This is a genomic window from Pandoraea morbifera, from assembly GCF_902459575.1.
In the GTDB taxonomy this organism is placed as follows: Bacteria; Pseudomonadota; Gammaproteobacteria; order Burkholderiales; family Burkholderiaceae; genus Pandoraea; species Pandoraea morbifera.
In genome coordinates this window covers 57672-113409 of the sequence record NZ_CABPSD010000002.1, presented here as the reverse complement: position 1 = coordinate 113409, position 55738 = coordinate 57672, and the positions used below count along the sequence as shown (strand labels likewise).

Sequence of the window (55738 nt, the reverse complement as noted above, 5' to 3'; positions counted from 1 at the left end):
TGCTCGACGAAACGGCTGACATCGCGAGCGGCGAGTATTGGCTGATCGACGGCGACTACGCCATTCCGATGCGCGACGCTCAGCCGTCCGGTCGGGGCGCGGTGGAGCGCATGCGAACCGATGCCGTGACCCGCCTTGACGTGGTGATCGCGCAAAGGCCGATTCCCATCCCGGCGCTCATGGCCTGGCTTGCCGGCGAGCCGGCCGTGTCGCCGCCCGCGGGCGCGTCGAGCGTGCACGCCGCGGCCTGCCTGGCGTTGTGGCGCGACGGCGCACCATGGTCCAGTGGGCAACTCCTGCGTTTCGGCGACGGGCGCCTCGGCGTGCGGATCGACGCGATCGGACCGGCCGCCGGTCCGATACCGGATTCGGGCGACGAGCGCGACACCGACGCTGCGGGTGACGACGCCACCCCGATTTCGGGTGGTGACCCGATGGGCGTGCATCCGACGCCCCCCTAACATCGCCTCGGCCTTCGCCGCGCCTTGCCTTCGCGCCACGTCACTCTTGGAGTTCGCATGTCCCTGCTCGATCATCCGGTGCAGCTCGTCGTACTGCTTTCGCTGCTCTCGATCTTGCCGTTGCTGGTGGTGCTGGGGACTGCTTTTCTGAAGTTGGCCGTCGTCTTCGCACTGCTTCGCAACGCCCTGGGTACGCAGCAGATTCCGCCGAATATCGCCATCTACGGACTGTCGCTCGTTCTCACCTGTTTCATCATGGCGCCCGTCGCGTTCGAAATCGAGGCGAATCTGGCGGCGCGTCCGGTATCGCTGTCGTCGAAGCATTTCGTCGCTGACGTCGATGCCAGCGTACTGGCGCCATATCGCGCCTTTCTCACCCGGCACACCGATCCGCGCCAGCGCGACTTCTTCGCCGGGATCGGCGGCCGGACGTGGCCCGAGGCGTATCGCGACCGGCTGGGCGCCGATTCGCTGCTCGTGCTGATGCCGGCCTTCGCGTTGAGCCAGCTTGCCGAGGCGTTCAAGATCGGGCTGCTGCTCTACCTGCCGTTCGTCGTGATCGATCTGGTGATCTCGAACATCCTGCTCGCCATGGGCATGATGATGGTCTCGCCGATGACCATCGCGTTACCGTTCAAGCTGCTGATCTTCGTGATGATGAACGGCTGGGAGCAACTGGTGCGCCAGTTGATGCTCTCCTACGCATGACGGACGGGAACGCAACATCATGAGCGAAGCGATCGTCGTCAATCTCACGAGCGAAATGCTCTGGCTCACGCTGCTGATGTCGTTGCCGACGGTTGTGGTCGCGTCGGCCGTCGGGGTACTGGTCTCGCTGGTCCAGGCGCTCACGCAGGTGCAGGACCAGACGGTGCAATTCCTCATCAAGCTGGTCGCGGTGTCGGTCACGCTCGCGGCAACGTACGCGTGGATGGGCCATGTGCTGCTCAACTACGCGAGCAGCACGTTCGAACAGATCAGCCGGATGGGATGAGCGCATGGACATTTCCTTCCTTGGCGGGGCCGACGCCGCACTCGACGGCCGGCTCTCTTCGGCCGGGTCCGGCGTGTTCGAATGGTGCCTGGCGTGGGGCGTGGCCATGTTGCGCCCGCTGGGCCTTGCCATGCTGTTGCCGGTGCTCTCGGTGGGGATGCTCGGTGCCGGCCTGTTGCGCAATGCCCTTGTGCTCGCACTTGCGTTGCCAGTGGTGCCGCTCGTTCACGCGGCTCCGCAGATCCCGGCGCAGTGGGGGGCCTGGAGCATGGTGATCGTGCGTGAACTCTGCGTCGGCGGACTGCTGGGTTTCGCCGCCGCGCTGCCGTTCTGGGCGGTCGACATGACTGGCTACGTGATCGACACGATGCGCGGGGCGTCCATGGCGAGCGTGCTCAATCCGTTGATGGGCGCGCAGTCGTCGATATTCGGCACGGCGCTCACGCAGATGCTCTGCGTCCTGTTCTTCATTACGCCGGCCGCGCACATGCTGCTCGCCACGCTCTACGACTCTTACCTCGCGCTGCCTGTCGGCCAGCCCTGGCAGTGGCACGGCGGCGGCCAGGCGTGGGTGTCGTCGTTGTGGCAGGCGATGCAGGTCATGTGCCTGGCCGTGGCGCTGCCCGCGATGGTCGTGATGGTACTGGTCGACATGTCGATGGGCTTCGTCAATCGCGCGGCGCAGCAACTCAACGTGTTCTTCCTGGCCATGCCCGTCAAGAGCGCCATGGCGCTGCTCGTGACCGTGGCGAGCCTGCCGTTCGCGGTTGCCATGCCGCTTGCCGGCTGGTATCGCCTGCCCGACGTGTTTCACGCATGGGTGGCGCTGGCGCAGCCGGCATCGTGAGGCCCGGATGAGCGAGAAGACGCTGCCGCCCACGCCCAAGAAGCTCGCGGACGAGCGCAGGAAGGGGCGTGTGGCCAAGAGCGCCGATGTGGCCGTATGCATGCAGCTCGGCGCGACGCTGGCGTGGCTGAGGTTCGAGGGCCCCGCGTTGTACGACGCGCTCGTCGCACTGGTCTCGCGCATGCTGCAAGTGCTGCGCGATCCGGTCGATGTGGCCGTACAGGGCATGCTCGGCCCGTCGATGCTGCTGCTCGCGCGCTTCCCGGGCGGGCTCGCCGTGTTGCTGGTGGTGACGACGTGGCTTGCGATGGTGTTGCAGGTCGGCGTACTCGTGGCGCCGGAGGCGATTCGGCCGAAGTACGAGCGAATCGATCCGGTGGCGAAGGCGAGACAACTGTTCTCGATGCAGTCGCTGTTCGAGTTCGGGAAGTCGCTCGTCAAGGTGGCCGTGCTCGGGGTGGTGTTCTTCTATCTGATCCGCCAGTACACACCGTCTCTCGCGGCGTTGCCCGCGTGCGGGCCGACGTGCGGACTCGCGCTCACGGTGCGATTGCTGTTCTGGCTGATGGCGGTGCTGGTCATGGCATACGTGGTGTTCGGCGCCCTGGACTTCGCGTATCAGAAGCACCAGTTGCGCAAGCAACTGATGATGTCGTTCGACGAGGTTAAGCGCGAGTCGAAGGAAGTGGAGGGCAACCGGGAAATCAAGAACCGGCGGCGCGACATTCACCGCGAGACAGTCGAGAGCGGGAGCCTTTCCGACAACGTGAACCGTTCCACCGCAGTGGTGCGCAATCCTACGCGCCTCGCCGTGTGCCTGCGTTACGTGCCGGGCGAGACGGCCGTGCCGCTGGTCATCGAGAAGGGCCGCGATGCACGCGCGCGCACCATCGTGCGGCTGGCCGAGCGGGCGGGCGTGCCCATTGTCGAACACGTGCCTGTCGCGCGGCGCCTGATGGACGAAGTGGAGATCGACGCTCCGATTCCGCCGGACCTGTTCGATGCCGTGGCGGCGATTCTGCGCCTGGCGCTCGATCTGCCGTACGAGGTGACGGCGCAGGAGGCTAGCGAGACGGTCGACGGGGGCGGCGAGGGCGGCGAGGGCGGCGAGGGCGGCGAGGGCGGCGAGGGCGGCGAGGGCGGCGAGGGCAACGAAGGCGGAAATGTCGGAAGCGGCGGGGAGGTGGGAGAGAGCGGAGCGGGTGGCAGCGGGCGCGGTGGCGACGGTGACGCCGGACGTGACGAACCGGGAGGTGGCGTATGAAGCGGGGCGTAGTGCTCATGCTGGCGGCGCTTGCCGCACCGGTCGCGGCGGCGGCCTTGTTGCCCCACCATCCGCGTGTCGAGGACGCTCAGCTCGTGGTGCCTACTCCGCCGACAGCCGTGGTGGAACCGTGGCGTGCAGTGAAACCCTTGGCGCAGGCGAGCGGCGGGCGTCCGTCAGGTCCGGCGACGGACGCGCTGCCGTTCGACGCGCTCGTGCGCCGCGCGGCACGCGCGACGGACCTCGACGCGGCGCTACTGCACGCGATTATCGATGCCGAGTCGGGATACGACCCGGCTGCCGTGTCAGAGCGAGGTGCGATCGGGTTGATGCAGATTCTGCCGCGCACAGGTCAGCGCTTCGGTGTTCGGCGTCTCGAAGATCCCGCGGAAAACCTTCGGGCGGGTGCGGCGTATGTGCGCTGGCTGCTCTCGCGATTCGATGGCGACTTGCGCCTCGTGCTCGCGGCCTACAACGCGGGCGAAGGTGCAGTGCTGCGATATGGACGACAGGTGCCGCCGTTCGCCGAGACGCAGCGCTTCGTCCAACGCGTGATGGACGGCTATTCCCGCCTGCGAGATGCGGGGGGGGCCGGCGAGACGGTCGCTTCCTCCCCGCAGACGAGGGACGATGCCGTCGGCTCGGGCGACTCCTTCGTCGCGCTCGTGCCCCGAAGCGCCATGGGTCCCTCAGCTACCTCCGATCCCTCCGGTTCGGTCGACGCTGCCGGTGCCGGCGGTACGGCTGCCGCGGGCAAATCGTCCGAAACGGGACGTCCTTTGTCCGCCGGCGCGCAAACGGCCTCGCCGGTGCCCGGCGTGCGTACGGAGCGCGCCGACGCGTCAGGGGCGTGGCGTTTGCTGCGGGATCTGGGCCTGCTGGTGACGCGCAGTCCGTCGGCCGAGGCCGAGCGAAAGCGGCAGCGCGACCGTCCTGCGGTCATGTACGACCGACCGGTCGGCGCCGCGGCGCAGTCCGGCGCGCGAGGGGGATGACGCCAGCCTAAAGCGTGGGAACGGTGTCGGCCACCGAGGCGCGCGTGCTCATGCGCTCGAAATGGCGGGCCAGATTGGGATGGGCGTCACGCCACCGGATCTCCGGAAAGCGGAAATCGAGATAGCCGAGCGAGCAGACGAGCGCCACATCGGCCAGCGTCAGGCGGTTGCCCGCGCACCACTGGCGATCGCCGAGACCGCTCGCCATGGCCTTCAGGCCGGCATCGATCTTGCCGAGCTGACGGTCGACGAGCCGCTGCGAGCGCGATGCCTCGTCGTGAAACATCATCTCGACGCGGATCTGCACGGCGGCATCGGTCAGGCCGTCGGCCAGGGCTTCCCAGCAACGCACTTCGGCGCGTTCGCGCCCCGACGGCGGGATCAGCTTGCCGACGGGCGACAGCGTGTCGAGGTATTCGCAGATGACCCGCGAGTCGAATACCGCTTCGCCGTCTTCCATGACGAGGCAGGGCACTTTGCCCAGCGGGTTGGACTGCTGGATGCGGGTGTCGTCGCCCCACACGTTCTCCAGCTCGAGCTTGTAGTCGAGCTTTTTTTCGGCCAGCACGATGCGGACTTTGCGAACATAGGGACTGGCGAGGGCACCGATCAACTTCATGTGAATCCTTGATATATCGCGATAGCGCGGAGGAGAGTATAACGTGCGGGATGGCCGGTCCCGGGCAATGGTAAAATACTGGCCTTTTCCGAGTTGGCACATCGCCGGCTCCCCGGTTTTCTTTTTCGGTGCCCAGTGCCATGTCCGACGAATTCTCCCCCCTGACCGCGCTTTCCCCGCTCGACGGCCGTTATGCCGGCAAGACCGACGCCCTGCGTCCGTGGTTGTCCGAGGCGGCTTTCATGCGCCACCGCGTGACGGTCGAAATCCATTGGCTGATCGCCCTGTCCAAGGCCGGCTTTGCCGAGATCGCACCGTTTTCGGCCGATGCCGAGGCGTTCCTGCTCAACCTCGCCGCCAATTTCTCGAACGCCGATGCCCAGCGCATCAAGGACATCGAGAAGGTCACGAACCACGACGTGAAGGCGGTCGAGTACTGGCTCAAGGAGAAGGTGCAGGGTCAGGCGGAGCTCGAGAAGGCCAGCGAGTTCATTCACTTCGCCTGCACGTCGGAAGACATCAACAACACGTCGCACGGCATGATGATCAAGGGTGCGCGCGACGAAGTGATCGTGCCCGCGCTCGAATCGCTCGTGACCAAGCTCAGTGAGCTCGCCCGCGAGCACGCCGCGCAGCCGATGCTTTCACGCACGCACGGTCAACCGGCCTCGCCGACCACGCTGGGCAAGGAGCTGGCCAACGTGGCCGTGCGCCTGGCTCGCGCGCTCGAGCGCGTGCGTCGCGTCGAGCTGCTCGCCAAGATGAACGGGGCGGTCGGCAACTACAACGCGCACCTGTCGGCCTATCCGGAATACGACTGGGAGTCGTTCTCCAAGGCGGTGATCGAAAAGCGCCTGGGCCTCACGTTCAACCCGTACACGATCCAGATCGAACCGCACGACTACATGGCCGAGCTGTTCGACGCCGTGGCTCGCGCCAACACGATCCTGCTCGATCTGAACCGCGACATCTGGGGTTACATCTCCGTCGGCTACTTCAAGCAGAAGACGAAGGCAGGCGAAATTGGCTCGTCGACCATGCCGCACAAGGTCAACCCGATCGATTTCGAGAACTCGGAAGGCAATCTGGGCCTGGCGAACGCCGTGTTGCGCCACCTGGCCGACAAGCTGCCGGTCTCGCGCTGGCAGCGCGATCTCACCGACTCCACCGTGCTTCGCAACATCGGCGTGGCGTTCGGCTACAGCCTGCTGGCCTACGACTCGTGCCTGCGCGGTCTGGGCAAGCTCGAGGTCAACCCGCAGCGTCTCGACGAAGACCTGGACAACACGTGGGAAGTGCTGGCCGAGCCGGTGCAGACCGTGATGCGCCGCTTCGGGGTGCCGAATCCGTACGAGCAGCTCAAGGAACTCACGCGCGGCAAGGGTATCACCCGCGAAGCGCTGCAGGCGTTCATCAAGCAGCTGGCGATTCCCGAGGACGCCAAGGCGCGTCTGCTGGAGATGACCCCGGCAAACTATGTCGGGATTGCCGAGGCGCTCGCCAAGCGCGTGTAAGGCTCCAAGCCACCACCGAACCTCGACTCGCGGCATCTGGCGCCGTCGTCGACCTGACGGGCCGCTTTTGCGGCCCGTTTTTTACGGTGCCGGGTTGCTGTGTATCATAGCCGCACAAACCATAAGGAGAACCCCACCGATGAAGCTTACCCTCGCAGTTGCAGCGCTCGCCGCCGCCGTCGTGCCGGCATTCGCACAGGCCCAGTTCGCCAAGGCAGACGACGCCGTGGAATACCGTCAATCGGCCCTCTTCCTGCTCGGCAACCATTTCGGTCGTATCGGTGCCGTGGTCAAGGGTGACGCACCGTTCAACAAGGACGACGTGATCAAGAACGCCGAACTCGTCGCCACGCTGTCCAAGCTGCCGTGGCCCGCGTTCGAGGGCGGGCAGACCACGGCAAGAAGCAAGGCGAAGCCGGAGGTGTTCTCCGACAAGGCGAAGTTCCAGCAAGCCGCCGAGAAGATGGAAACCGCGGTGGCCAAGCTCAACACCGTGGCCAAGGGCGGCGACCTCGCCTCGATCAAGACGGCCTTCGGCGAGGCGGCGCAAACCTGCAAGAGCTGCCACGACAACTTCCGCGCGAAGTAAACGCCTCTCGCACGCTGGTCACGCCTGCGAAAAAGCCGGTCATTCGACCGGCTTTTTTCATGGAAGTCGACGTCGCGCCTTCAATACGACGGCAATGCCGCCACGGCCGGCGTCAGATTGACAATCCGGTACACGAGCGCCGAGGCCAGCACGATCAACACCAGTGCGCCCACGCGCACCCGCCAGTCGTCGCGCGCCGGATGCACGGGCGCGACAGTGCGTTTGTCACCCACGATCATCGGCTTGATCAGGTCCTTCCTGCATACCACGCGGTAATAGAGAATCGCGAGCACGTGCAGCGCGACGAGCACCACCAGCACCCATTGGTTGCGCAGATGCCAGCCGGTGAGCATGTCGCTGGTGTCCTTGTCGATGAACTTGACGAGCGGGCCATCGTTGAAGATGTCGTCGTTCGAGAACAGGCCGAGACCGGCCTGAATCGCGAAGAACAGCAGCATCGCCATCACCGACAGGCCGCCGAGGGGCGTGTGACCGGCGAAGCGGGCGTCGGTGTCCGATGTATCGCGCAGCGAGCGCAGGAACGTTGCCGGGCGGGCGATGAACGCCCCGAAGCGGGCATAGCGCGGCCCGGCGAAGCCCCACACCAGCCGGAACAGCAGCAGCGCCAGCACGGCGTAGCCGCACCAGAAGTGGTAGACCATCGCGTTGCCGCCTGTCTTGGCCGTGACGTAGGCCGCGACCGCCAGCACGACGAACGACCAGTGAAACAGGCGAGTGGGCAGATCCCAGATGCGAACGGACTTCATTGGCGTGAAATGTCGAAATTGGCGAATTCCGCGAGATTACCGCAAGCCCGCCACGCCTGCACGCACTGCAACGCGTGACGGCGATGCACGAAAAAAAACCGCCGGGCGAGCCGGCGGTTTGTTCACTTCATGTCGCGTTTGTCAGACGTATCAGACGTATCAGACGCGGGCGCCGAAGTTCGGGTCGTTGCGATCGACCCCTTGTTCGTCGTCCTTGCTGCCGTGCTTGATGAGGTCCTCGCGCTTCACGCCGAACCACATCGCGAGCGCGGCCGCAACGAACACCGACGAGTAGATACCGAACAGAATACCCACGGTCAGCGCCAGTGCGAAGTAGTGCAGCGTCTGGCCACCGAAGAAGAACATCGACAGCACCATCATTTCCGTGCTCGCGTGCGTGATGATCGTACGCGACATGGTCGTCGTGATGGCGTGATCGATCACTTCCTGAACCGTTGCCTTGCGCATCTTGCGGAAGGTCTCGCGAATCCGGTCGAAGATCACGACCGATTCGTTCACGGAGTAGCCGAGCACGGCCAGCACCCCCGCGAGCACCGCCAGCGAGAACTCCCACTGGAAGTACGCGAAGAAGCCGAGAATGATCACCACGTCGTGCAGGTTGGCGATCACGCCGGCCACGGCGAATTTCCATTCGAAGCGGAACGACAGATAGATGATGATGCCCACGACCACGAAGGTCAGCGCCAGCAAGCCGTCGGTGAACAGTTCGTGACCGATCTGCGGGCCGACGAATTCCACGCGACGCAACTGCACGTCGGGGGCGTCGGCCTTGAGCGCGGTCATCACGGCGTCGCTCTGTTGCGCGCTGGTCACCTGCTTGCCATCGGCAGCGCTCTGGATGGGCAGGCGGATCATCACGTCGCGCGAGGTGCCGAAGCTTTGCACCTGCACGTCGCGATAGCCGAGCTTGCCCACTTCGCCACGGATCTTCTCGAGATCGGCCGCCTGCGAGTAGGCCACTTCCATGACCGTGCCGCCGGTGAATTCGATCGACAGGTGCAGGCCCCGCGTGAGCAGGAAGAACACCGCCGCCACGAACGTGAGCGCCGAGATGATGTTGAAGATCAGGGCGTGCCGCATGAACGGCACGTCTTTCTTGATGCGGAAAAATTCCATGACTGTTTCCTCTCGCGCCTGCGGTTATTGCTCGCCGGCGTCGGGTGCGTTCGTCGCACCGTCCGGGCGCCAGACCTGACCGATCGCCAGCGTCTTGAGCTTGCGGCGGCCGCCGTACCACAGGTTGACCAGACCGCGCGAGAAGAACACGGCCGAGAACATCGAGGTCAGGATACCCAGGCAGTGCACCACCGCGAACGCGCGCACCGGGCCCGACCCGAAGGCCAGCAGTGCCAGGCCGGCGATCAGCGTGGTCACGTTCGAGTCGAGAATCGTGGCCCACGCATGCTCGAAGCCCAGCGAAATCGCCTTCTGCGCCGACGCACCCGCACGCAGTTCCTCACGGATACGTTCGTTGATCAGCACGTTGGCATCGATGGCCATGCCGAGCGTGAGCGCGATGGCGGCGATACCTGGCAGCGTGAGCGTGGCCTGCATCATCGAGAGCACGGCCACGAGCAGCAGCAGGTTGAACAGCAGGGCGATCACCGAAAACACGCCGAAGAGCATGTAATAGAGCATCATGAACACGGCGATGGCGATCAGGCCGTACATCACCGAGTCGACACCCTTCTGGACGTTATCGGCGCCGAGGCTCGGGCCGATCGTGCGCTCTTCGATGATTTCCATTGGCGCGGCGAGCGAACCGGCGCGCAACAGCAGCGCCAGATCGTTGGCGGCCTGCGCCGAGCCCATGCCGGTGATCTGGAAGCTCTGGCCGAGTTCGCTGCGGATGTTCGCCACCGTCAGCACTTCGCCCTTGCCCTTTTCGAACAGTACGATCGCCATCGGCTTGCCGATGTTGTCGCGCGACACGTCGCGCAGCACGCGACCGCCGGCGGCGTCGAGCTTGATGTTGACCGACGGTTGCTGATGGTCGTCGAAGCCGGCCGACGCGCTCGTGATGCGATCGCCGCTGAAGATCACCTGACGCTTGAGCATGACCGGCGCGCCATTGCCGTGCAGGAACAGCTCGTCCTGCGGCGGGACCGGCGTATCCGCCGTGACGAAGCGAGGCGCGTCCGGATCGGCCAGACGCGCTTCGAGCGTCGCGGTGCGGCCGATGATGTCCTTCGCCTTGGCGGTGTCCTGCACGCCGGGCAACTGCACGACGATGCGGTCCGGGCCTTCCTGCTGGATCACGGGTTCGGACACGCCGAGCTCGTTTACCCGGTTGTGCAGCGTCACGATGTTCTGCTTGACGGCGTTGTCCTGCACCGAGCGCCGGGCGGCTTCCGTGAACGTGCCCACCACTTTGAACGTCCCGTTCGGGCCGGGCTGCGTCGTGTAGGACAGATCGGGCAGGCCGTCGGTGAGCACGCCGCGGGCGCGATCGGCGTCTTCCTGCGTGCTGAAGGCCGCTTCGATGCCGTTGTCCGTGCGCGTCACGCCGTTGTGACGGATGTTCTTGTCGCGCAGCAGCGTGCGGGCGTCGGCGGCCGATGCGTCCAGACGTTTGGTGATGGCGCCGGCCATGTCGACTTGCAGCAGGAAGTGGACACCGCCGCGCAGGTCGAGGCCGAGGTACATCGGCAGCGCGTGAATCCTGGTGAGCCAGTCCGGCGAGGCCGAGAGCAGGTTGAGCGCCACGACGTAGGTCGGGTCGGTCGGATCGGTGTTAAGCGCGGTCTGGAGCAGATCCTTGGCGCGCAGCTGCGTGTCGGTGTCGGAGAAGCGAATGCGCACGCTCGGGTTGTTGCCCGTGCTGTCGAACACGGCACCGTTATAGGCAATGTTCTGTGCCTTGAGCGCGTCTTCGGCGCGCGCGAGCGTCGAGGGATCGACCTTGACGGTCGCCTTGACGCTGGAAATCTGTACCGCCGGCGTTTCACCGAACAGGTTTGGCAGCGTGTAAAGCACCCCGATGGCGAGCGCCACCAGAATGATGATGTATTTCCAGAGAGGATAGCGATTCATAGCGGCGGGCTAGGGTGATGCCTCGTGGCAAACCGTGCTTCAGACCGGCTGGCAGGGCAACGCAGGTCGCCAGACCCGCGCCGCCATGCACTGCGGCCGCCCGGGAGGGCGGCCGCATGCGGTTGCGCGAAGGATCAGAGCGCCTTGATGGTGCCCTTCGGCAGCAGGGTCGTGATCGCACCCTTTTGCACGTTGATTTCGACGTTCTCCGCGATCTCGATGGTCACGAAGGTTTCACCAACCTTCGAGATGCGACCGGCCAGACCACCCGAGGTCACGACTTCATCGCCCTTGGCGAGGGCCGCGAGCATGTTGCGGGTTTCCTTCTGACGCTTCATCTGCGGACGGATCATGATGAAGTACAGCACCACGAACATCAGAACGAGCGGCAGGAAGCTCATCAGGTTGCTGGTCGGGCTGGCGGCGCCAGCCGTCTGAGCGAAAGCATCGGAAATCAGCACGTTCGGTTCTCCTTATGTAAGACGTGTAGAAGCCGCGTGTGGCCGGTAACCCGGACACGCGCGGCATGTGTTTCGGTGCGAGGATTCAGGATCCAAGCCCGGCATTTTACCACTGCCCGAGCGCCTTCCACGGGGATTCGGTGCCCGTTGCGGAGCCCCGGGCCGTCACTGCACGCCGCGCGCGCGATCGGCCCGGAACTGGGTGACGAACGCGTCGAATCGGTGGGCTTCGATGGCATCCCGCATTTCCTGCATCAGCGTGAGATAGTAATGCAGGTTATGGATGGTGTTGAGCCGCGCGCCCAGAATCTCCCCGGCTCGCTGCAAATGGTGCAGATAGGCGCGCGAGAAGTTTCGACAGGTGTAACACCCGCAAGTTTCGTCCAGCGGGCGTGTGTCGCTCTTGTGCGAGGCGTTGCGGATCTTCAAGTCGCCGAAACGCGTGAACAGCCAGCCGTTGCGCGCGTTTCGCGTGGGCATCACGCAATCGAACATGTCGACGCCCGCCGACACACCCGCCACCAGGTCTTCCGGCGTGCCCACACCCATCAGGTAGTGCGGCTTGTTCGCGGGCAGGCGCGGCGCCACGTGCTCGAGCACGCGCATCATGTCCTCCTTGGGCTCGCCGACCGACAACCCGCCGATGGCATAACCGTGGAAGTCGAGCTCGGAGAGCCCGGCGAGCGACTCGTCGCGCAGATGTTCGTACATGCCGCCCTGCACGATGCCGAACAGGGCATTGGGGTTCTCGAGGCGGTTGAATTCGTCGATCGAGCGCTTGGCCCAGCGCAGCGACATGCGCATCGACTGGCCGGCTTCCGATTCCGTGGCAGGGCGGCCGTCGATCTCGTAGGGCGTGCATTCGTCGAACTGCATGACGATGTCCGAATTGAGCACGTGCTGGATCTGCATCGAGATTTCCGGCGAGAGGAACAACCGGTCGCCATTGACGGGCGAGGCGAATTTCACGCCTTCTTCGCTGATTTTGCGCAATTCGCCGAGGCTGAAGACCTGGAAGCCGCCGGAGTCGGTCAGGATCGGACGGTCCCAGCCCATGAAACGGTGCAGGCCGCCGTGCGCGGCGATTGTCTCGAGGCCCGGGCGCAGCCAGAGGTGGAACGTGTTGCCGAGAATGATCTGGGCGTTGTTTTCGACGAGTTCGGCGGGCGACATCGCCTTGACCGAGCCGTAGGTGCCCACGGGCATGAAGATGGGGGTCTCGACCACGCCGTGGTTGAGCGTGACGCGTCCCCGGCGGGCCTGCCCGTCGGTGGTGATGAGTTCGAACTTGAGCATGTGTCGTGCGCCCCGGCACCACCGGCAAAACAAGCCGGCGCACGCGCGGGGGCGTCAAAAAGCGGCCAGCGCCCCATGCGCGGCCAAGGCGCCATTGTACCGGGTCGGATGGCGGTCGATGAGAACGCCCCCACCGGCCGGCGGGGCCGGGCGCGACGGCCCGCGCATGCCATTAGCCGGGATCGTCGTCGACGAGCCCGCCCGCGCGCGGCGGGCCGCGACACCGCGTTTCTCAGGCTGCGGCCAGGGGCGCGTCGTGCATTTCCACGCGCGAGAGGATCATCGCGTCGCCATAGCTGAAGAAGCGATAACGCTGCTCGATCGCGTGACGATAGGCCGCGCGGATCGTCTCCATGCCCGAGAAGGCCGACACCAGCATGAGCAGTGTCGACTTGGGCAGGTGGAAGTTGGTGATCAGGCGATCGACCACCTGGAACCGGTAGCCGGGCGTGATGAAGATGTCCGTCTCGGCGCTGCCCGGGCGCAGCGTACCCGGTGCGTCTCCGGCGGCGAGCGCGGCCTGCGCGGCCGATTCGAGCGCCCGCATCGATGTCGTGCCCACGGCGATCACTCGCCCGCCGCGGGCGCGGGTGGCGGCGATGGCCTGCACGAGTTCCGGCGTGATTTGATACCACTCCGCGTGCATCTTGTGCTCGTCGATGTTCTCCACGCGTACCGGCTGGAAGGTGCCGGCGCCCACGTGCAGGGTGAGCGTGGCGCGTTGCACGCCGAGCGCGTCGAGGCGGGTGAACAGGCTGTCGTCGAAGTGCAGGCCGGCCGTGGGGGCCGCCACGGCGCCCGGGTTGCGGGCGTAAACCGTCTGGTAGCGTGTTTCGTCGGCTGCATCGGCGTCGTGCTCGATGTAAGGCGGCAGCGGCAGGCGGCCGTAAGTCTCGAGCAGCGTGTAGCAGTCGTCCGGGAAATGAAGCGTGTAGAACGGCTCGACGCGTTCGCCGACCGTCACGTCGAAGGCATCCGCCAGGTGCAGCACGGTGCCCGGGGCGGGACGCTTGCTGGCGCGGATCTGGGCCAGCGCGGTGCGGCTGTCGATCACGCGCTCGACGAGCACCTCGATCTTGCCGCCGCTTGCCTTCTGGCCGAACAGGCGAGCCTTGATGACGCGCGTGTCGTTGAAGACGAGCAGGTCGCCGGGGGCGAGCAGCCCGGGCAGGTCGGCGAAGCGGCGGTCGTACAGATGCGGTGGCGTAACACTGCCGTCGACCTCCAGCAAGCGGCTGGCGGTGCGCTCGGCGAGAGCGGTCTGCGCGATGAGCTCGGGCGGCAGGTCGAAATCGAAATCGGAGAGGGTATACATCAGCGTTTACAATGCGTAGCAACCGCCATTTTACTTGGAACGCCAGATTCGCGACTGCATGACTGAACGCAGAATGTCCGCCACCGCGCCCGACGACGCCCCTGCCGACCTCGTGGACCTTGCCGATGCCGCAGGCGCGCAAGCCGACGCCTCGCCGCGCGCGCCCGCCAGGCGTAGCGCGCGCCGCGCCAGGGCCGCGGCTGCCGATGGCGCCGCGCCGGCATCGGCGAAGTCCGCCAACACCCCGACGGACGCGGGGACGAGCCATTCCGACAAGTCCGGCCAATCCTCCGTCGCATCAGGGCCCGCCAAGGCCACCGAGGCCACCGAGGCCACCAAGGCCACCAAGGCCACCAGGCCCGCAGCCAGCAAGGCCGGGGCCGGCAGCGCCGACAAGCTCGCCAAACTCGGCCTGAAGCGCGACATCGACCTCATCCTGCACTTGCCCATGCGCTACGAGGACGAAACCACGCTGCGCAAGATTGGCGAGGTGCTTCCGAGCGAGCTGGCGCAGGTCGAAGGCGTGGTGACGTCCAGTGAAGTCGCCTATCGGCCGCGCCGCCAGTGGGTTGTACGCATTGCGGACGATGGGCACGAACTCGTGCTGCGTTTTCTGAATTTCTACGGCAGCCAGCAGAAGCAGCTCGCCATTGGTACGCGTGTGCGTGTGCGCGGTGAAGTGCGGGGCGGATTCTTCGGGCTGGAGATGGTGCACCCCGCGTATCGCGTGGTGCAGGACGCCGCGGCGCCGTTGCCGGAGTCGCTCACCCCGGTGTATCCGAGTGCGGCGGGCTTGTCGCAGGCGTATCTTCGCAAGGCCATCCACAACGCGATGGCGCGCACGCCGCTCCCCGAACTGCTGCCACCGGGCCTGCTCCAGGACGCCATCGGCCCCGACCATCCCCTGCCGGCATTGTCGGACGCCGTGCGCCTGTTGCACGCCCCGCCGCCCAACGTGTCGGAGACGGCGCTCATCGAGCGTTCGCATCCCGCGTGGTTGCGCATCAAGTGCGAGGAGCTTCTGGCACAGCAGTTGTCGCTCAAGCGCGCGCAGGCCGCACGGCGGCGACTCGCCGCACCGGCCCTCGGCGCGCGCGTGCCCGGTGGCCTGCTGGAGCGCTTCGAGGCGGCGCTGCCGTTTCGTCTGACAGGGGCGCAGCAACGTGTTTGGGCCGAGATTCGCGCCGACCTGGCCGAGCCGCATCCGATGCAGCGCTTGCTGCAGGGCGACGTGGGCAGCGGCAAGACGATCATCGCGGCGCTTGCCGCCGCCCAGGCCATCGACGCCGGCTATCAGGCCGCGATCATGGCGCCGACCGAAATTCTGGCCGAGCAGCATCTGCGCAAGCTCTCCGCGTGGCTCGCGCCGTTGGGCGTGACACTCACCTGGCTGGCCGGCAGCATGAAGGCGAGGGAGAAGCGCGAGGCGCTGGCGCGCGTGGCCAGCGGCGAGGCGCAACTCGTCATCGGCACGCACGCCATCATTCAGGATACGGTCACGTTCGCGCGGTTGGGCATGGCCGTCGTCGACGAACAGCACCGATTCGGCGTCGCCCAGCGTCTGGCGCTGCGCAGCAAGATGCAGACCGCCGGCATGGGCGATGACGCCATGCCGCATCAACTGATGATGAGCGCCACGCCGATCCCGCGCACGCTCGCCATGACCTACTACGCCGATCTCGACGTCTCCGTCATCGACGAACTGCCGCCCGGGCGCAGTCCGGTCGTGACGAAGCTCGTCAGCGACACGCGGCGCCCCGAGGTCATCGACCGGGTTCGCGCGGCCGCGCTGGCCGGCCGCCAGGTTTATTGGGTGTGTCCGCTGATCGAGGAGAGCGAGGCCCTGCAGTTGCAGACGGCCGTCGACACGCATGCGCAACTGGTCGCGGCGCTGCCCGAATTGCGCGTGGGCCTCGTTCACGGTCGGCTCTCGCCGGCGGAGAAGGCCGCCGTGATGGACGACTTCACGCGTGGCGACACGCACCTGCTCGTGGCGACCACCGTCATCGAAGTGGGCGTGGATGTGCCCAATGCCTCGTTGATGGTCATCGAGCATGCCGAGCGCTTCGGTCTCGCACAGCTCCATCAATTGCGAGGACGCGTCGGGCGCGGTTCGGCCGAATCGGTCTGCCTGCTGATGTATGCCTCGCCGCTGTCGATGGGCGCCAAGGCGCGATTGCAGACGATGCGCGAGACCACCGACGGCTTTGTCATCGCTCGGCGCGATCTGGAGATCCGCGGTCCGGGCGAATTCCTCGGTGCACGCCAGTCGGGGGCCGCCATGCTGCGCTTCGTCGACCTCAACGAGGACGCGTGGATGATTCCGGGCGCGCAGGAGGCGGCCGACCGGCTGCTCAAATCGCATCCGGGTGCGGTGGCGGCGCATCTGGAACGTTGGCTCGGCGCGCGCGAAGACTACCTGAAGGCATGACAACGGGTGCCGGGCCGACAGGGCGGTATTCGGCGCCGGTGCGGCAGTGGGTGCAAGTCTGCGGTGGCGGTGGTGACACCGGGAGCGTCGCCTGAAAACGGGCAATTGCCGCCCGATTGTGCTATAAAAAAGAAAATCTATCGACTGCGGTGGTTCGATTAATTTACACAGGTTAGGACGACATGACCCTCACGGAACTCAAGTACATCGTGGCGGTGGCGCGAGAACGCCATTTCGGTCGCGCGGCGGAAGCCTGTTTCGTCAGCCAGCCGACGCTCTCGGTGGCCATCAAGAAGCTCGAAGACGAGCTGAACGTACAGATTTTCGAGCGTGGCGCCGCCGAAGTGAGCGTGACGCCGCTCGGCGAGCAGATCGTCGCGCAGGCGCAGCGCGTGCTCGAGCAGACCATCGCCATCAAGGAAATCGCCAAGCAGGGCCGCGATCCGCTCGCGGGGCCGTTGCGACTGGGCGTGATTTACACCATCGGCCCGTATCTGCTGCCGGCGCTCGTCAAGCAGATGATCGAGACCACGCCGCAGATGCCGCTCATGCTGCAGGAGAATTACACCCTCAAGCTCATCGAGCTGCTCAAGCAGGGCGAGATCGATGCGGCGATCATGGCGCTGCCGTTCCCGGAGAGCGGTCTGATGGTGCGTCCGCTCTACGATGAGCCGTTCGTGGTGGCACTGCCGCGCTCGCACCCTTGGGCCACGCGCGAGCAGATCGACGCGGGCGATCTCAAGCAGGAAACCATGCTGCTGCTCGGCAGCGGTCATTGCTTCCGCGATCACGTGCTGGGCGTATGCCCCGAACTGATGCGCTTCTCGCAGAACGCCGACGGCATCCAGAAAACGTTCGAAGGCTCGTCGCTGGAGACGATTCGCCACATGGTCGCGAGCGGCGTGGGCATCACCGTGCTGCCGAAGACGTCCGTGCCCGACACGCAGGCGCCTGACAGTCTGCTGCGCTATGTGCCGTTCTCGGCGCCCGTGCCCGATCGCCGCGTCGTGCTCGCCTGGCGCAAGAGCTTCACGCGACTGCCGGCCATCGATGCCGTGGCGCAAGCCATTGCCAAATGCCACCTGCCGGGTGTGATTCCGCTGGATCTTCCCGCCACGTCGAACTGAGCCGCCGGGGCGGGTACAGCCCACACGTCACCGCATTCCGCCCTCGCTGCGTCTCGGCACTTCCGCTGCTTCAACTCAGCTTTTTCCTTCCGTTCTGCCGCCGCAGCTTCCCCGCGCCGCGGCGTATTGCTTTTGCCTATTAAATATATAAAAACGATCAATTTCACGATTTCAATAAAAATATTTAATCTGGCGGCACGCGTTGGAAACGGGCATCGCCCAGGGCCCCGCCCACCGACGCCGACGATTGCCCGAGCCAACCGATGCCCCGAGAGGCGCCGACGATGACCCAATTCAAAGCCTATTGGCACGACATCGAAACCACGCTGGAACAGGTGCTTGCCGACTTTGCGCAGATGGGCGCATGAGCTTGGCGAGATTGCCCTATCAGGAAACAGGAGAGCGTCACATGTCAGATACGAAAAAACTCACGACCGCCGCCGGAGCCCCGGTGCCCGACAACCAGAACACGCTCACCGCCGGCCCGCGCGGCCCGGCCCTGCTTCAGGACGTGTGGTTTCTCGAAAAGCTCGCGCATTTCGATCGCGAAGTGATTCCGGAGCGTCGCGTGCATGCGAAGGGTTCCGGCGCGTTCGGCAAGCTCACCATCACGCACGACATCACGAAGTACAGCCGGGCACGTCTGTTCGAGGCGATTGGCAAGGAAACGCCGGTGTTCCTGCGCTTCTCGACGGTGGCCGGCGAGCGCGGTGCGGCCGATGCGGAGCGCGACGTGCGCGGCTTCGCGCTGAAGTTCTACACCGACGAAGGTAACTGGGATCTCGTGGGCAACAACACGCCGGTGTTCTTCGTGCGCGATCCGCTCAAGTTCCCCGACTTCATCCACACGCAAAAACGTGATCCGAAGACAAACCTGCGCAATCCGACGGCGGCATGGGATTTCTGGTCGCGTCACCCCGAATCGCTGCATCAGGTCACGATTCTCATGAGCGATCGCGGCCTGCCGGCGAACTACCGCCAGCAACACGGCTTCGGCTCGCACACGTTCAGCTTCATCAACGCGGCCAACGAGCGCTTCTGGGTGAAGTTCCATTTCAAGTCGATGCAGGGCATCGAGAACCTGACGAACGCGCAAGCGGCGCAGGTGGTCGCAGGCGATCGGGAAAGCGCGCAGCGCGACCTGTTCGAGGCCATCGAGGCCGGCAACTTCCCGCGCTGGCGCATGCAGGTGCAGGTGATGCCGGAGGCCGACGCGGCAACCTATCGCATCAACCCGTTCGATCTGACGAAGGTGTGGCCGCATGCCGACTACCCGCTCATCGACGTGGGCGTGCTCGAACTCAATCGCAATCCGGAGAACTACTTCGCCGACGTCGAGCAGGCGGCGTTCAATCCGGCCAACGTGGTGCCGGGCATCGGCTTCTCGCCCGACCGCATGTTGCAAGGGCGCCTGTTCTCGTACGGCGACACGCAGCGTTACCGTCTTGGCGTGAATCACAGCGCCATTCCGGTCAATGCGCCGAAGTGCCCGTTCCATCACAGTTTCCACCGCGATGGCGCGATGCGCGTGGACGGCAATCTGGGTGGCACGACGAATTACGAGCCGAATCGCTACGGCATATTCGCGGAGCAGCCGGAATTCCGTGAGCCGCCGCAAGCGGTGGGTGCCCTGGCCGATCGCTATGACCATCGCGAAGACGACGATTATTACTCGCAGCCTCGCGCGCTGTTCCAGTTGTTCGACGAGGGGGAGAAGGGCCGACTGTTCGGCAACATCGCCGCTTCGATGCAGGGCGTGCCGGACGACGTGTCGGCGCGTCAGATCGCGCACTTCGAGAAGATCGACCCGACTTACGCGCAGGGCGTGATCGCGGCACGCAAGGCGCTCGCCGGGTAAGCGACGTCAGCGATCAGGGAGTCAGCGGTACTGCGACGCCATTGGCGGCGCGCACCGGGGGGGGCGGATGACATCCGCCCCCTTTGTCGTTCCGAGGGGGCCTCACGCCGTAGGCCAGAACGCGCGGATCGCGGCGATGCCGTAGGCGCCGGCATGGCGCGCGTTCGAGAGCATGTCGGCGCGCATGCCGCCTAGCGCGAACACCGGCAGCGTCGCCTGTGTTGCGAGGGCCGTGAATGCGGGCCAGCCGAGCGGCGTGGCCTCCGGATGCGTGGCGGTGGCGAGTACGGGAGACAGCGTCACGAAGTCGAGTTCGAGTCGACCGGCCTGCGCAAGCTGGGCTGCGTCGTGGCATGCGGCACTCACCCGTCGCCAGCCCGCTGGACGCGTCTGGCTCGCCATGAGCCGCTCGCTCGTCAGATGCCAGCCATCGGCTTGCGGGACCGTGCCGGCGTGTTTGCCGCCGGCAATGTCGAGCCAACGGTCCGCCACGTCGTGCGGAGGATTTAGGATGAGTTGCGCCCCGGCCGCATGCGTCAAGGCCAGCGCGCTTTCCGCAAGGGCACGATAGCCGTCGGCGTCTAGCGACCGGTTGCGAAGTTGCACGAGTCGAATGCCGCGGGCCAGCGCTTGCGCGAGTTGCGAGGCGAAGGTGGCGATCTGGGCGCGTGAGGTAACGTCGGGCGTCACCAGCAATTGACGGGGAAGCGTGGCCAAGTCGGCGGTGAGGTCGTCGGGCATGCGCGAAGTGTAACCGGAATGCCGGCGCGAACGTCCTGAGGAAAGTACGGAGAGGCGTCGCTTCGCGCGGCGGCGTTGAAACGCGCGGTGACGCAGGCCTTTGCAAGCCGACGCGCAATGTGGCCCGGCGCGTCGCGCCGGTTAGCGCGCATGGTCGTAGAGAATGGATGCACTTGCGTTTGCAGTCCAGTAGACTGGCGGGATGCCCTTCGATTGGCTCGCCCGAAACCTCCTCGTCAGCTTGTTTCTGCCGCCAGCCAATGTGCTGGTGCTCGCGGTGCTCTCGCTCGTGAGTTGGCGGCGCTGGCCTCGCACGGGCAGGACCCTGGCCGTGCTCGCGGCCGCAGTGCTCTGGCTGCAGGCCATGCCGTGGTTCGCCCGGCAGATCGCGTATGGGCTCGAGGTGGGAAAGCCGGTCGATCTCAAGGCGTACGACGCCGCGCGACAGCATCCGGCCACGGCGGCGGCGCTGCCACAGGCCGTGGTGATCCTCGGCGGCGGCACCAGCGTCAACGCTACCGAATACGCCAGCAAGGGCTGGCGCAAGGATGCCGACCTTAGCACGGAGACGCTTGCACGAGTGCGCTACGGCGCGTTTCTCGCCCGCGAGACGCACCTCCCGGTGCTCATGTCCGGCGGCAGCCCGAGCGGACAGGTGGTCGAGGGGCGTCTGATGGCGCAGGTCGCCACCGAGGAATTCGGCGTGCCGGTGCGCTGGACCGAAGGACAATCACTGAACACGGCGCAAAACGCCATCTTCAGCGCGCGCATGCTGACCAACGCCGGCATGTCGCGCGTCTATCTGGTCACGAGTGCCTGGCATATGCGCCGCGCCCGCGATCAGTTCGAGCGCGCTGGACTCACGGTGGTACCCGCGCCGTGCTGCAATGCGAGCAACCTCGACCCGGATGCCGTGCCCGGCATGTGGCCGACACTCGACGGTTTGCGCAGGACGCGACAGGCGCTGCGCGAGTGGATGGCGCTGGCCGTAGGGCACTGAGCCGTCCGTTGCCTGCGCGATGTCACAGACCGGAGGCATCGTTGCAGGCGGATTTCCGCGGAAGCCGTGCCCGATGGGGCTTCCTGAATTGCCAACCCTGAATGAGAGAGACGTATGAAGACGAAAGCAGTCCTGACCGTTGAAGACGTGCAGAAGATCAACGCCGCCGCCGTGGCCGAAGCCACCGCGAACGGGTGGAACGTGTGTATCACGATCGTCGACGACGGCGGTCACGCGCTGTCGCTGCACCGCATGGACGGCGCGGCGCCCAGCACCGCCATGATGTCGCTTGGCAAGGCGCAGACCTCGGCCGTCGGCCGTCGGGAGAGCGGTGCGTTCGAGGAGATGATCAATGGCGGCCGCTTCGCGTTCCTGAGTGCGCCGAACACCGCCATGCTCGAAGGCGGCGTGCCCATCGTCGTCAACGGCGATGTGATCGGCGCGGTCGGCGTCTCGGGGGTGAAGTCGGCGCAAGACGCGCAGATCGCCCGGGCGGGGATTGCGGCCGTCGTCGGGAAGTGATGCAAAGAAAAACCCATCCTCGCGGATGGGTCAAGGGCTTGTCAGGCCGGACGGCACGCCTGAGGCTTGGCAGGCGGCGCCGCGAGGAGAACATCAACGAAACCGGGTGGATGGACAAAAAAAGCGGCTTGGCTGGCGCGCAACGCAGGTAGAGAGGGGCTTGCCGTAACTACATGGGATCGCGTTGCGTTCGCTGGCTACTGCCAAACACCTCTTAGGCGAGGTGGTCCCCACAAAACTCGGTGAAGGTGGCGGCGAGGTCGTGGTCTCGCCACCGCCAAAATACTTTCAGACTCAATCGCTTACTTCGTCAGGATCAACTTGCCGTAGCGCGTGGCGCGCAACTGATACGTCTGACCGTTGTGCAGGATGTTCACGCACTGCGTGCCCTGCAACAGGTGATCGCTCGTGAGGACGCGTCCCGTGGCGTGGCTGGCCGGCTTTTCCGCCGCCGGACTGGCCGCCTGCGTGCGCGTCGTCGACACCGACAGGGTACGGCGCGGCGCCGTTGCGGGCGTGGTCTGGCGGGCAGTGGTGTGGCTTGCGGTCATCTCGCTCATCCGTGTGGCTGACTGTGAGATGAATACTAAATGAGAATCATTCCCATTTGTATTTGAATTTGGCTATTGATATTCCCTGGAAAATAGACTTTCGCTAACCTGGCCGATACCGAACGATGGCCGGCATCGACTCATCGCCATGCGGCATCGTCCGGCAAAGCCCCGTGGGGCGGGCGTTCAGCCCAGTGCGCCTTGCTCGGCGAGGGCGCGAATCTGGGCCACCGTGTCGATGTCCGCTTCGCGATAGGCGGATTTCACAAATTCACTGTAGCGGGTATCGGCCGTCGCGGCGTCTTCCGGTAGCGTGGTGCTGTACGTGAAGCGCACGAAGTAATGCGTGGGCGTGGGCTCTTCGATTCGCATCGTGAGCGAGCCGCCCGCGTGCTGGTCGGTGGCGGCCGTCTCGTAGCGGACCGATTGCTGGGCTTCGAAGATCACGCGATCGCGCACCACCGCTTCCCCGAAGCGCAGCTCGCGGGTGAGCGTGTCGTCGGTGCGTTCGTGCACGATGCACTTGTCGAGCCCCAGCACGAAGGACTCCGGTTGCTCGGCGCGCAGTACCAGGCCGCGCCACAATTGCTCGCGCGACAGCGCGAAGGCCAGCGGATTCAGAAGGTCGTTGACCTCGATGAGATGTTCGTACTGCAAGAATATTTCCCCTTCAATCGATGACGGCCGGCCTGGCATCGCCGTGGGGCGACAGGCCGTGCGCGCGTCGGATCTTACTCGACCAGCGAACTGTCGATGGCGACGGTGCCCGACAACACCTTGTGAATTGGGCATGCATTGGCGATTTCCAAGAGACGCTGACGCTGCTCCTCGGACAGATCGCCGCCCAGCTCGATCTTGCGCGTGATTTGCGTGGTCCCCATCGGCGGCTTGCCGTCGGGATTCATCGCGAGCGTCACCTTCACATCCTTGAGCGGCCACTCCTTGCGTCGCGCATACATCTGCAGCGTGATCGATGTGCATGCGCCCAGGCTCGAGAGCAGCAGCGCCGTCGGGGCCGGGCCGAGGTCCGCACCGCCGAGCGTCTCGGGCTCGTCGGCGATCCATTCGTGTTTGCCGTCCGAGAGACGCGTGGTGTAACCGGCGGCGCCCAGGTGGGCGGTGACAATCGCTTCTGCAGCCATGGCGGCTCCTGTGAGGGCTGGATGAAAACGGCCCGGCGAACCTACGGGCCACGATGCACACAATGAGTGACATTGTGACCCAAATTCGCCGGGCCGGTACGAACGGCTGGGCGGCTTGCGCCGGACCGGATGCTGCTGTCGTGTTGACGGGTACACTGCCCTCAGGCCGACGCGCCCGAGGCTGGAATCCGGCCCATACGACCCGCCTGGAAGTCGAGGATCGCCTGGCGGATCTCGCTCTCGGTGTTCATCACGAACGGGCCGTAGCGCGCTACCGGCTCGCCCAGCGGCTTGCCGCCAATCAGCAGGAACGACACTGGCCGATCGCCATCGTTGCGCACGGTAACCCGCTCGCCGTCGTTGCCGAACACGACCATCTGATGCGCCTTCGCGGCAACGGGCTCGGTACCGAAGTTGCCTTCGCCGTCGATCACGTAGGCGAACACGTTGAAGTCGGCGGGCACCGGGTGATCGAGCAGCGCTTGCGGCTGCAGCGTGAAGTGCTGGTACAGGATCGGCGTGCGCGTCTCGATGGCGGCGCGCGTGCCCAGCGCCTCACCGGCGATCACGCGCACCGACACCTTGCCGTCTTCGCTCGTTGCGCTCGGGATGCCGGCGGCCGGCAACTCCTGATAGCGCGGCGCCATCATCTTGTCCGTGCGCGGCAGGTTCACCCAGAGCTGAAAGCCATGCATCTCGCCGCCGCGTTGCTGGAAGGCCTGCGACGGCATTTCGGAGTGAATCACCCCCGCACCGGCGGTCATCCATTGCACGTCGCCGGGCGTGAGCTTGCCCGCGTGCCCTTGCGAGTCGCGGTGTTCCATTTCGCCCGCGAGCAGATACGTGACGGTCTCGAAACCGCGGTGCGGATGGTCGGGCGCGCCCTTGGCGTCGCCGGGGGCCACCTGCATCGGGCCCATTTCATCGAGCAGCAGGAACGGATCGAAGTCCATCATCATGCGCGTGGGGAATGGGCGGTTGACGTGAAATCCGGCGCCTTCCTGCGTTTGCGCTGCCGTGAAGACGCGGGCGACCGGGCGGGCGAAGGTGGTGCTCATGGGGCAATCTCCTGTGGGGACGCGGGCCGGGGCGGCGTGGCGCGTCCAATGGCATGTCCCCACTATATCGGGGCGGATGCCACCGGGAGTAGCCCGTAAGGCTGGAAGCATTGTTACCTGATTGGAACAATGCGCGAGCTTTGGCGGAAAATGGTGGGGGAGTCGTGCGATTCCGTGCGGGGCGCGAGGCTCGTCCCGCGAGGGCTGGGACGAAAAAAGGCACGGTGACCGGCACCGCGCCTTGCATACTGCGACGGCTTCGACTTCCGCGAAGCGTCGGATGGGTGGGATCCGTGCGACCTACTTCGTGGCAGGCTCGGTCACGAAGCCGAGCTTGGTCACGCCCGCCGTCTGGGCATCGGAGAGCACCTTCGCAACGCTCTCGTAACGCACGTTCTTGTCGGCGAACAGGTGCAGCTCCGGCTGCGGCTGCGCCTCGGCCGCATGGGCCAGACGTGCCTTGAGTGTGGCTTCGTCGATGGCCTGCTTGTCCCAGTAGACCGTGCCGTCCGCCTGGATCGACAGATCGATCTTGGTGGGCTTGGTGTCTTCCGGCTGGCTGCTTGCCTGCGGCAGATCGAGCTTGACCGCGTGATTGAGCACCGGCAGCGTCACGATGAAGATGATCAGCAGCACCAGCATGACATCGACGAGCGGCGTCATGTTGATCTCGCTCATCATTGCGTCGTCGGCGCTGTCGTCGCTGCTGTATGAACTCATGGCCATGGCAAACTCCTTGTTACGTGCGCCGGCTTAGCTGGCGCTGGCCGGCGTGGACGGCTTGCGCACCGGCGTGACGTTGCTGGCGAACTGTGTCGAGTGCAGGCTCGCGCCAGTCAGGAAATAGGCATGCAGGCTGTGCGCGAAGCGGTTGAGCTTCGAGACGATGCCCTTGTTGGCGCGCGTGAGCGCGTTGAACCCGAGCACGGCAGGGATGGCGACGAACAGACCGAACGCGGTCATGATGAGGGCTTCGCCCACGGGGCCTGCCACCTTGTCGATGGTCGTCTGACCCGAGGCGCCGATCGCCAGCAGCGCGTGGTAGATGCCCCACACCGTGCCGAACAGGCCCACGAACGGCGACGTCGAGCCGATCGACGCGAGCATGGCCAGGCCGCTTTGCAGGCGCGAGACCGTGTCGTCCACCGAGTTCTTGAGCGCGCGCGTGATCCAGTCGCTCACGTCCATCTTGTCGTGCAGATGCGGCTGGCTTTGGCGGTGATGCTCGGCGGCGTCCTGTCCGGCGAGGGCCAGCGCGAGGAAAGGATTGTTCTGGCCGGATTCGCCCAGCTTCTGCAAGCCGGCGGAGAAGTTCTCCGAGTGCCAGAAATCGGGTTCGGCGGAGCGCGTGAGGCGGCTCAGGCGGAAGACTTGCGTGCCCTTGATGATGATGACCGTCCACGACAGCACCGACATCACCAGCAACACGATCGCGATGGCTCGGGTGACGAAATCGCCCTGTGCCCAGACGTGGCTCAAACCATACTCTTGCATTTTGCGTTCCTCGGGAGATCCAGTTCGTTAATCGTTCAGATTGAAGTTAAACGGCTTGGTCGCGGCGGCCTCCACCGCGCGACCGTTTTGCATCGGGGGCGCGCAGCGCATTGCCAGCGCGGCGGTGCGGGCGGCCTGATCCAGCCGCGAGAAGCCGCTCGACTTGACGACGTTCGCGCTCGCAACCACACCGCGCGTATCGATCACCAGCCGCAGCGTGACCGTGCCTTCCTCGCCCACGCGTCGCGACTGTGTCGGGTAGACCACGCGCGGCTCTTCGCATTTCACGGCGAGGCCTTCGATCGGTCCGGACGGCGCGGGTGCCGGCGTCGGCGCGGGAGGAGCCGGCGGCGTGGGCGCGGCGTTCTGCACGGGTTCCACGGGCGCGGGCTGCGGCGCAGGCGCGACCGGTTCGGCCTTCTGCGTGATGGCATTCCTGGGCTGCACGCGCGGCTTGGGCGGCGGTGGTGCCACGCGAGGCCTCGGCGGTTCCGGCTGCGGTTTGGGCGGCGCGGGTTGGGGGGGCGTGGGCGCGGGCGTGAGCGGAATGATCGTGGCGGTAAACGTCGTCGGTTCGATGGTCGCCTTTTCCGGGTCGTTGCGCAGGTGCGATAACCCGACCAGCGCGGCGATATGGAGAACGACGATCGCGCCGGCGATCGCAATGGCGCGCGGCGACGTCAGCGGATCACGAATCGGCGTGAGCGCAAGACCGGGAGAAGTCACGGCTGGGGGCACGGCGGTCGACATGTTAACGGCTAGGGTACGCTAGTTTGCGGCAGATGAACGTCGAGTGGTGCGCGATGCGCGAAGCCTCGGGGTTCGGGATGGCCGGACGTACGATCAAAGGAAAACCGCGCCAAGGGGCGCGGTCGGCGAATGCAGCGAGTCAGACACCGTGCACCGACTCACCTTCGAAACAAGAAGAACGATAAACATAACGTCGAAACGAAGCCGATCAGGAGTTCCATCGGACACCTCCAAGGGTGACGGGTCGCTGGCTGGCGCGTGACGCCGCGAGACGCCTGGCTGGCTCCGTGTTGCCGCGGCGCGGTATAGACCGTGTCGTGACGGGGAAATCGAAAAGATTACGTCGGGGCTTGCCGCAGACTCAAGCCGCCAGCGCGAGGTCGCGTCGGGCGAACACGACCTCGGTCGTCGCGTCGGTCTGCGCCGATTGGCAGCAGCCACCGCACGACCGGCCGCAGCACGGCGTGACACCCGACACCATCTCCTGAACGTACGGGCCGCACTTGCCGCAGCACAGCGCAACGCCCAGGTCGATCTGAAGATCTTCCAGGGTGGTGGCTCCGGCATCGAGGCATGCCTTGATCTGGCGCTCGGAAACGGACTTGCAGACGCAGACGATCATGATGAAAACGTCAAAATGTAACACTAATGAGAATAATTATTATTTAAGTTGCCGAGATTTGCAAGCGCCATCCACCTATTCCATGCCGCGTTCAGGGATATCCGGGGGATACCGGGAAACGGTGTCAGGCTGACGCGATAGGAAGGTTGGGGGGCAAGTCCGGGCGGGGCAGGTCGTTCGTGGCGCCTTCGGTGTCCTTGTCGACCTTGCCTGCCGTGCCGGCGTCGTGGATCTGGACCGTTTGGACGTCGGGGGCTTGCGGCAGCAGGCGGTCGGCCATCGTCTGCAAGGCTTGTGCGCTTGCGGTGGTGAAGAGTTGGAGCGCGCCGGCGGGGCGCGCCGACGACTCGCATGGCAGCGGTGCGCTCAGGCCGGCTGTCTCGAGGCGGCGCTGCAACTGACGCGCGATGGCGGCGCCGGTGTCGATGAGCGTCAGGGCGTTGCCGAAGCGCCGCTCGATGGCCGGAATGAGGAACGGGTAATGGGTGCAACCGAGCACCAGCGTGTCGACGCCTTGCGCGAGCATCGGCTCGATAAAACGTTCGAGCAGTGCCACGACATCGGCCGAATCCACGTCGCCGGCTTCGATGCGCTCGACCAGTCCATGCCCGGGTTGGCAGAGGAAGCGCTGGCCTTGCGCCGTATGCCGCGCAAGCAGGTCCGCGAATCGCGCGCTGCGCAGCGTTGCGGCCGTGGCCAGCACGCCGATCACGCCCGTCTTCGATGCTGCGGCCGCCGGCTTGATGCCGGGCTCGACCCCGACGACCGGCCAGGTGGTGTCGGCGCGCAGGGCCGCCACGCCGTGCGCCGTGGCGGTGTTGCATGCCACGACGAGCGCCTTCGCGCCATGCGCGCGTAGCCATCGACCGATGGCGAGGCTGCGCTGTTCGATGAAGGTGTCGGGGCGCTCCCCATAGGGCGCGTAGCGAGAGTCGGCGACGTAGAGCAGCGACTCATGGGGCAGCAGTGCGCGTACGGCCTGAAGGACAGACAGGCCGCCGAGGCCGGAATCGAAGACGCCAATCGGCGCGTTGGAGGACATGGTGAACAAAAAAGGGCCGGCAAGTGGCCGGCCCCGAAATTCTATCGCAAAGCCGGCCAACCGTAATCGGCGCGGCGGTGCGTCTTGTTGTCCAGGTTTTGTGGGGTGACGGGCTTATTCTTCGAACGACGCCATGCCCGACTGCTGGTAGTTCTGGAGACCGACCTTGTCGATCAGTTCGATCTGCGTCTCGAGCCAATCGATGTGCTCTTCGGTGTCGTGCAGAATTTCGTTGAAGAGTTCGCGCGACACGAAATCCTTCACCTTTTCGCAGTGCTCGATACCGTCCTTGCAGGTCTTCTGCGAGATGTATTCGAGCTTCAGGTCGCACTTCAGGATTTCGTCGGTCGTCTCGCCGATGAGCAGCTTGTGCAGGTCCTGAAGGTTCGGCAGGCCGTCGAGCATGAAGATACGTTCGATCAGCTTGTCGGCGTGCTTCATCTCGCCGATGGACTCGTCGTACTCGTGCTTGCCGAGTTTCTCGAGACCCCAGTGCTTGTACATGCGGGCGTGCAGAAAGTACTGGTTGATCGCCGTCAGCTCGTTGGTGAGCTGTGCGTTGAGGAGTTCGAGGACTTTCTTGTCGCCTTTCATTTCGGATCCCTTGTTATGCAGTTTGCAAGCCGTTGAAGAGTAGCCGGAAACGGCCGGAAAGCCAAGCTATGCAAGGCTTTTCGTGAACCGAGGTGCGAATGGTAATGCGAGCCATTCTCGCGCGGCGACGGATGAAAAAAGCCCGGCCGGAGCCGGGCTTGCCGAGGGCAGGGCGCGACGCGATTACTCCGCGGCGACCGGAATCTTGCCGATCTTCGCCTGCCATTCCTTCGGGCCGGTGTTGTGCACCGACACGCCGGTCGCATCCACGGCCACCGTCACGGGCATGTCCTTGACGTCGAACTCGTAGATGGCTTCCATGCCGAGGTCTTCGAAGGCCAGCACGCGCGCTGCGCGAATCGCCTTGGACACGAGGTAGGCGGCGCCGCCCACGGCCATCAGGTAAGCCGCCTTGTGCTTCTTGATGGCTTCGATGGCGGCCGGGCCGCGCTCCGACTTGCCGATCATGACTGCCAGACCCGTCTTCGACAGCATCATGTCGGTGAACTTGTCCATGCGGGTCGAGGTGGTCGGGCCTGCCGGGCCGACGACTTCGTCGCGCACCGGATCGACCGGGCCGACGTAATAGATCGCGCGGCCCTTGAAGTCGACCGGCAGCGGCTCGCCCTTGGCGATCATGTCGGCAATGCGCTTGTGCGCGGCGTCGCGGCCGGTAAGCATCTTGCCCGAGAGCAGCAGCGTCTGGCCCGGCGTCCAGCTGGCGACTTCTTCCGGCGTGAGCGTGTCGAGATCGACGCGCTTGCTCGTTTCGGTGTTCGGCGCCCAGTGCACGTTCGGCCAGGCGTCGAGCGACGGGGCGGCGAGGAACGACGGGCCCGAGCCGTCCAGCGTGAAGTGTGCGTGACGCGTGGCCGCGCAGTTCGGGATCATGGCGACCGGCTTCGACGCGGCGTGCGTCGGGTAGTCGAGAATCTTCACGTCGAGCACGGTGGCCAGACCACCCAGACCCTGCGCGCCGATACCGAGGGCGTTGACCTTCTCGAACAGCTCGATACGCAGTTCTTCGTTCCAGTTCTGCGGACCGCGCTTGATCACGTCGTGGATGTCGATCGGGTCCATGAGCGATTCCTTGGCGAGCACCATCGCCTTTTCCGCCGTGCCGCCGATACCGATGCCGAGCATGCCGGGCGGGCACCAGCCGGCGCCCATCGTCGGCACGGTCTTCACGACCCAGTCGACGATCGAGTCGGAAGGGTTGAGCATCACGAACTTCGACTTGTTCTCCGAGCCGCCGCCCTTGGCCGCGACCGTGATGTCGACCTTGTCGCCTTCCACGATTTCGTAATGAATGACGGCCGGGGTGTTGTCCTTGGTGTTCTTGCGTCCGGCTTCGGGCGGCGCCACGATCGAGGCGCGCAGCACGTTGTCGGGGTGCATGTAGGCCTGGCGCACGCCTTCGTTGATCATGTCGGTGAGGCTGCGCTTGGCGTCCCAGCGCACATTCATGCCGACCTTCACGAAGACGGTCACGATGCCGGTGTCCTGGCACAGCGGACGGCGGCCTTCGGCGCACATGCGGCTGTTGGTCAGGATCTGCGCGATGGCGTCCTTGGCGGCGGGGCTTTGCTCGGCCTCGTAGGCACGGCCCAGCGCCTGGATGTAATCGTCCGGATGGTAGTAGCTGATGTACTGCAGGGCACCGGCGACGCTCTGGATGACGTCGTCTTCTTTAATGACGGTAGACATGAAACGACTCTCGACTTAGTGGGAACTGGTAGAGGTAATGGCTTGGGGGGAGGCGTAGGCCGGGGCGTGGCTCTCGTTCGTCATCTTGTTGACGACGGCCATGACCACGGCGGAAAGCAGGAATGCGCAGTGAATGATCACCTGCCACATGATCGTGTGCGGCGTTTGCTGCGAGGCGTCGATGAACGTCTTGAGCAGGTGAATCGACGAGATGCTGATGAGTGCCATCGACAACTTCACCTTGAGTACGCCGGCGTTCACGTGATCGAGCCATTCCGGCTCGTCCGGATGGCCCTCGACGCCCAGGCGCGAGACAAACGTCTCGTAGCCGCCGATGATCACCATGATCAGCAGGTTCGAGATCATCACCACGTCGATCAGACCGAGCACGACGAGCATGATCTGCGTTTCGTCGAAGGTCGCGGCGTGAGAGATGAGATGCCAGAGTTCGGCGAGGAATTTGTAGACGTAGACGCCTTGCGCGGCGATCAGCCCCAGATACAGCGGCAGTTGCAGCCAGCGGCTGAAGAAGATGATGCGGGGCAGGGGGCGCATCGGCGCGTCGGACGGGCGGCCGGGAGTCGACATGGCTTTTTTGAGTGGGGGCATTCGCCAGCGCGGACGGCCGCAGGCGAGGGTTATCAAATACGCAAATCAAATAGACGCGACGCGCGATACGGTGCCTGACGGCATGTCACGGATTTCGCGTCGCGAAATTCGGCATGGCGGGCATTTTACAACGTCTTGCCCGCCGCGCCGTGGCGGATTCAATCGCGGGCCGGCAATAGCGTCTTGCGCGCGCCGGGGGAAGGGAGCGCGGCGAGCACGATTCCCGCGACGGTGAGCGCCAGCGCGGCGCCCTGGGCGACGGAGAGGCGCTCGTCGAGGAAAATCACGCCGTACGCGGTGGCCGAGACGGGCACCATCGCCGTGAAGACCCCCGCAAGCTGAGCGCTGACGTGTCGAATGCCGCGCATCCACAGGAAAAACGAGAAAACGCTCGCCGCCAGGCCGTACCAGACGATGAGGGCCCAGTGGCCGGGCGTGAGCGCCGCGTAGTCCACGGCCATCAGGCCTGCCGCGCCCAGGGGCAGCATCAGCGCGCCGCCAATCAGGTGCGTATAGGCGCAGATGTCGATGGCGGGCAGTTCGGCGGCGAGTCGTTTCGAGACGATGACGTAGATGCCCTCGCAAACCACCGCGCCGAGCACGAGCGCGTTGCCCAGCCAGGCGTTCGGGGCGCCACCCGAGCCGCTGGCGCCGTGGGCGTCGCCGCGCGAGACATTGAGCAGCGCCACGCCGGCAATCGCCAGTCCGATGCTCACGAGCGTGCGGCGCGACGGGTGCTCGCGCAGCACCGCCCAGGAGAGCAGTGCGACGCAGGCGGGCAGCGTGGCGGTGATCACGCCCGCGGCGGTGGCCGTGGTCAGGCGCACGCCGTGGAGCATGAGCAGCGTAAACAGGAACGTGCCGAAAAACGTTTGCACGAAGAGGTGCTTCCACTGGTTTCGCGTCACGCGTCGCATGACGGAAGGCCGGTAACGGGGCGACAGGGCGGCAATGGCGATCAGGAAGCGCCACAGCGCGAAGGCCGCGACGGGCATTACGGCCACCATCGTCTTGCCGATGCCCACGTTGGTGCCCACGAACGTCATGGCCAGCGCAAGCGCGAAGCTCGGAAACCGGGCGAACAGCCGGTCGGCGGTCGGCGTCCCGGGCTGGGTATGAGGGGGCGTCGGAGGCTGAGATGTCGAATTCACGGGCGCTCCGGGCGAGTCCGGGGTGGCGGGATAGGGTTGATACGGGTAGGATTGTAGCGAATACGCCACAGTCTGCGGCACAGCGTCGACGCGTTCGCGCGAGTCCCGCGCGCAGGAGGCGCGAAGCGTGTGCACCAGTGTAAGGCGTTAGTAAGTCGCTCGTCTTAATGTGACGTTAGCGATTTGTTTTGGCTTGATTGCAATCGTATTTGCATATCCATAAGAGGGGACAACTCATGGCAGCAATCGAATCGGTTTTGCAGGAGCAGCGCGTTTTCGCGCCGCCGCAGGCGCTGGTCGCCAAAGCGAACATCTCCGGCATGCCCGCCTATGAGGCGCTTTGCGCCGAGGCCGAGAAGGATTACGAGGGGTTCTGGGCGCGTCAGGCGCGCGAGAACCTGGCCTGGCACAAGCCGTTCACCAAAGTCCTCGACGAGACCAACGCCCCGTTCTACACGTGGTTCGAAGACGGTCAGATCAACGCTTCCTACAACTGCCTGGACCGCCAGATCGAGGCGGGCCTGGGCGACAAGAACGCCATCCTGTTCGAATCCGACGATGGCACCGTGACGCCGGTGACCTATCGGGACTTGCTTGCACGCGTGAGTCGTTTCGCCAATGCGCTCAAGGCCAAGGGCGTGAAGAAGGGCGACCGCGTGGTCATTTACATGCCGATGTCGATCGAAGGCGTGGTGGCCATGCAGGCATGTGCCCGCATTGGCGCGACGCATTCGGTGGTGTTTGGCGGTTTCTCGGCGAAGTCGCTCAACGAGCGTGTGATCGATGCCGGCGCGGTGGCCATCGTCACGGCCGATGAGCAGATGCGCGGCGGCAAGGCGCTGCCCTTGAAGGCCATCGTCGACGAAGCGCTTGCCATGGGCGGTTGCGACCATGTGAAGTCGGTGATCGTCTACCGTCGCACTGGCGGCAATGTGGCCATGCAGGCTGGTCGCGACGAAGTCATGCAGGACCTCGTTGCGGGCCAGTCGGATCAGTGCGCGCCGGAGTGGGTCGGCGCGGAGCATCCGCTGTTCATCCTTTACACGTCGGGGTCGACGGGCAAGCCCAAGGGCGTGCAGCACAGCACTGGCGGCTATTTGCTGTGGGCGTCGCTCACCATGCAGTGGACCTTCGACATCAAGCCTGACGATGTTTTCTGGTGCACGGCCGACATCGGCTGGATTACCGGGCATACGTACATTGCTTACGGCCCGCTCGCCGTGGGCGCGACGCAGGTCGTGTTCGAGGGTGTGCCGACGTATCCGAACGCGGGCCGTTTCTGGGACATGATCGGCCGTCACAAGGTCAGTGTTTTCTACACGGCGCCGACTGCGATCCGATCGCTGATCAAGGCGGCCGAGCAGACGCCGGACGTGCATCCGAAGCAGTACGACCTGTCGTCGTTGCGCATTCTCGGTTCGGTCGGCGAGCCGATCAATCCGGAAGCGTGGATGTGGTACTACGAAAACGTTGGCGGCGGGCGTTGTCCGATCGTCGACACGTGGTGGCAGACGGAGACGGGCGGACATGTGATCACGCCGCTGCCGGGCGCGACGCCGCTGGTGCCGGGTTCGTGCACGCTGGGGTTGCCGGGCGTTGCCGTGGCTATCGTCGACGAGACGGGGCAGGACGTGCCGAACGGTCAGGGCGGCATGCTGGTGATCAAGCGTCCTTGGCCGTCGATGATCCGTACCATCTGGGGCGATCCGGAGCGTTACAAGTCGAGCTATTTTCCGTCGGAGCTGGGTGGGCGAATCTATCTGGCCGGCGACGGATCGATTCGCGACGCCAAGACGGGTTACTTCACGATCATGGGGCGAATCGACGACGTGCTGAACGTTTCCGGTCACCGCATGGGCACGATGGAGATCGAGTCGGCGCTGGTGGCGAATCCGATCGTGGCGGAAGCTGCGGTGGTAGGGCGTCCGGACGACACTACGGGCGAGGCGATCGTGGCGTTCGTGGTGCTCAAGCGTTCGCGTCCGACGGGTGACGAAGCCAAGCAGATCGCACTCGAGCTGCGCAACTGGGTCGGCAAGGAAATCGGGCCGATCGCCAAGCCGAAGGACATCCGCTTCGGGGACAATCTGCCGAAGACCCGCTCCGGCAAGATCATGCGTCGCTTGTTGCGAGTGATTGCCAAGGGCGAGGAGATCACGCAGGACACGTCCACGCTCGAGAATCCGGCCATTCTGGAGCAGCTCAAGCAGGCGCAGTAAGCGCGGGGTTCCTGGCCGGCCATGGCTAAGCGTTCACAGACGGGGGCGGCGGGCACATCTGCCGCACCCGCGACCTTCGGCGTTGGTGGCGTGCGTTCGGACATGCGCTCCGGCGTCACGCCGTCCGACGTCGACTGGCATGGTGAGGCGGCGGGCATCGCGGCACGTCACTGGCGCCGGACGCTACGGCTCGTGGCGGTGCTGATGGCCATCGGATTCGTGGTGACTTTTGTACCGCAGTTCTGGGCGCGGGAATGGGCCGCGATGCGATTCGCGGGCTGGCCGCTGCCGTTCTACATGGGGGCGCAGGGGGCGATCCTGATCGACATTGCGCTGATCATGATCTACGTCGCGATGCAACGTCGCAACGATATCCAGTATCGTCGAGCGCTCTCCGCGTTGCGCGATGCGCATCGGAACAGTCTTGGAATGCGCGATGCCGGCGCCGAATTCGGCCCAATCCCTGAATCCCACTCTCGCGCCACGTCGGCGCGCGCTCCCCGATGAGTTTCACGCGCAGGCTGCTGCGTTACTACCTGTATTACACGGCGGGGTTTCTCGCGTTCGTGCTGATGATCGGATTGCTTGAGCGTGTGAACGGTCCGGGCGTCTGGATCGGGTATGCGTTCCTGTTCGTGACGATTGCCGTGTATGCGGTGATCGGGCTGATATCCCGCACGTCCGACGCTGCCGAGTACTACGTGGCGGGGCGTCGTGTGCCGCCGATGTTCAATGGCATGGCGTGCGCGGCGGACTGGATGAGTGCGGCGTCGTTCATGGGGTTGGCGGGGTCGCTGTACGTTTCCGGTTACGACGGTCTGGCATACGTCATGGGATGGACGGGCGGATATTGTCTGGTGGCGTTTCTGTTGGCGCCGTACTTGCGCAAGATGGGGCGGTACACGGTGCCGGACTTTCTGGGCACGCGTTACGACAGCAATCTGGTGCGTGCGTTGGGGGTGTTTTCGACGATTCTGTGTTCGTTCGTGTATCTGGTGGCGCAGATTCAGGGCGTGGGGATGATCGCGTCGCGTTTCATCGGCGTCGAGTTCACCATCGGGATCTTCTTCGGGCTGGCGGGCATTCTGGTGTGTTCGTTCCTGGGCGGCATGCGTGCGGTGACGTGGACCCAGGTGGCGCAGTACATCATCATGATCACGGCGTTTCTGGTGCCGACGGCGATGATCGGGCATCAGACGGGCAATGGCTGGTTTCCGCAGTTCACCTACGGCAAGGCGCTGGCGAAGGTCGAGGCGCTGGAGCGCGACATTCAGCAGTCGGTTCCCGAGCGTGAGGTGCGGGACTATTACCGCGAGCAGGCCGAGCAGATGCAGCGCCGGCTGGACGGGTTGCCGGACAGTTTTTACAGCGAGCGGGCCGAGCTGGAGCGGCAGTTGTTGGACACGAAGCGTCGCAATGGCCCGTTGCGTGACGTGAAGGTGCTGGAGACGAAGTTGGAGGCGTTTCCGCGCGACGTGGGCGAGGCGCAGAATCGGTGGCTGGAGATGCGCAATCAGTATGCGGAGCGCAGCGAACCGCCGCATGCGATGACGGAGCCGTTCCCGGCGAGGGACGACACCACGCGCAGTTCGCAGCGGTTGAATTTCCTGTTGCTGATGGTGTGTCTGATGATCGGGACGGCGAGTCTGCCGCACATCCTGACGCGATACGGCACGACGGCGACGGTGCAGGGGGCGCGGAGTTCTGTGGGGTGGACGTTGTTCTTCGTGGCGCTACTGTATGTGAGTGCGCCGGCGTTGGCGGTGATGTTGAAGTATGACGTGTTGCTGCATCTGGTCGGTGCCCGATACGAGAACTTGCCGGGGTGGGTGACGCAATGGCGGCACGCGACGCCGGTGCAGTTGGACATCTCCGACGTGTACCGGGACGGGGTGGTGCAGTGGGGCGAGATCTGGATGCAGCCGGACATGCTGGTGCTGGCGGGCCCGGAGATTGCGGGATTGCCGTATGTGATATCCGGACTGGTTGCGGCGGGGGCGTTGGCGGCAGTGTTGTCGACGGCGGACGGGTTGTTGCTGACGATTGCGAATGCGTTGTCGCACGACGTGTACTTTCACATGGTGGATCGGAATGCGTCGAGTCAGAAGCGGGTGACGACGTCGAAGATACTGTTGTTGTGCGTGGCGATGTTTGCGTCGTACGTGACGTCGCTGAAGTTGGGGAACATTTTGTTTCTGGTGGGGGCGGCGTTTTCGCTGGCGGCATCGTGCCTGTTTCCGGCGCTGGTGCTGGGGGTGTTCTGGAAGCGCACGACGCGTCTGGGGGCGACGGCGGGCATGGTGAGCGGGTTGTTGGTGTGCGTGTACTACATCATGACGACGTACCCGTTTTTCACGCGGTTGACGGGATTTGCGGGAGCACGGTGGTGGGGCGTGGACCCGATTTCGGCGGGGGCGTTCGGGGTGCCGGTGGGGTTTGCGGTGGCGATCGCGTTCAGCCTGCTGGGCGGGCGCCCGAGCGAGCGCGACAGACACCTGGTGGACCATCTGCGACGCCCGTGACCGCAGGGGATGCGCCATATTTGATCCCCCGCCCTACGAAAGGGGGTGAGATGTTGCCGCCAACCTGCTATAATGCGCGACCATTCAGGAGAGATGGATGAGTGGTTTAAGTCGCACGCCTGGAAAGCGTGTATAGGTTAATAGCCTATCGGGGGTTCGAATCCCCCTCTCTCCGCCACCAGTATTCATGCGGGTTTCCGGGAAGTTCCGGAAGCCCGTTTGTGTCACAGATCGGGTGTTGTGTCATTCAACCCGATTTCTTGAGCGGATTCACTCGCTCAGCCTTCCGACGATAGATCCGTTGTGTTGTCCTGCTATCCGCACGTGATAGTAGGGCGCGCGCTTGCTCGAGCGACTCGGCGTCGCTTGCAGCTTTGGCGCGAATGTCGTGTTCGCTGAACGGCTCCGTCACCTTTGTTTCGGCCATGACTCGGGCTGACCTGCCCCCGGTTTTAGTCCGAAACGCTTTTAGAGTCCGAGGTTAAAAACTTCTGTTCTTCATGCGCCTGAGCAAACTGCTCGGGCGTCAGGTCGCCGAGAGAGCTGTGAGGCCGCCCCGTGTTGTACTCGATACGCCACGATTCAATCAAGCGCTTGGCATGACGCAGCGAGACGAACCAGTGTTCGTTCAGACATTCGTCACGGGACCGCCCGTCGAAGATTGGGTGCCGAGCGGTACACGAAAGGCGGCCCGATCCCCACACCGTCAGCCATCGCGTCTCTGTTTCCCCCTTTCCGGATTGCGGGAATGGCTGTGCTACAGTCGGCGCTGGTGCATGCAATTTCTACGTCCATGAATGATGTCGTCAACGGACGGTACCCCGACTGGGAGTTGCTCGAAAGTTGGGTTGCCGTTGTCGAAGCCGGGTCGATTTCCGATGCGGCGAAGCGGCTGCGCATTTCGCAGGCCGGCGTTTCGCAGCGCGTGAAGGCGATCGAATCGATGCTCGATACGGTACTGCTCGACCGTTCCACGCGTCCCGCTCGTCCCACCGCCGCAGGACAACGCCTCTTCGAGCATGCGACCGCCATTCTGCAAAATGCGGATCAGATGGTGGAAAGCGTGCGCAATGTTACGCGCGCCAAGCGTGTGGTCGTGCGCCTTGGTGCCGTCGACTCATTCGCTGCCACGTTAGGGCCCATCATCATCAAGGCGCTCAGCGGCACCTCTCAGCAGATTCGCCTCTGGTCCGGCATTACGCCGACGCTGGACGCCTTGCTCGATGCCCGGCAGCTCGATATGGCCGTCACAACGACAGGGGTGAGCAGCACGCCAGGCGTGCGCCGCCAGAAGCTGTTTTCAGAGCCATACTACGTGGTGCTGCCCAAGGGCTTCGTGCTTGATCATTTTGCTTCACTGACCGACTTGAGCCACCATCTGCGTTTCATTCGCTACAGCTCGCGGTCCGTTATCGGGCAGCACGTCGATACCTATCTGATGGCGCACACCGACAACATCGAGCGCACTTGCGAATTCGACGCGACAGACCCGATGCTGAGCCTCGTGGCGGCCGGCCTGGGCTTCGCGATCACCACGCCACTGTGCATTTGGCAGTCGCGCCATTTTGTCCCCGATCTGCGCGTCGTACCGCTCTCGGACTTCTCGCGTCACGGCCGTCCCTACGAGCCACTGTCACGCACGTTTTATCTGAGTTCCCGAGAAAACGAGCTCGGCAACATGCCGAATCAACTGCACGACCTGCTCTGCCGCGCGTACGAGAAACAAGTGGCGAAAGACATCGCGCAGGCGCTCTCCCTCGATCCCGACCACGTGTCCTCGTTCGGTCCCGCGAACGACTGACATAACCGAAACCCTACCTAGAACATAAGCGCGCCTTTAGCAACGCACGGGCCTTTTTACGCGGCTTACGCTTGATGCCATCGCACATCAACCCCTGAACTGCCCGGCGGATCAGGGTTTTCCCGTGGTTGAAATCAGGAGTCAGCGTGAATTCAGGTCCTCAACTTCCGTATCCGAAGAATGAGCCGGAGATGTCGTTCCGGGAAGGCACCGAGGCGGCGAAACAGCTGCAAACGGCACTCGCTCAACGTGACATCGTTGAGATCCCGACCGTGATCGGCGGCAAACGGCTGTTCTCGAAAGACGTGGCCGAAGTGCGCGCACCGCACGATCACCAGCGCGTGATCGCGCGCATCCACCGTCCGACGGAAGCGCAGATTCGCGAGGCGATCCGCGATTCCACCCAGGTGTCGCACGACTGGGCGCGTCTGCCCCTGGCGAGCCGCGCCGCTGTGCTCCATCGGGCCGCCGAAATCATCGCTACGCGTTATCGCGTGAAGATCAACGCCGCCACCATGCTCGGCCAGAGCAAGACGATCGAGGAAGCCGAACCCGACAGCGCCTGCGAACTGATCGACTTCTTTCGCTTCAATGCCTACAACGCGCAGAAGGTACATGCCGAGCAACCGCTGTCCGTCGCGACGGCGGCCAACCGCACTGAATGGCGTCCGCTCGAAGGCTTCGTCTACGCTGTCTCGCCGTTCAACTTCACGGCCATCGGCGGCAACCTGACGACCGCCCCGGCCATCATGGGCAACACCGTCCTGTGGAAGCCTTCCGAGAAGTCGGCGCTTGCCAATTTCATGTGCTTCGAGGCGCTGGAAGAGGCAGGCCTGCCGGCGGGTGTCATCAACTTCGTGCCGGGGGAAGCCGAATTGACGACGCGTGTGGCACTCGCTTCGGCAGCACTCGCCGGTATTCATTTCACCGGATCGTCAGCGGTTTTCAATTCGCTCTGGAAACAGGTGGCCGGCAATGTCGACGCGTACCGCTCGATCCCGCGCCTCGTGGGTGAGACGGGCGGTAAGGACTTCGTGCTGGCGCACCCGTCGGCCAATGCCGATGAGGTCGCCATTGCGCTGATTCGCGGCGCATTCGGTTACGGCGGCCAGAAGTGCAGCGCGGCGTCGCGCGCCTACATTCCCAAGAGCTTGTGGGCTGAAGTCAGCGCCCAGCTCAAGGCGCGCCTGGCCGAACTGCAAGTCGGCGACGTTGCGGACCCGAAGACCTTCCTCGGTGCCGTGATCAGCGAGGCTTCGTACCACAAACTTGGCCGCGCCATCGAAGCGGCCAAGGCCGATGCCGGCGTTTCGCTCATCTACGGCGGCAAGACTTGGAAGGATCCGGGCTACTTCGTGGAGCCTACGGTGTTCCAGGTGACCGATCCGCGCCATTCGCTAATGCAGGAAGAGTTGTTCGGGCCGGTGCTGGGCGTGTTCGTCTACGACGACAACGCATGGACCGAAACCCTGTCGATCATCGATTCGACCAGCCCCTACGCGCTGACCGGCTCGATCTTCTGTACAGACCGTTTCGCCCTGCAACGAGCGGAAGACATGCTGTTGCACGCTGCGGGCAACCTGTACGTGAACGACAAGCCCACGGGCGCCATGCTCGGCCAGCAGCCGTTCGGCGGGACTCGGGCGAGCGGCACCAACGACAAGGCCGGTTCGTTCATGAACCTGCTGCGCTGGACGTCGCCGCGCGTCGTCAAGGAAAACTACCTGCCCGTGCGCCACTGGAAGTTCGGCGAATAAAACCGCATGGGCGATCGACGCCGCAGTGGTGCTCCGGCCGGCGTCGCATGACGTCCGGCCAGTACCCCGGACTTGTCGATGGCCCTGGACGGCGCCCGAAGTTCGACAAACCGACTTCGGGACGCCAGCGTACCGAACCCGTCGCGCGACGCGTCAAGCATGCTGGCGGTCTGGGGGGGAAAGAACGAAAAATATACCGGAGCGTTGAGACCGTCCCCCTCGGGATCTCGGGTTGTCCCCAGTCTGATGTTCATTGATTCACTCGATGCCCTGTCCGAGGCCAGTGATGACGCCGCTGGCCGCGGCACCATCGTTCGTGGCAACTGCTTGAATAAACTGGACTTATGCAGAGCGTCAGATTGGCTGATGTTGTTCCGGCGTGATTTTTGATCTCTTATGTTCAGAGTGCGCGAAGGTGATTTGCCAATGGCCGGATGTCTGGCGGCCGAACCAAGAGGATTTGTTGATCTATGACCACGCAACACAAGTACAGGGGCATCCTGACCGCGATCCCCACGCCGCTCACCAGCGACTACCGTGTCGACGTCGCGCCGATCGCTTCGCACATCAAGCGACTGGCCGATGCGGGCACCGATGGCGTGGTGCCCCTCGGCGGCACGGGCGAATACACGTCGTTGTCCGCTGCCGAGCGCCTGAGCGTGGTGGAAGCGTCGCTCGAAGCCGGCGCTGATCGCCTGCACGTGATCCCGGGCATTCTGTCTCCCGGCATTGGCGATGCGATCGACAATGCGCGCGCCTTCGTCAAAGCCGGTGCCCGTGCGTTGATGGTGGTCACCCCGTATTACTTCCGTCCCACGCAGGACGGCATCGTGGACTACTTCAAGCGTTTCTCTGACGAGGTCGATGCCGACATCATCCTGTACGAGATTCCGTATCGCACGGGCGTGTCGTTGCATTACGAGACCGTCGATCGTCTTGCCGACATGACGCGCGTGGTGGGCATCAAGGCCTGCAATCCGGATCTCGCGCAACAGATGCGCGCCGCAGAACTGGCCAAGTCGAAGATGGCCATCCTCACCGGCGAGGAAGACGTGATGCCGTTGCATGTGGCGATGGGGGCAGTGGGCGCGGTGATCTCCAGTTCCAATATCGTGCCGAAGCAGTGGGCCCGCGTGCTCAAGCTGGCGATGAACGGGCAACTGGCCGAGGCGGTCGAGCTGCATGCCACGCTGCGTCCGCTCATCGACACGATCTTCGCAGAACCGAATCCCGCGCCGCTCAAGGCGGCGATGGATTTCCTCGGCTGGGGTGTCGACGGCCGGGTGCTGGCGCCGATGCTGCCCGCCAGCGCGCCATTGCGCGAGCGAATTGCCACGGTCATTCCGCCGCTGCTCGCCCGCGAAGCGAACTACGCCGACTGACCCGCAGCCGATCCGGCCGAACCCAACCAATCAAGCAGTCCCTCCCCAACGATCTCTGTAGAGGTGGTGAAGATGTCTATCGAATCCAAGACCAATTCTGGCCGTCGCAAGTTTCTGCAAACCACCGGAACGGCCTTGGCCGCCGCTGCCGTCGGGGCGCCAATGGTGATCACGTCGCGCAAGGCCATGGCCGCGAGCAACCTCGTTGTCGTGAGTTGGGGCGGCAACTATCGCACGGCGGTCGAGGAGGCGCTCGCAAAACCCTTCGAGAAGGAGTTCGGTGTCAAGGTCACGCTCATCGACACACCTGACCTGGCGAAGGTCAAGGCCCAGGTGATGACGCGCAATGTCGAGTGGGACGTTTTCGACGCGGTCGGGCCCATGGCCATGACCGGCGCCAAAAACGGCTACTGGGAGGCGCTGGATCCGGCGATGTTCGACAGGAACGATCTGATCGCACCGATGACGAAGGAAGCCGTGCCGTTCTACGGCTTCACTGGCGGAATCTGCTGGGACGAAAAGAAGCATCCGGACGGCCAGCATCCCACGACCTTCGCCGAGTTCTTCGACGTTAAGAAGTTTCCGGGTCCGCGCGCGCTGCGCAACCGTGCGAGCGAGACACTCGAAATCGCACTGCTGGCCGACGGCGTACCGCCCGAGAAGATGTACCCGCTCGACGTGGAGCGCGCGTTCCGGGCGCTGGATCGCATCAAGCCGCACATCGGAAAGTGGATCGACCAGACGCCGCAGACGACCACACTGGTGGAGACGGGGCAGCTCGATTACAGCTATACCTACGCCACGCGGGTAAAGGCGTCGCAGGAATCGGGCAAGCCGCTGGGCTTCTCGTTCAAGCAGAACCTGATCGGTCTGGAATACCTTGTGGTGCTCAAGGGGGCGCCGAACAAACAGAACGCCATGAAATACGTGCAGTTCGCGTTGCGTCCGGACCGTCAGGCGGCGCTCATGAACCTGCATGGCAACACGCCGGCGAGCAAGAAGGCATTAGGCATGATCAAGCCGGAAGCGCGCAAATGGATGTCGGATCCGGCCAACAAGAACAATGTCATCAGCAACGACGCATGGTGGGCCGATCACTACGACGAGCTCACGCTGCGCTTCAAGGAATGGGTGCTGAGCTGATGCGCAGGCGCGGGACGCAGCGCCCGCCGTGCCGCGGCATGCGCGGCCGGCGCTGCGAGAGCTATTTCTCAAAACAGGATGTCCATGATGAAAGCGCGCAACGACGGCTGGCTGTACGTCGGACCGGCAACATTGTTTTTGTTTCTGGTCATGCTGGTACCGCTTGCCTATGTGGTCTACACGAGTATCACGTCGCCCGATGGCGGCCTGTCGCTCGCGGCCTACCAACGGCTGTTCACCAGTAATCTTTTCATGCGAACGTTGTGGTCGACGTTCGAGATCAGCATCTTCGCCTCGCTCTCTAGCCTGTTGCTCGGGTACCCGATTGCTCTGCATCTGGCGAAGCAGACGCCGAAGAAGCGCGCGATCTACATGGTGTTGGTGCTGGTGCCGTTCTGGACCAGCATTCTCGTGAAGAGCTATGCGTTCACGGTGTTGCTTGGCCGTGAAGGCCTCGTCAACCAGTTGCTGAGCACCTTGCTCGGCATGCAGGTGCAGTTGCCGATGCTGTTCAATCGCTTCGGCGTGATGGTCGGCATGACCAACTACCTGATACCGTTCATCGTATTCCCCGTGCTGGCGAGCCTGCTGGCGATCGACAAGACGCTGTATCGTGCCTCGGAGATCATGGGCGCCAGGCCGCCGCGCATCTTCTTCCAGATCACCTTGCCGCTTTCGCTGCCGGGACTGGCCGCGGCGGTGCTGAGTACCACGATCATGTCGATGGGCTTCTTCGTGATCCCGGCGTTGCTCGGCGGGCGCAAGGACGTGATGATGTCGAACCTCGTCGACTTCTATACGAGAGAGACGATGGACTGGAATATGGCGTCTGCCATTGGGGTGATCCTGTTGGGGATCGTCACGCTTGCCGCCGTGGGTGCGGGCCAACTCAAGAAAATGGGCAATCGTACGGAGGTGCCGGCATGAGCGCAACGATGACGCTTTCGGTGGTCGACCGCCAGGAACGTTCGTACCGGACTTTGCGCAACGTGATCGCTTTCGCGGTCTACGCCTTCATCCTGGCGCCGTCGTTGATCGTGATTCCGATTTCTTTCGGCGGCTCGGGAGAGATGAGTTTCCCGCCGCGAGTCTGGACGATCGAGCTGTACCAGCACCTTTTCACCTCGGCGACATGGATCGATCCGATTCTGCAAAGTCTGAAGGTCGCGGTGATCACCATGGTGGTGTCGCTGCTGATCGGCGTGCCGGCGTCGTATGGCCTGGTGCGCTTCGACTTCCCCGGAAAGCAGTTCGTCACGCTGCTGTTGATGAGCCCGATTCTCGTGCCGGTCATCGTCATCTCGCTCGGCCTGTACCTTTATCTGTCGCGTCTGCAACTGGTCGGCACCACGGCCGGTCTGGTGGCGAGCCACGTGGCGTATGTCACCCCCTTCATGATGATGACGGTGATGGCCGGCGTGAGAAAGCTCGACCCGGCCCTGGAGTTTGCCACCACCATCATGGGCGCGAGCCGCCGCATGGTGTTTTTCAAGGTCGTTTTGCCACAGTTGCGTCCGTCGATATTCGCCGGCGCCCTGTTCGCGTTCCTGGTGTCGTTCGATGAAGTGGTCATTGCCTGGTTCCTCACGAGCCCGACCACCACGACGCTGCCGGTGCGCATGTACAGCAGCATCCAGTGGGACATCTCGCCAGTGATCGCCGCGGTGTCGGCACTGCTGACGGTGCTCTCGATCGTCTTCTGCTGCATCTCGGTGCTTCTGCAGCCGTCGACACCGGAATCTACTCATTAAGGACGGCAGATCATGACCAATGCCATGAGCGGCGGCATCGTCGCGCCGGGTTTTGCGAATCAAGGAATCAGCAGCATGGATCGAGCTAGCGTGAACGCGGAAGACATGATCGTCTTCGACGGCGTGAGCAAGGTGTACGGCGAGTCGACGGCTCTGCACAGCACTCAATTGGCGGTGCGCAAGGGCGAGTTTCTTAGCCTGCTTGGGCCCAGCGGTTCAGGCAAGAGCACCATTCTGAATATCATCGCGGGCGCGATCGCTCCGACCACGGGACGCATCCTGCTCGACGGACGCGACGTGACCACCATCCCCCCGCGCGATCGCCAGTTGGGCATGGTGTTCCAGAACTACGCACTGCTGCCGCACCTCAACGTATACGACAATATCGCCTTCCCCTTGCGCATTCGCGGCGCCAGTGCGGCACAGATTCGCGAGAAGGTGGGCAATGCGCTGGAGCGCGTGGGCCTGGTGGGTTACGAGAAACGCAAGCCGCGCGAGATGTCGGGGGGGCAACAACAGCGCGTGGGCATCGCGCGCTGCATCGTCTACTCGCCGTCGGTAATCCTGATGGACGAGCCGCTCGGTGCCCTAGACAAGAAGCTGCGCGACCAGTTGCAGGGCGAAATCAAGCGGCTGCACCGTGACCTCGGCACGACACTCGTATATGTGACGCACGATCAGGAAGAAGCGCTGAACTTGTCGGATCGCGTCTGCCTGATGAATGGCGGCCGTATCGCTCAGTTAGGCACGCCCGACGAGCTGTACTTCGAGCCGAAGAGCGAGTTCGTTGCCGACTTCGTCGGCGAGTCGAACTTGTTCGATGCCGTCGTGGATGACGAAAACTCGGTTCGCGTCGACGACAACCTGACGCTGCGCGTGCGCAGCACGCTGGGCTGTCGGCGCGGCGACAAGGTGAAGGTGATGGTGCGTCCGGAAAAGATAGTCGTGTCGTCGCAGGACGACACCGCCGGCGCAGCCGGCGCCGACAATCATTGTGCGGGCAAGGTCGCACAGATTTCGTTCGTTGGCGGCATGACCCGCTTCGACGTGACGCTCCCGTCCGGGCGGACCGTGCTCGCCAAGGGTATCTCCGAGCGCGCGGCCGAACGCTCGCCCGTGGGGTCCGCGCTGCAATTGCACTGGTCGGCACGCGACAGCGTTGTCATCCAATAACCACATCCGGATCATGAGCCAAAAAGCTGTCTCCGCCCTGAGGGCCTTGCTGGGCGAAACCCATGTGATCGCGTCGCCGTCGGACATGGCCCCGCATTTGATCGACTGGCGCAAGCGCCACACCGGAACGGCCATGTGCATCGCGTATCCGCAGCATGCACAGCAGGTGTCGCAGGTGTTGACCTATTGCCGTGCCAACGGCATCCGCGTGTTTCCGCAGGGCGGCAACACCAGCGTCTGCGGCGGTTCGGTGCCGGCGATGGACGGCCGGAACATCATTCTGTCGCTGGCAAAGATGAACCGAATCGTCGAGGTGAATGCCGGCAACAACTCGATGACGGTCGAAGCCGGTTGCGTGCTCGCCGACCTCCAACAGGCGGCATCGGATGTCGATCGCCTGTTCCCGCTATCGCTCGGCGCCGAGGGCTCATGCCAGATCGGCGGCAATCTTGCGACCAATGCGGGCGGCACGAACGTGGTGCGTTTCGGAAATACGCGCGACCTGGTGCTCGGACTGGAGGTGGTGTTGCCCGACGGCCGGGTGTGGAACGGCCTTCGCACGCTGCGCAAGAACAATAGTGGCTACGACCTCAAACATCTCTTCATCGGTTCCGAGGGCACGCTGGGCGTTATCACCGCGGCCACGCTCAAGCTCTTCCCGAAGCCGAAGTCGGTCGCCACCGCGCTGCTCGGCTTCGACACGGCGCAGGCCGCGGTGGAGCAGGGCATTCGCCTGCAGGGCATGTTCCCGGGGGAACTGGTGGGGTTGGAATTGATCTCTCGCTCGGAGTTCGAGATCTCGATCCGTCACGGCCATCATCTGCGAAACCCTTTCGAGCAGGCCACGCCCGCGTGGATGGTGCTGGTCGAATTGGCCTCGCCGGAAGCGGGCACCGCCATCAATGATCGGCTCACCGAAGTGCTGGAGGCCGAATTCGAGCGTGGCGCAATCGTGGACGTGGTGGTGGCGGCCAGCGAGCAGCACCGCCACGACCTTTGGCGTATCCGTCATAACGTGACGGAGGCCAATGGCCGGGAAGGCATGGGGCTCACGCACGACATTGCGGTGCCGACTTACCTGATCCCGACCTTTCTCACACGCGCGGCCACCGCGCTGGAAGCCCGTTATCCCGACGCAACGCCTGTGGTCGTCGGGCATATGGGCGACGGTAACCTGCACTACATCGCGATGTTCTCGCATGAGTTCTGGGCCACGGTGGTGGACAAACCCAGTTTCCAGCATGAACTGAGCCACGTGCTATACGACATTGCGGCGGAACTTGACGGCACGTTCAGCGCGGAGCATGGCATCGGGGCGTTGCACGTGGAGGAGATGAGCAAGTACAAGGACGACGTCGAAGTCGAGATCATGCGTCAGATCAAGCGATTGTTCGATCTGGACGACATGATGAACCCTGGCCGGGTGCTGCCGTCCTGAAGCGAACCCCATGACCCACCGCGCCGCGTGCCGCCGACGTGCTGGCCGAGACGGTCGATGGTGTGCCGCGCCACGCCCGTCCACCCCTGCATCCCTATTTCGTCGCTCGACTGAGCGCACCTCGACCAGGCTGCGGCAAATGCACGCGATGCAGTTGAAGCGGGCGACAATGTTGACATGATGGCTGACCAGATGGCTGACTCCATGGCTGAACCGGCATTCCAATTCCGGCAGGGCACCACGCCCCTGCTGATTTCCATTCCCCATCTGGGGACTGAAATACCCGACGCGATCGCGGCGCAACTGCAGCCGCACGCGCTGTCGGTGTCCGACACCGACTGGCACCTCGATCGTCTGTACGATTTTGCGAACGATCTGGGGGCGTCAGTCCTGGCGGCCAGGTATTCCCGCTACGTGGTCGACCTCAACCGGCCCTCGACAGGCGAGAGCCTCTATCCCGGACAAACCACGACGGGGCTATACCCGACCGAGACATTCCGTGGCGATCCGCTCTACCGCAACGGGACCGGGCCGGATGCGCCCGAGCGGGCGAGACGACTCGAGACATATTGGCGACCGTATCACGCGAAGCTCAACGCGGAGATCGAGCGGCTGAAGTCGACGTTCGGAGCGGTGCTGCTTTGGGAGGCGCATTCCATCGCGGGCGTATTGCCGCGCCTGTTCGAGGGCAAGTTGCCGGACTTGAACCTGGGGACCAATTCGGGCGCGAGTTGTGACGCGAAGGTGCTCGATGCCATTATCGGCACACTGGGCGACCAGCCGTACTCATGGGTGGCCAACGGACGCTTCAAGGGGGGCTTCATCACGCGTCACTTTGGCCGCCCGGAGCAGGGCGTGCATGCGATTCAGCTGGAGATGTGCCAGTCGACGTATATGAACGAGTTCTCGCCGTTCGACTATCGTCCCGATCTGGCCGACCGCGTTCAGCCCGTGGTCGAGAGAATGGTACGAGCCGCACTGGATACCGTGAGGAGGTTGTGACAGGAAGACGCGCTGATCACCGATGAAAAGACGCCGAGGTTTCCACCTCGGCGTCTTCATCTGCGCAGCGATCGCGTCGCGGGGAGGCCGAGGGCGATCGCTGCCTTTCACACCGAATGCGTCAGTGCCGGTACGACTTCGAACAGGTCGCCGACCAGACCGTAGTCGGCAATGCTGAAGATCGGCGCATCGGCGTCCTTGTTCACGGCCACGATGACCTTCGAGTCCTTCATCCCGGCCAAATGCTGGATCGCCCCGGAAATGCCTACCGCGATGTACAGTTCCGGCGCAACGATCTTGCCCGTCTGGCCCACCTGGCAGTCGTTCGGTGCAAAGCCCGAATCCACCGCCGCACGCGACGCGCCAATCGCCGCACCAAGCTTTTCGGCGAGCGGATCGAGCAGTGCGAAGTTCTCCGCGCTGCCCAGACCGCGCCCGCCAGCGACGACGACGCGGGCCGCCGTCAGTTCCGGTCGATCGCTCTTGACCACTTCGCGCTTCACGAATCGTGACGTGCCGGCATCCGCCACTGCGGGCACCGTTTCGATGGCCGCCGCGCCGCCTTCCATGCGCGCCGCATCGAAGGCCGTCGTGCGGACCGTTGCCACGATCACGACGTCGGACGATTGCACCGTGGCGATCGCATTGCCCGCGTAAATCGGACGCTTGAAGGTGTCCGGCGCTTCGACCGATACGATCTCGGAGATCTGGGACGCGTCAAGTTTCGCGGCCACCCGGGGGGCCACGTTCTTCCCGGCCGCCGTGGCGGCGAAGAGGATGTGCGAGTAGTCTTTCGCGAGTGCGATCACCTGTGCCGCCGCATTTTCGGCCAGCCCGTCGCCGAGTTGTGGCGCGTCGGCAAACAGTACCTTTTCGATCCCCTCGATGCGGGCCGCCGCCTCGGCCACCGCCTGCGCAGCGGAACCCGCGACCAGCACGTGCACCGGGCCGCCAATCCGTCGAGCGGCGCTCACGGTATGCAGGGTCGCGCCCTTCAGTTGCGCGTTGTCGTGTTCAGCAATTACCAGCGTCGTCATTCAGATCACCTTCGCTTCGTTCTTCAGTTTCTCGACCAACGTTGCCACGTCGGGCACCTTCACCCCCGCCTTGCGAGCGGCCGGTTCTTCGACGCGCAGTGTCTTCAGCCTTGGCGAGGGGTCGATGCCCAGCGCCTCGGCCGCCAGCACGTCGAGGGGCTTCTTCTTGGCCTTCATGATGTTTGGCAGGGTCACGTAGCGAGGCTCGTTCAAGCGCAGATCCGTCGTCACGATGGCTGGCAGCTTTAGCGAAACCACTTCGAGGCCGCCGTCGACTTCTCGCGTGACCGTAGCCCAGTCGCCCTCGATCCGGATATCGCTGGCAAATGTGGCTTGCGGCCAGTCGAGCAGTGCGGCGAGCAACTGGCCCGTCTGGCCGGCATCGTCATCGATGGCCTGCTTGCCCAGGATCACGAGTCGTGGTTGCTCTTTCTCGACGACCGCCTTGAGCAGCTTGGCAACCGCCAACGGCTGCAATTCCGCCTGGGTCTCGACCAGCACGGCGCGATCCGCGCCGATGGCGAGGGCCGTGCGCAGGGTCTCCTGGCTTTGCTGCGTGCCGCAAGTCACCGCCAGCACTTCGGTCGCGACGTTGGCCTCTTTCAGACGGGTGGCCGCTTCCACGGCGATTTCGTCGAAGGGGTTCATCGACATCTTCACGTTATCGATGTCCACCCCACTCTGGTCGGACTTCACGCGCACCTTGACGTTGTAGTCAACCACGCGCTTGACTGCCGTGATCACTTTCATTGGAGATTCCTCGGTTTAGGGGATTGAGTGCATGGAGAGCACGCCTGAGACGAAATGGACGCCGGGCTCGGCCTTGCATCGTTGGGATTGCCGATGTCCTCTCAGCTCAGACGACGGGGTCGATTACCACCACGGCACTTGGCATGGCGTCTTCGACGATGCGTGGCCACGAGGTACATTCGACAGCGGAAATGTCGCCAACCACGTCGTGTCTGGCCAACGTGCGGGCCGGCGTGACACAGCGCTCATCCGCGTGGCGTATCTCGCATTCGGCATCGCCGGAGAACAGGAGCAACGTGCTGCCGCTGGGTAGCGCGAACGTCGCGGTAGTGGCGGGCGCCAGGACTTCGATATGGGCACGCCAGGCGAGTCGATCGACCATGACATTCAACGCCTCACAGGGGCCGTCGACGAGTGAAGCGTTCCACGCCGGTTTGCCGTCGTACTGCGCCGGCACGCCGGGCGCGAGCTCGACGATCTCGTCACCGTGACGCAGCACGATGCCACGACCGCCGACGATCAGGGAATGGCGATCCACCCCGTCGAAGCAAGAGTAGGGTCCGTGGCAGGCGATCTCGGCGAGGCTCACGCGCCACTGACCGCGGGCGGTGGCGCGCACCGCCAACGTACGGGTCACGCCAGTGCCGTTCTTCCAGGGTTGCGCGCTCACCGCATCGAGCGCAATGCAATGACACCAGGTCATGGCCGGCTTGATCCGATCAGGACACCGCGCCAAGACCGTATTTCCCGGTCAGCAGCTTGCCGGTGCGGAAGCGCTCGATCGAATAGGGCGCGAGCGATACGTCCGTCGGCAGGCCGAGCGCTTCCTGCGCGAGCAGGCGGCCAACTGTCGGTGAGAGCTTGAAGCCGTGGCCCGAGAAGCCGTAGCCCACGACCAGACCCTCGATGCCGGGGAGCTTGCCGAGCACCGGGTTCCAATCGGGCGTGACGTCATACACGCCGGTCCACGACGATGCAATGCCGGACGTTTCGTACGCCGGAAAGCGCGCCGCCACCTGAGCGCCCACTTCGACCACATAGTCCATCGGGATGTCGCCCTGCTCGACCAGGGCTGCGCCGAGGCTCTCACCCACCACGCCTTCGCTGACGAGCATCTGATTGCCGCCGTAGCTGCGGCAATACAGCATGCCCGGCGAGGCCAGGTCCTTGAAGACTGGCATCGAGAATGTGTACTTGGCCGCGTCGCACTCTAGCGCGAGCACGGCGTGGCGCTCCGGGGTCACCGGCAGATCGCGACCGATCCAGCCCGCGAGTTCCGGCGTCCAGATATTCTGTGTGCTGATGACCATCGATGTCTTGAAGTCACCGATCGACGTCGAGACGCCCACGACCTTGCCCCCCTCGATCAGTACACGGTTGACCTCGGCGTTCTCACGAATCGTCACGCCGCCGCGGCGTGCTGCACGGGCGAAGCCGGTTGCGACGAGGTACGCGTCGGCGAATCCGGCTTCCGGCTCGTAGCCGATCAGGGCCGCGTCGTCGAATTGTGCGATGGGCAGCAGCTCGCGCGCCTGAGCTTGCGACAGGATTTCGAGCGGAATGCCCTGTTCGCGCTGCTGGTCGAGCGAGACTTGCAGCGATTCGAGCTTGTCACCCTCGGGCGAGACGATCATGTAGCCGCACTTGACCATGCCACATGAGGCTTCGTCGTCACCGAGATAGTCCGCGAAGTTGTTGAAGACTTGCCACGAATGGCGGGCGAGTTCCACATTCTCCTTCACCGAGTAATGCGTACGAAGGATGCCGGAGGACTGCGACGTCGTGCCGGCGCCAATGGTGCCTCGATCAAGCACGAGCACATTCTTTGCGCCGAACTTTGCGAGATGAAACGCGACCGAGCTGCCGACTACGCCAGCGCCGATGACAACGACATCGTATGTATTCACGGGTCTGCCTTTCCGAATGCGAGGTTTACGAGGGAGTTGTCGAAGTTTCGTACAGCCGGAAAGGTGCCTCGTCAGTATAAGAGCGGGCGATTTTTAGTAGAACCGCCGGCTAACCTACGCCGGTTGCCGCGCCGCTCGAAGCTCTGGATTCTCAGCCCGTGGGCATGAGCGGCATGCGCAGCGACGTGGTGGCTGGATATTTTGACGGGCAATGCTGCGCCTTTACGCGGCATCGTAGCCTACGGGAGCGGATCTTCCCGTGGCTCGGGAAATGACCGTTGGGCTCGATCGGCACGCCGATGGGCGGCTTCCCTGACGAGACGGCGACCGGCCGGGCTTGCGGGGCGTTGCTTTGTATCAGACGACGTTATTTTCAACGTTCGAGTTCGTTGTGTAGGGCGGCGCGCAGACGGCGCCGTCCTAAGCTGGCGCCGGTAATCGGTGGCGTGCGTTGAGAGGCACATCACCGCGATGGAAACCGCAGGCTAGTCAGGAACGTAAGGCATATGGATTCGGCAACACTTCTGGAACGATTCGGTCCGCGTGATGAGATGGCATATGACGTCGTGATCGTCGGCGGTGGACCCGCAGGCCTTTCGGCGGCCATCCGCCTCAAGCAATTGGCGAGCGAGGCTGGGCGGGAGATCAGCGTCTGCGTCCTCGAAAAGGGGTCGGAGATCGGCGCGCACATTCTGTCGGGCGCGGTGATGGACCCGCGAGCGCTTTCGGAACTTAGCCCCGACTGGCAGCTGCGTGGGGCGCCGTTGAACGTCGCAGTGACCGAGGATCGCTTTCTGTTTCTGAGCGAGACCGGCGCGCGGCAGGTGCCCAACTGGATGCTGCCCGATAACTTTCGCAATCACGGTAACTTTGTCGTGAGCCTCGCCAACGTCACGCGCTGGCTTGGGCAACAGGCCGAGGCGCTCGGCGTGGACATCTTCGCGGGCTTCGCGGCGGCCGAAGTGCTATTCGACGAGGACGGCGCGGTGAAAGGCGTGGCGACCGGAAACGTCGGCATCGGTCGGGATGGCGAGCTCACGGAAAAATTTCAGCTCGGCATGGCGTTGCCTGCGAAGTACACACTGTTCGCGGAGGGCGCCCGAGGTCACCTTGGTGCGCAAGTGATTGCGCGATACAACCTTCGCGACGGGGCTGACACACCCGTCTATGGCCTTGGCCTCAAGGAAGTCTGGGAGATCGATCCGGCGAAGCACCAGCCGGGACTTGTGATGCATACGGCCGGATGGCCTCTCACGCCGCAGACCTACGGCGGGTCGTTCCTCTATCATCTCGACAGTCATCAGGTCGCGGTGGGGTTCGTCGTCGGACTGGGCTATGCCAATCCTTACTTGTCTCCGTTCGAGGAATTTCAGCGCCTTAAGACACATCCCGCCATTCGGCAGTTTCTGGCGGGCGGCAAACGGATTGCCTATGGCGCGCGCGCGATTTCCGCCGGCGGTCTCGTGTCGCTGCCGAAGCTGACGTTCCCCGGCGGCGCACTGATCGGCTGTGAAGCCGGCATGTTGAATGTCTCGCGCATCAAGGGCAGCCACGCGGCCATCAAGTCGGGCATGCTCGCGGCCGAAGCCATCTTCGAGGCACTGGGCGAAGGGCGCGCGGGTGACGAGCTCACGCGCTATCCGGAGGCGTTTCGCAAGTCCTGGCTGTGGGACGAACTCAACCGTTCGCGCAACTTCAAGCAGTGGATGACCAAGGGGCTGTACCTCGGTACCGCGATGGTGGGGCTGGAGCAGAAGGTGTTTCGCGGGAATGTGCCCTGGACATTGCGACACCACCGGGCGGATCACGCATCGACGCGTGCCGCGAGCGAGTGCAAGCCCATCGACTATCCCAAGCCCGACGGCAAACTCACGTTCGACCGCTTGTCGTCGGTGTTCATCTCCAATACCCATCACGAAGAAAATCAGCCGGCACACCTGACCCTAAGGGACAAGCGCGTGCCGGTGGACGTGAACCTCGCGAGGTTCGCGGGACTCGAGACCCGGTTCTGCCCGGCAGGTGTCTATGAGTTCGGGAAGACCCCTGAAGGCGCCGACACGCTCATCATCAACGCGCAGAACTGTGTGCATTGCAAGACGTGCGACATCAAGGATCCTACCCAGAACATCGTGTGGGTCGCGCCGGAAGGTGGGGGCGGTCCCAACTACGCGTCCATGTAACGTCGTTCACGTGTGGCGTGCAGGTACCGGGGCAACGCGAGTGCCCGACTGTCCACGTCTCATGGACGTCGCCGGGCGCCTTTCCATCAGTGCGCCAGGAAGTCGATGACCATGCGATTGAATGCGTCCGCGTGTTCCCACTGCACCCAGTGTCCGCAGCGATTGAACACGTGCAGTTGGGCGTTCGGCAAGCCGGCGAGCAGGCGCAGGCCGACGTCCATCGGTACGAACCGGTCTTCCCGTCCCCAGACGATCAGCGTCGGCGCCGCGACCTCGCCCAGTCGTGCACCGTAGTCGGTGAACTGCTTCGGATTCGCGGCCAGGCTCTTCACGAAGTTCTCGAGGTGTTCGCGATTCGCGAGCATGTTGTCGAGCCGGGCTTGCATCAGCGCATCGGTGATCGAGCTCGCGTCGAAGACGAACACGTTCATCATGCGCTTCAGGTTCTCGAGCGTCGGCGCCTTGTACAGACCGTTGAGCAGCTTGATGCCTTCCGTCGGCATGGCCACGAACTGGCTCGGACCACCGGTGCCGCCGCCCATCAGGATCAGTTTGCCGATTCGCGAGGGATTTGCCAGCGCGAATGCCACCGTGCTGTGTCCGCCCATCGAATTGCCGATGATGTGCACGCGCTCGATGTCGAGCGCGTCGAGCACCGCCTTGAGCACGCGTGCGTTCAGTTCGGACCGCGATCCGGTGTTCACCACCGGATCGCTTTTTCCCCATCCGGGGCAATCCACCAGCAGCACGCGGTAGCCGGCCTCGACCAGCGGCTCGACGTTGCGGCTGAAGTTAGCCCAGCCCGTCGCGCCCGGCCCGGAGCCGTGCAGCATCACGACCGTCTCGGCGCCATGGCCGGCGTCGTTGTAATGAATGCGAAACTCCGTGTTCGCGTCGCGGATCGTCACGAAGCGGCTCGTGGACGCTTCCGTGAGCGCCGCGCCAACCGGTTGCGTTGTCGTCATGATGACTCCCTCTACGAATATTCAATCGTTGACGGCGGCGCGTTTCGCATCGAAGCGCGCCGCCCACTCAAAAAACTTCCGGGCATTCGACGATGCTCGGTGCTGCCGGGTCATCGCCCTGGCTGCGCCGTCCCGG

At 64.2% G+C, this 55738-nt stretch carries 53 protein-coding genes, 1 tRNA gene and 1 pseudogene (2 of these 55 only partly in view); 27 read left to right on the top strand and 28 right to left on the bottom strand.

Annotated elements, in window-relative coordinates:
• The 6 genes in view from PMO31116_RS03950 to PMO31116_RS03920 are tightly spaced (at most 57 nt apart) and all read left to right on the top strand, a layout consistent with a single transcriptional unit that may run on beyond the window.
• On the top strand, window positions 1–461 hold the end of the coding sequence (locus tag PMO31116_RS03950) for a hypothetical protein (RefSeq protein WP_150565593.1). It extends 595 nt beyond the left edge of the window; the window shows 461 of its 1056 coding nt (coding positions 596–1056); its start codon lies beyond the left edge, outside the window; its stop codon occupies window positions 459–461.
• A 57-nt stretch (window positions 462–518) separates the two neighbouring features.
• A complete protein-coding gene (sctR, locus tag PMO31116_RS03945) occupies window positions 519–1169 on the top strand; it encodes a type III secretion system export apparatus subunit SctR (RefSeq protein ID WP_150565592.1) in 651 nt (216 codons plus the stop codon).
• A gap of 19 nt (window positions 1170–1188) precedes the next feature.
• Window positions 1189–1455, top strand: coding sequence for a type III secretion system export apparatus subunit SctS (sctS, locus tag PMO31116_RS03940; RefSeq protein ID WP_150565591.1), 267 nt, complete (start codon window positions 1189–1191; stop codon window positions 1453–1455).
• A gap of 4 nt (window positions 1456–1459) precedes the next feature.
• Window positions 1460–2302 (top strand): type III secretion system export apparatus subunit SctT, encoded by an 843-nt coding sequence (gene sctT / locus PMO31116_RS03935; RefSeq protein ID WP_150565590.1) that lies wholly within the window; start codon window positions 1460–1462, stop codon window positions 2300–2302.
• A 7-nt stretch (window positions 2303–2309) separates the two neighbouring features.
• A complete protein-coding gene (locus tag PMO31116_RS03930) occupies window positions 2310–3566 on the top strand; it encodes an EscU/YscU/HrcU family type III secretion system export apparatus switch protein (protein ID WP_246185139.1) in 1257 nt (418 codons plus the stop codon).
• On the top strand, window positions 3563–4561 hold the full coding sequence (locus tag PMO31116_RS03920; protein ID WP_150565589.1) for a lytic transglycosylase domain-containing protein: 999 nt from the start codon (window positions 3563–3565) through the stop codon (window positions 4559–4561). The genes PMO31116_RS03930 and PMO31116_RS03920 overlap by 4 nt, the downstream gene beginning before the upstream one ends.
• A gap of 7 nt (window positions 4562–4568) precedes the next feature.
• On the opposite strand, the gene PMO31116_RS03915 is transcribed toward PMO31116_RS03920, so the two are convergent.
• A complete protein-coding gene (locus PMO31116_RS03915) occupies window positions 4569–5180 on the bottom strand; it encodes a glutathione S-transferase family protein (protein WP_150565588.1) in 612 nt (203 codons plus the stop codon).
• A 140-nt stretch (window positions 5181–5320) separates the two neighbouring features.
• Between PMO31116_RS03915 and purB the strand changes: the two genes are divergently transcribed.
• Both purB and PMO31116_RS03905 read left to right on the top strand, forming a co-directional pair.
• Window positions 5321–6694, top strand: a complete 1374-nt coding sequence (purB, locus tag PMO31116_RS03910) for an adenylosuccinate lyase (RefSeq protein ID WP_150565587.1) — start codon at window positions 5321–5323, stop codon at window positions 6692–6694.
• Window positions 6695–6833: 139 nt separating this feature from the next.
• Window positions 6834–7283 carry a c-type cytochrome gene (locus PMO31116_RS03905; RefSeq protein ID WP_150565586.1) on the top strand — a complete coding sequence of 150 codons (450 nt, stop codon included), beginning with the start codon at window positions 6834–6836 and terminating at the stop codon, window positions 7281–7283.
• 80 nt (window positions 7284–7363) lie between these two features.
• Here the strand turns inward: PMO31116_RS03905 and PMO31116_RS03900 are convergent, their stop codons facing one another.
• The 6 genes from PMO31116_RS03900 to queA all read right to left on the bottom strand — a co-directional run bounded on the left by PMO31116_RS03900 (window position 7364) and on the right by queA (window position 14176).
• Window positions 7364–8050 (bottom strand): cytochrome b/b6 domain-containing protein, encoded by a 687-nt coding sequence (locus PMO31116_RS03900; RefSeq protein WP_150565585.1) that lies wholly within the window; start codon window positions 8048–8050, stop codon window positions 7364–7366.
• 159 nt (window positions 8051–8209) lie between these two features.
• Window positions 8210–9187: a protein translocase subunit SecF gene (gene secF, locus PMO31116_RS03895; protein ID WP_150565584.1), complete on the bottom strand. Its 978-nt coding sequence runs from the start codon at window positions 9185–9187 to the stop codon at window positions 8210–8212.
• Between the two features lie 24 nt (window positions 9188–9211).
• Complete coding sequence (gene secD, locus PMO31116_RS03890; RefSeq protein ID WP_150565583.1) at window positions 9212–11104, bottom strand: protein translocase subunit SecD; 1893 nt, start codon at window positions 11102–11104, stop codon at window positions 9212–9214.
• Window positions 11105–11238: 134 nt separating this feature from the next.
• The gene (gene yajC, locus PMO31116_RS03885) at window positions 11239–11505 is read right to left on the bottom strand and encodes a preprotein translocase subunit YajC (RefSeq protein WP_231107075.1); all 267 of its coding nucleotides are present in this window, start codon (window positions 11503–11505) and stop codon (window positions 11239–11241) included.
• A 225-nt stretch (window positions 11506–11730) separates the two neighbouring features.
• Window positions 11731–12861 (bottom strand): tRNA guanosine(34) transglycosylase Tgt, encoded by a 1131-nt coding sequence (gene tgt / locus PMO31116_RS03880; protein ID WP_023597440.1) that lies wholly within the window; start codon window positions 12859–12861, stop codon window positions 11731–11733.
• Between the two features lie 232 nt (window positions 12862–13093).
• Complete coding sequence (gene queA, locus PMO31116_RS03875) at window positions 13094–14176, bottom strand: tRNA preQ1(34) S-adenosylmethionine ribosyltransferase-isomerase QueA (protein ID WP_150565582.1); 1083 nt, start codon at window positions 14174–14176, stop codon at window positions 13094–13096.
• A gap of 58 nt (window positions 14177–14234) precedes the next feature.
• Here queA and recG point away from each other — a divergent pair, with 58 nt between their 5' ends.
• The 3 genes from recG (at window position 14235) to PMO31116_RS03860 (ending at window position 19592) form a co-directional block, all read left to right on the top strand.
• The gene (recG, locus tag PMO31116_RS03870) at window positions 14235–16607 is read left to right on the top strand and encodes an ATP-dependent DNA helicase RecG (protein ID WP_150565581.1); all 2373 of its coding nucleotides are present in this window, start codon (window positions 14235–14237) and stop codon (window positions 16605–16607) included.
• 182 nt (window positions 16608–16789) lie between these two features.
• Entirely contained in the window at window positions 16790–17734 is a 945-nt protein-coding gene (locus PMO31116_RS03865) for a LysR substrate-binding domain-containing protein (protein WP_023597437.1), read from the top strand.
• A gap of 409 nt (window positions 17735–18143) precedes the next feature.
• Entirely contained in the window at window positions 18144–19592 is a 1449-nt protein-coding gene (locus tag PMO31116_RS03860; protein ID WP_150565580.1) for a catalase, read from the top strand.
• Window positions 19593–19694: 102 nt separating this feature from the next.
• Here PMO31116_RS03860 and PMO31116_RS03855 read toward each other — a convergent pair whose 3' ends face one another.
• The gene (locus PMO31116_RS03855) at window positions 19695–20333 is read right to left on the bottom strand and encodes a thiamine phosphate synthase (RefSeq protein ID WP_150565579.1); all 639 of its coding nucleotides are present in this window, start codon (window positions 20331–20333) and stop codon (window positions 19695–19697) included.
• A 202-nt stretch (window positions 20334–20535) separates the two neighbouring features.
• On the opposite strand from PMO31116_RS03855, the gene PMO31116_RS03850 reads away from it, so the two are divergent.
• Window positions 20536–21333, top strand: a complete 798-nt coding sequence (locus PMO31116_RS03850; RefSeq protein ID WP_150565578.1) for a YdcF family protein — start codon at window positions 20536–20538, stop codon at window positions 21331–21333.
• A gap of 114 nt (window positions 21334–21447) precedes the next feature.
• Window positions 21448–21855: a GlcG/HbpS family heme-binding protein gene (locus PMO31116_RS03845; protein WP_150565577.1), complete on the top strand. Its 408-nt coding sequence runs from the start codon at window positions 21448–21450 to the stop codon at window positions 21853–21855.
• 302 nt (window positions 21856–22157) lie between these two features.
• Here the strand turns inward: PMO31116_RS03845 and hemP are convergent, their stop codons facing one another.
• The 13 genes from hemP to PMO31116_RS03780 form a co-directional block, all read right to left on the bottom strand.
• Window positions 22158–22415, bottom strand: a complete 258-nt coding sequence (gene hemP, locus PMO31116_RS03840; RefSeq protein ID WP_023873189.1) for a hemin uptake protein HemP — start codon at window positions 22413–22415, stop codon at window positions 22158–22160.
• Between the two features lie 177 nt (window positions 22416–22592).
• Window positions 22593–23063 carry an SRPBCC family protein gene (locus tag PMO31116_RS03835; RefSeq protein ID WP_150565576.1) on the bottom strand — a complete coding sequence of 157 codons (471 nt, stop codon included), beginning with the start codon at window positions 23061–23063 and terminating at the stop codon, window positions 22593–22595.
• A 74-nt stretch (window positions 23064–23137) separates the two neighbouring features.
• Window positions 23138–23548, bottom strand: a complete 411-nt coding sequence (locus PMO31116_RS03830) for an OsmC family protein (protein ID WP_150565575.1) — start codon at window positions 23546–23548, stop codon at window positions 23138–23140.
• A 161-nt stretch (window positions 23549–23709) separates the two neighbouring features.
• On the bottom strand, window positions 23710–24606 hold the full coding sequence (locus PMO31116_RS03825) for a pirin family protein (RefSeq protein WP_150565574.1): 897 nt from the start codon (window positions 24604–24606) through the stop codon (window positions 23710–23712).
• A 300-nt stretch (window positions 24607–24906) separates the two neighbouring features.
• A complete protein-coding gene (locus PMO31116_RS03820; protein ID WP_150565573.1) occupies window positions 24907–25332 on the bottom strand; it encodes an ExbD/TolR family protein in 426 nt (141 codons plus the stop codon).
• A 27-nt stretch (window positions 25333–25359) separates the two neighbouring features.
• Window positions 25360–26100, bottom strand: a complete 741-nt coding sequence (locus PMO31116_RS03815; RefSeq protein WP_023873193.1) for a MotA/TolQ/ExbB proton channel family protein — start codon at window positions 26098–26100, stop codon at window positions 25360–25362.
• A gap of 27 nt (window positions 26101–26127) precedes the next feature.
• Window positions 26128–26850, bottom strand: a complete 723-nt coding sequence (locus tag PMO31116_RS03810) for an energy transducer TonB (protein WP_174970832.1) — start codon at window positions 26848–26850, stop codon at window positions 26128–26130.
• Window positions 26851–27211: 361 nt separating this feature from the next.
• Window positions 27212–27472: a (2Fe-2S)-binding protein gene (locus PMO31116_RS03805; protein ID WP_150565571.1), complete on the bottom strand. Its 261-nt coding sequence runs from the start codon at window positions 27470–27472 to the stop codon at window positions 27212–27214.
• Window positions 27473–27596: 124 nt separating this feature from the next.
• A complete protein-coding gene (murI, locus tag PMO31116_RS03800) occupies window positions 27597–28514 on the bottom strand; it encodes a glutamate racemase (RefSeq protein WP_150565570.1) in 918 nt (305 codons plus the stop codon).
• A 114-nt stretch (window positions 28515–28628) separates the two neighbouring features.
• Window positions 28629–29108 carry a bacterioferritin gene (gene bfr, locus PMO31116_RS03795; protein ID WP_023597424.1) on the bottom strand — a complete coding sequence of 160 codons (480 nt, stop codon included), beginning with the start codon at window positions 29106–29108 and terminating at the stop codon, window positions 28629–28631.
• Between the two features lie 183 nt (window positions 29109–29291).
• Window positions 29292–30815, bottom strand: a complete 1524-nt coding sequence (locus tag PMO31116_RS03790; RefSeq protein WP_023597423.1) for a fumarate hydratase — start codon at window positions 30813–30815, stop codon at window positions 29292–29294.
• A 15-nt stretch (window positions 30816–30830) separates the two neighbouring features.
• On the bottom strand, window positions 30831–31403 hold the full coding sequence (locus PMO31116_RS03785) for a TIGR00645 family protein (RefSeq protein ID WP_150565569.1): 573 nt from the start codon (window positions 31401–31403) through the stop codon (window positions 30831–30833).
• A gap of 179 nt (window positions 31404–31582) precedes the next feature.
• Complete coding sequence (locus PMO31116_RS03780) at window positions 31583–32509, bottom strand: DMT family transporter (RefSeq protein ID WP_281350105.1); 927 nt, start codon at window positions 32507–32509, stop codon at window positions 31583–31585.
• Window positions 32510–32811: 302 nt separating this feature from the next.
• Here PMO31116_RS03780 and acs point away from each other — a divergent pair, with 302 nt between their 5' ends.
• The 4 genes from acs to PMO31116_RS03760 all read left to right on the top strand — a co-directional run bounded on the left by acs (window position 32812) and on the right by PMO31116_RS03760 (window position 37494).
• Window positions 32812–34794 carry an acetate--CoA ligase gene (gene acs / locus PMO31116_RS03775; RefSeq protein WP_150565568.1) on the top strand — a complete coding sequence of 661 codons (1983 nt, stop codon included), beginning with the start codon at window positions 32812–32814 and terminating at the stop codon, window positions 34792–34794.
• Between the two features lie 21 nt (window positions 34795–34815).
• Window positions 34816–35301 carry a DUF4212 domain-containing protein gene (locus PMO31116_RS03770; protein WP_150565567.1) on the top strand — a complete coding sequence of 162 codons (486 nt, stop codon included), beginning with the start codon at window positions 34816–34818 and terminating at the stop codon, window positions 35299–35301.
• Window positions 35298–37316, top strand: coding sequence for a sodium:solute symporter family protein (locus PMO31116_RS03765; protein WP_023597419.1), 2019 nt, complete (start codon window positions 35298–35300; stop codon window positions 37314–37316). Before PMO31116_RS03770 ends, PMO31116_RS03765 begins: the two co-directional genes overlap by 4 nt.
• Window positions 37317–37403: 87 nt before the next feature.
• Window positions 37404–37494: transfer RNA gene (locus PMO31116_RS03760), tRNA-Ser, on the top strand.
• Window positions 37495–37768: 274 nt separating this feature from the next.
• Here the strand turns inward: PMO31116_RS03760 and PMO31116_RS03750 are convergent.
• A pseudogene (locus PMO31116_RS03750) lies at window positions 37769–37975 on the bottom strand (integrase core domain-containing protein); the annotation flags it as partial.
• Between the two features lie 134 nt (window positions 37976–38109).
• On the opposite strand from PMO31116_RS03750, the gene PMO31116_RS03745 reads away from it, so the two are divergent.
• From PMO31116_RS03745 to hutG, 9 genes are all read left to right on the top strand, one after another.
• A complete protein-coding gene (locus PMO31116_RS03745) occupies window positions 38110–39117 on the top strand; it encodes a LysR family transcriptional regulator (RefSeq protein WP_150565565.1) in 1008 nt (335 codons plus the stop codon).
• A 146-nt stretch (window positions 39118–39263) separates the two neighbouring features.
• A complete protein-coding gene (pruA, locus tag PMO31116_RS03740; RefSeq protein WP_150565564.1) occupies window positions 39264–40874 on the top strand; it encodes an L-glutamate gamma-semialdehyde dehydrogenase in 1611 nt (536 codons plus the stop codon).
• Between the two features lie 470 nt (window positions 40875–41344).
• Entirely contained in the window at window positions 41345–42256 is a 912-nt protein-coding gene (dapA, locus tag PMO31116_RS03735) for a 4-hydroxy-tetrahydrodipicolinate synthase (RefSeq protein WP_150565563.1), read from the top strand.
• Between the two features lie 72 nt (window positions 42257–42328).
• Window positions 42329–43399 (top strand): ABC transporter substrate-binding protein, encoded by a 1071-nt coding sequence (locus tag PMO31116_RS03730; protein ID WP_150565562.1) that lies wholly within the window; start codon window positions 42329–42331, stop codon window positions 43397–43399.
• Between the two features lie 78 nt (window positions 43400–43477).
• Entirely contained in the window at window positions 43478–44326 is an 849-nt protein-coding gene (locus tag PMO31116_RS03725) for an ABC transporter permease (protein ID WP_246185138.1), read from the top strand.
• The gene (locus tag PMO31116_RS03720) at window positions 44323–45150 is read left to right on the top strand and encodes an ABC transporter permease (protein WP_150565561.1); all 828 of its coding nucleotides are present in this window, start codon (window positions 44323–44325) and stop codon (window positions 45148–45150) included. The genes PMO31116_RS03725 and PMO31116_RS03720 overlap by 4 nt, the downstream gene beginning before the upstream one ends.
• A 75-nt stretch (window positions 45151–45225) precedes the next feature.
• Window positions 45226–46323: an ABC transporter ATP-binding protein gene (locus tag PMO31116_RS03715; RefSeq protein ID WP_150565560.1), complete on the top strand. Its 1098-nt coding sequence runs from the start codon at window positions 45226–45228 to the stop codon at window positions 46321–46323.
• 13 nt (window positions 46324–46336) lie between these two features.
• On the top strand, window positions 46337–47761 hold the full coding sequence (locus tag PMO31116_RS03710; RefSeq protein ID WP_150565559.1) for an FAD-binding oxidoreductase: 1425 nt from the start codon (window positions 46337–46339) through the stop codon (window positions 47759–47761).
• A gap of 204 nt (window positions 47762–47965) precedes the next feature.
• On the top strand, window positions 47966–48763 hold the full coding sequence (gene hutG, locus PMO31116_RS03705; RefSeq protein WP_150565558.1) for an N-formylglutamate deformylase: 798 nt from the start codon (window positions 47966–47968) through the stop codon (window positions 48761–48763).
• Between the two features lie 107 nt (window positions 48764–48870).
• Here hutG and PMO31116_RS03700 read toward each other — a convergent pair whose 3' ends face one another.
• From PMO31116_RS03700 to PMO31116_RS03685, 4 genes are all read right to left on the bottom strand, one after another.
• Window positions 48871–49800 carry an electron transfer flavoprotein subunit alpha/FixB family protein gene (locus tag PMO31116_RS03700; protein WP_150565557.1) on the bottom strand — a complete coding sequence of 310 codons (930 nt, stop codon included), beginning with the start codon at window positions 49798–49800 and terminating at the stop codon, window positions 48871–48873.
• The gene (locus PMO31116_RS03695) at window positions 49801–50550 is read right to left on the bottom strand and encodes an electron transfer flavoprotein subunit beta/FixA family protein (protein WP_150565556.1); all 750 of its coding nucleotides are present in this window, start codon (window positions 50548–50550) and stop codon (window positions 49801–49803) included.
• A 106-nt stretch (window positions 50551–50656) separates the two neighbouring features.
• Window positions 50657–51253, bottom strand: a complete 597-nt coding sequence (locus PMO31116_RS03690) for a HutD/Ves family protein (RefSeq protein WP_150565555.1) — start codon at window positions 51251–51253, stop codon at window positions 50657–50659.
• Between the two features lie 16 nt (window positions 51254–51269).
• Entirely contained in the window at window positions 51270–52457 is a 1188-nt protein-coding gene (locus PMO31116_RS03685) for an NAD(P)/FAD-dependent oxidoreductase (RefSeq protein ID WP_150565554.1), read from the bottom strand.
• Window positions 52458–52963: 506 nt separating this feature from the next.
• Here PMO31116_RS03685 and PMO31116_RS03680 point away from each other — a divergent pair.
• Entirely contained in the window at window positions 52964–54637 is a 1674-nt protein-coding gene (locus PMO31116_RS03680) for an electron transfer flavoprotein-ubiquinone oxidoreductase (protein WP_150565553.1), read from the top strand.
• A gap of 86 nt (window positions 54638–54723) precedes the next feature.
• Here the strand turns inward: PMO31116_RS03680 and PMO31116_RS03675 are convergent, their stop codons facing one another.
• A complete protein-coding gene (locus tag PMO31116_RS03675) occupies window positions 54724–55602 on the bottom strand; it encodes an alpha/beta fold hydrolase (protein WP_150565552.1) in 879 nt (292 codons plus the stop codon).
• A 110-nt stretch (window positions 55603–55712) separates the two neighbouring features.
• On the bottom strand, window positions 55713–55738 hold the 3' portion of the coding sequence (mhpT, locus tag PMO31116_RS03670) for a 3-(3-hydroxy-phenyl)propionate transporter MhpT (protein WP_150565551.1). Its footprint extends 1252 nt past the window's final position; the window shows 26 of its 1278 coding nt (coding positions 1253–1278); its start codon lies beyond the right edge, outside the window; its stop codon occupies window positions 55713–55715.

Excerpts from the sequence above, each read along its gene's own strand:
- sctR (WP_150565592.1), top strand. The coding sequence starts at position 519 with ATGTCCCTGCTCGATCATCCGGTGCAGCTCGTCGTACTGCTTTCGCTG.
- sctS (WP_150565591.1), top strand. The coding sequence starts at position 1,189 with ATGAGCGAAGCGATCGTCGTCAATCTCACGAGCGAAATGCTCTGGCTC.
- sctT (WP_150565590.1), top strand. The coding sequence starts at position 1,460 with ATGGACATTTCCTTCCTTGGCGGGGCCGACGCCGCACTCGACGGCCGG.
- PMO31116_RS03930 (WP_246185139.1), top strand. The coding sequence starts at position 2,310 with ATGAGCGAGAAGACGCTGCCGCCCACGCCCAAGAAGCTCGCGGACGAG.
- PMO31116_RS03920 (WP_150565589.1), top strand. The coding sequence starts at position 3,563 with ATGAAGCGGGGCGTAGTGCTCATGCTGGCGGCGCTTGCCGCACCGGTC.
- PMO31116_RS03915 (WP_150565588.1), bottom strand. The coding sequence starts at position 5,180 with ATGAAGTTGATCGGTGCCCTCGCCAGTCCCTATGTTCGCAAAGTCCGC.
- purB (WP_150565587.1), top strand. The coding sequence starts at position 5,321 with ATGTCCGACGAATTCTCCCCCCTGACCGCGCTTTCCCCGCTCGACGGC.
- PMO31116_RS03905 (WP_150565586.1), top strand. The coding sequence starts at position 6,834 with ATGAAGCTTACCCTCGCAGTTGCAGCGCTCGCCGCCGCCGTCGTGCCG.
- PMO31116_RS03900 (WP_150565585.1), bottom strand. The coding sequence starts at position 8,050 with ATGAAGTCCGTTCGCATCTGGGATCTGCCCACTCGCCTGTTTCACTGG.
- secF (WP_150565584.1), bottom strand. The coding sequence starts at position 9,187 with ATGGAATTTTTCCGCATCAAGAAAGACGTGCCGTTCATGCGGCACGCC.
- secD (WP_150565583.1), bottom strand. The coding sequence starts at position 11,104 with ATGAATCGCTATCCTCTCTGGAAATACATCATCATTCTGGTGGCGCTC.
- yajC (WP_231107075.1), bottom strand. The coding sequence starts at position 11,505 with ATGAGCTTCCTGCCGCTCGTTCTGATGTTCGTGGTGCTGTACTTCATC.
- tgt (WP_023597440.1), bottom strand. The coding sequence starts at position 12,861 with ATGCTCAAGTTCGAACTCATCACCACCGACGGGCAGGCCCGCCGGGGA.
- queA (WP_150565582.1), bottom strand. The coding sequence starts at position 14,176 with ATGTATACCCTCTCCGATTTCGATTTCGACCTGCCGCCCGAGCTCATC.
- recG (WP_150565581.1), top strand. The coding sequence starts at position 14,235 with ATGACTGAACGCAGAATGTCCGCCACCGCGCCCGACGACGCCCCTGCC.
- PMO31116_RS03865 (WP_023597437.1), top strand. The coding sequence starts at position 16,790 with ATGACCCTCACGGAACTCAAGTACATCGTGGCGGTGGCGCGAGAACGC.
- PMO31116_RS03860 (WP_150565580.1), top strand. The coding sequence starts at position 18,144 with ATGTCAGATACGAAAAAACTCACGACCGCCGCCGGAGCCCCGGTGCCC.
- PMO31116_RS03855 (WP_150565579.1), bottom strand. The coding sequence starts at position 20,333 with ATGCCCGACGACCTCACCGCCGACTTGGCCACGCTTCCCCGTCAATTG.
- PMO31116_RS03850 (WP_150565578.1), top strand. The coding sequence starts at position 20,536 with ATGCCCTTCGATTGGCTCGCCCGAAACCTCCTCGTCAGCTTGTTTCTG.
- PMO31116_RS03845 (WP_150565577.1), top strand. The coding sequence starts at position 21,448 with ATGAAGACGAAAGCAGTCCTGACCGTTGAAGACGTGCAGAAGATCAAC.
- hemP (WP_023873189.1), bottom strand. The coding sequence starts at position 22,415 with ATGAGCGAGATGACCGCAAGCCACACCACTGCCCGCCAGACCACGCCC.
- PMO31116_RS03830 (WP_150565575.1), bottom strand. The coding sequence starts at position 23,548 with ATGGCTGCAGAAGCGATTGTCACCGCCCACCTGGGCGCCGCCGGTTAC.
- PMO31116_RS03825 (WP_150565574.1), bottom strand. The coding sequence starts at position 24,606 with ATGAGCACCACCTTCGCCCGCCCGGTCGCCCGCGTCTTCACGGCAGCG.
- PMO31116_RS03820 (WP_150565573.1), bottom strand. The coding sequence starts at position 25,332 with ATGGCCATGAGTTCATACAGCAGCGACGACAGCGCCGACGACGCAATG.
- PMO31116_RS03815 (WP_023873193.1), bottom strand. The coding sequence starts at position 26,100 with ATGCAAGAGTATGGTTTGAGCCACGTCTGGGCACAGGGCGATTTCGTC.
- PMO31116_RS03810 (WP_174970832.1), bottom strand. The coding sequence starts at position 26,850 with ATGTCGACCGCCGTGCCCCCAGCCGTGACTTCTCCCGGTCTTGCGCTC.
- PMO31116_RS03805 (WP_150565571.1), bottom strand. The coding sequence starts at position 27,472 with ATGATCGTCTGCGTCTGCAAGTCCGTTTCCGAGCGCCAGATCAAGGCA.
- murI (WP_150565570.1), bottom strand. The coding sequence starts at position 28,514 with ATGTCCTCCAACGCGCCGATTGGCGTCTTCGATTCCGGCCTCGGCGGC.
- bfr (WP_023597424.1), bottom strand. The coding sequence starts at position 29,108 with ATGAAAGGCGACAAGAAAGTCCTCGAACTCCTCAACGCACAGCTCACC.
- PMO31116_RS03790 (WP_023597423.1), bottom strand. The coding sequence starts at position 30,815 with ATGTCTACCGTCATTAAAGAAGACGACGTCATCCAGAGCGTCGCCGGT.
- PMO31116_RS03785 (WP_150565569.1), bottom strand. The coding sequence starts at position 31,403 with ATGTCGACTCCCGGCCGCCCGTCCGACGCGCCGATGCGCCCCCTGCCC.
- acs (WP_150565568.1), top strand. The coding sequence starts at position 32,812 with ATGGCAGCAATCGAATCGGTTTTGCAGGAGCAGCGCGTTTTCGCGCCG.
- PMO31116_RS03770 (WP_150565567.1), top strand. The coding sequence starts at position 34,816 with ATGGCTAAGCGTTCACAGACGGGGGCGGCGGGCACATCTGCCGCACCC.
- PMO31116_RS03765 (WP_023597419.1), top strand. The coding sequence starts at position 35,298 with ATGAGTTTCACGCGCAGGCTGCTGCGTTACTACCTGTATTACACGGCG.
- PMO31116_RS03745 (WP_150565565.1), top strand. The coding sequence starts at position 38,110 with ATGAATGATGTCGTCAACGGACGGTACCCCGACTGGGAGTTGCTCGAA.
- dapA (WP_150565563.1), top strand. The coding sequence starts at position 41,345 with ATGACCACGCAACACAAGTACAGGGGCATCCTGACCGCGATCCCCACG.
- PMO31116_RS03730 (WP_150565562.1), top strand. The coding sequence starts at position 42,329 with ATGTCTATCGAATCCAAGACCAATTCTGGCCGTCGCAAGTTTCTGCAA.
- PMO31116_RS03725 (WP_246185138.1), top strand. The coding sequence starts at position 43,478 with ATGTCCATGATGAAAGCGCGCAACGACGGCTGGCTGTACGTCGGACCG.
- PMO31116_RS03720 (WP_150565561.1), top strand. The coding sequence starts at position 44,323 with ATGAGCGCAACGATGACGCTTTCGGTGGTCGACCGCCAGGAACGTTCG.
- PMO31116_RS03715 (WP_150565560.1), top strand. The coding sequence starts at position 45,226 with ATGGATCGAGCTAGCGTGAACGCGGAAGACATGATCGTCTTCGACGGC.
- PMO31116_RS03710 (WP_150565559.1), top strand. The coding sequence starts at position 46,337 with ATGAGCCAAAAAGCTGTCTCCGCCCTGAGGGCCTTGCTGGGCGAAACC.
- hutG (WP_150565558.1), top strand. The coding sequence starts at position 47,966 with ATGGCTGAACCGGCATTCCAATTCCGGCAGGGCACCACGCCCCTGCTG.
- PMO31116_RS03700 (WP_150565557.1), bottom strand. The coding sequence starts at position 49,800 with ATGACGACGCTGGTAATTGCTGAACACGACAACGCGCAACTGAAGGGC.
- PMO31116_RS03695 (WP_150565556.1), bottom strand. The coding sequence starts at position 50,550 with ATGAAAGTGATCACGGCAGTCAAGCGCGTGGTTGACTACAACGTCAAG.
- PMO31116_RS03690 (WP_150565555.1), bottom strand. The coding sequence starts at position 51,253 with ATGACCTGGTGTCATTGCATTGCGCTCGATGCGGTGAGCGCGCAACCC.
- PMO31116_RS03680 (WP_150565553.1), top strand. The coding sequence starts at position 52,964 with ATGGATTCGGCAACACTTCTGGAACGATTCGGTCCGCGTGATGAGATG.
- PMO31116_RS03675 (WP_150565552.1), bottom strand. The coding sequence starts at position 55,602 with ATGACGACAACGCAACCGGTTGGCGCGGCGCTCACGGAAGCGTCCACG.